The organism is Ciceribacter sichuanensis (assembly GCF_024055605.1).
Taxonomy (GTDB): domain Bacteria; phylum Pseudomonadota; class Alphaproteobacteria; order Rhizobiales; family Rhizobiaceae; genus Allorhizobium; species Allorhizobium sichuanense.
The window spans coordinates 57,246-114,250 of the sequence record NZ_JAMXLX010000002.1; the positions used below are offsets into that span (position 1 = coordinate 57,246).

A 57,005-nucleotide genomic window follows, 5' to 3' on the forward strand; every position below is an offset into this window, starting at 1 on the left:
CCTGCACCCGGCGAAGCCGCTCCTCGAACAGGCCACGCTCCGCCTTGCCCTCGACATCCGCCCCGTAGGCATAGCCGCCCCAGACCAGATAGGCCTCGGCCAGATCGCCCCGCCGTTCCCAGCCCTTCTCGTCGATCAGCGCCTGTAGGCCCGCTCCGTAAGCACCGGGCTTCGAACCGAACACCCGGTAGCCCGCGCGGCGCGCAGCCGCTTTGTAATCCAGTCCTTCGGCAAGGAACTGCGCCATCTCGGCCTTCACTCGCGCCGCAATCGGATTGTCACCCTCATCCTCGTCAAGCGCGGCCACCGCCCGGACAGCCTTGTCGAACAGGGCGATCTGCTCGGGGAAAGCATCGCGGAAGAATCCGGAAATCCGAAGCGTCACGTCGACACGCGGCCGGCCGAGCACCGCCTGCGGGATGATCTCGTAGCCGGTGACGCGCCGCGAGGCCATGTCCCACAGCGGCTTCACGCCGATCAGCGCAAGCGCCTGCGCGATATCGTCTCCGCCGGTGCGCATGTTGGACGTTCCCCAGGCCGTCAGCCCGAAGGAAGTGGGCCATTCGCCATGGTCCTGCACATAACGCGCAATCAGCAGTTCCGCCGACTTCTTGCCAAGCTCATAGGCCGCAGGGGTCGGAACCGCGCGGCTGTCGACTGAATAGAAATTGCGTCCCGTCGGCAGCACATCCGGCCGGCCGCGCGTCGGCGCACCGGACGGGCCGGGCGGCACGAAGCGTCCATCGAGCCCGGTCAACAGTCCCTCGATCTCGGCCCTGCCCGACTTGACCACGGCAGGCTGCAGCCGGTTTTGAATTTCGTCGAGTACCACACGCGTCCGCGACCATTCCGGCGGGCACTCTACCTCGCCCCCTACCAACTTCGCCGCCAGCAGTTCTATGCGCTCGACCGTGTCGCCCCTGGTTCGCCACGGCTGGTCGGTGAGATCCGCCAGAATATCAGGTTTCGACCCCGTCCATGGATCCGACATCACGCAGTCGAGAGGGTCGAATTTATCGACCCGGAAAAGAAACTCCCCCTCTGGCCTGCCGGCCATCTCCCCCACAAGGGGGGAGAATATCCGCGGCTGCCCTTGGGCGTGCACGGGGTCCTCGAACGCAAGAGGAAGTCCCTCCCCCTTGTGGGGAGGGGTTGGGGAGGGGTTTTGTCTTTCAAACGCATCCCTCGCAATCGCCCGCTGCAAACTCTGGTCACCACCCTCGCCCAGCCCGCGCGGCACCCGCGCCAGCGCCACGGTAAGGTCGGTGAGCAACCGTCCCTCCGGCGCGAGGCCGAAGATGTGCAGCCCGTCGCGGATCTGCATTTCCTTGAGGTCGCAGAGATAGGCGTCGAGCTTTTCGAGCGCGGCCTCCTCGGCCTCGCCCTTCGCAATGCCGGCGTCCTGATCGAGCCCGATATCGGCGACGAGATCGAGGATCTGTTTCTTCAGGAGCTTCAACCGTCGCGGATCGCCGCCCGAGGCCTCGTAATACTCATCGACCAAAGCCTCCAGGTCCTTGAGCGGCCCGTAGCTTTCGGCCCGCGTCAGGGGCGGCGTCAGATGGTCGATGATGACGGCCGAGGTCCGCCGCTTGGCCTGCGTTCCCTCGCCGGGATCGTTGACGATGAACGGATAGAGATGCGGGAGGGGGCCGAAAACCGCCTCGGGATAGCAGTTTTCCGAAAGCGCCAGAGCCTTGCCCGGCAGCCATTCGAGATTGCCGTGCTTGCCCATGTGGACGACGGCATGCGCATCGAACGCTCCGCGCAGATAGGCATAGAAGGCGAGATAGCCGTGCGGCGGCACGAGATCGGGAGAGTGATAGGTTTCCTTCGGATCGATATTATAGCCGCGCGCCGGCTGGATACCGATAAGCACGTTTCCGAAGCGGGACAGCGGCAGCGCGAAACGCCCGTCGAGGAAGAACGGATCGGCCTCCGGCCCACCCCAGCGCGCCGTCACCTCATCCCGAACCTTTACCGGAAGACTTTCGAAGAAACGAATGTAATCATTTACTGATATGGTCTCGCGGATTTCCCGTCCGTCGCTTGCCGCATTGGTCGGCCCCGCCATCAGATGCGCCATCAGCGCATCGCCATCGGTTGGCAGACTGCCCACCTCGTATCCGGCCACATCCATCGCTTTCAGCACTTCCATGGTGCCGGCCGGCGTATCGAGCCCGACGCCATTGCCAAGCCTTCCATCCCGGTTCGGATAGTTCGCCATCACGATCGCCACGCGCCGGTATGCGGCTGCGGTGTTGCGCAACCGCGCCCAGCTGGCGGCAAGCTTCGCGACGAAGGCAGCACGACCGGTATCCGGCTCATGGGTGACGATATTGGTTTCGACGCGGGCATCGAAACGCGCCGCAGCCTTGAACGAGACGGCCCGCGTCATCACCCGGCCGTCGACCTCCGGCAACGCCACGCTCATGGCGAGATCGCGCGCCGAAAGCCCCTGCGAGGATTGCTCCCACGCCTCGCGCGCCGAACTGGAAAACAGCGTCTGCAGAACCACCGCGCCCGTCTCATCCAGCACGGTGGATGCGCGCTCGCTGCCCGGCGCCGAGACTGCAAAGCCCGTGGCATTCAACACGACGGCCGGTGGCGCCTCGGCAAAGATGTGCCGCAGCGTCTCGACCGAAACCGGATCCTTGAGGCTGGACACGAAGACCGGCAGCGCCGCCAATCCTGCGGCCCGCAACGCATCGATCATCGCCTCGACCGGACGCGTTTCTCCGCTCTGGACGAGCGCGCGGTAAATGCAGATGGCGGCGATGGGCTGTTCTCCAGGATGTGAGACCGCATGGGAGATAACAGCGGGAGCCTGCCCCTCATCCGCCCTTCGGGCAACTTCTCCCCGCAAGCGGGGCGAAGGAGGCAGCGACGGCTCCGATTGTCCCTTCTCCCCGTTAAACGGGGAGAAGGTGCCGGCAGACGGATGAGGGACGGCATTCGCAGCCTCGCGCCATTCCTCGACCCCGATCACACCCCTGCGTGGCCACCATATCCCGGCCTTCAGCAAGGGCGCGGCCGGCTGTGGCCTCTCGCCAAAGCCGATGAGAGACATGGCGTAATCGACAAAGGCGGACGCATTCGTAGCCCCGCCCTCAACCAGATAGGACCAGAGCGCATCGAGATCGTCCGCCGCAATGGTCGAGAAGACCGAAAGCCCCGCATCCGGCTTGTCATCGCCCGGGAGAACGGCGATTGCAGCTCTCGACCGACGAGCGCAGGCGTTGAGCGCCTCCAGCGCGTAGTGAAAATAGCTCGCGCCCCCAAGCGCCCGTATGACGATCAGCTTCGCATGCCGCGCGGTACGCTCGACATAGGTATCGACCGACATCGGATGCTTGAGCTGCATCAGGCTGGCCAGCCGCACGCTCGGACCGCCCGTCCGCGCGGCCACGGCGGTCGCGATTGAGGCAAGCTCGGTATCGGCGGCAGAAAGGAAGAGGATATCGCCCGGCGTCTGGCCGAGGTCTATCGCCTCCTCGCCATCGCTGATCGAACCTTTCTGGGCTAGCAGGAGATGCATCGGTATTGTCCTACAAGGGCAGCGTCATCGGCACCGAGGCCTTACGAAGCCGCCTTGTCGACGGCCCCCACTACGGCCGCATAATCCCATTCGTGCAGGCCGATGACCACGAGACGGGTTTCGCGTTTCTCGCCAGCCGCCCAGGGACGGTCGAAATAGGTGTCCACCCGCGAGCCGACGGCCTGAATGACGAGGCGCATCGGCTTGCCGGGTACGTCGATGAAGCCCTTGAGGCGCAACACGTCATGGGTTGCGATCACATCCTTCAGCCGCTCGACGAAACCTGCCGGATCGGCAATCGGCGGAAGCTTCATCACGAAGCTCTCAAATTCGTCGTGGTCGTGATGATGGTCATGGGCCTCGCCACTCGCATGCAGCGCCTCATGTTCCAGTTCGTGATGAGACTTGCGGTTCTCGATGTCGCCTTCGGTGCCTGCGCCGAGACCGAGCAGGACGATAGCCGGCACATCGCCGTTCTTCGCCTCTATCAGGGTCGGCTTGCGCGCGATCCGCTCGGCCACTTCCGCCCTGACACGGGCCACGCCCTCGCCGTCGAGAAGGTCAGTCTTGTTAAGCACGATCAGGTCGGCGCAGGTGAGCTGATCCTCGAACAGTTCCTCGATGGGGCTGTCATGGTCGAGGCTATCATCGGCCTCGCGCATGGCGTCCACGCGGTCGTGATCGTCAGCGAAACGGCCGGCGGCGACCGCCGCGCTGTCGACTACCGTCACCACGCCGTCCACGGTGACCCGCGTGCGGATATCCGGCCAGTTGAAGGCGGCGACCAGCGGCTGCGGCAGGGCAAGGCCAGAGGTTTCGATGACGATGTGGTCGGGCTTAACGTCCCGTTCGAGAAGCTTCTGCATGGTCGGCACGAAGTCGTCGGCGACCGTGCAGCAGATGCAGCCATTGGTCAGCTCGATGATATCGTCCTCGGTGCAGTTTTCCGCACCGCAGCCCTTCAGCACATCGCCATCGACGCCGAGATCTCCGAATTCGTTGATGATCAGCGCGATCTTCTTGCCGCCTGCATTCATCAGCATGTTGCGGATGATGGTGGTCTTGCCGGCGCCAAGAAAGCCGGTGATGACGGTCGCGGGGATCTTTTCCTGCAGCATGGTTCAACCCTTCATTTTCAGCGGCAGTCCGGCCGCGATAAAATAGACTTCGGCCGCATGTTGCGCGACCAGTTGGTGAAGACGGCCGGCATGATCGCGAAATTCGCGCGCCATGCGGTTTTCCGGCACGATGCCGAGACCGACTTCATTGGAAACGAGAATGAGACGCGAAGAGAGGCCGGCAACGGTCTCGACGAGTTCCGCCGAACGCGCGGCCACATCCTCTTCCGCCATCATCAGATTGGTGACCCAGAGCGTCAGGCAGTCGACCAGCACGATGCGATCGGGACCGTCGATCCGGCGCAGCAGGCCGGCGATATCGACGGGTTCTTCATGGGTCTTCCAGCCGTCGCCACGGTCGGCGCGGTGTTTGGCGATCCGCTCGCGCATCTCGTCGTCATAGGCCCGGCCTGTCGCGATATAGTGCCGATCGAGGCCCGAGCCGGTGGCCAGCCCTTCGGCAAAACGGGATTTGCCGGACCGTGCGCCACCAAGCACAAGGATCGAGAAGCCTTCCACAGTCATCGCGTGGGACCGGAGAAAGCGGACGGAAGCATGGCAAACCGGTCAGGCTGCCCTGCATCAATCGTCTTGAGAAATTGCAGCATATCGGCCAAATCCCGAGACGCTGATCCCAGGAGCATGATGCAATGCGCCGATGCGCGGGATCTGGAGACCCCGCTTCTGGATGACGTCGCCACGACAACCTCCGTGCTGGCAACAAGGGGTATCCTCCCCTGTGAAGGTGTGGGCCAATGCCCGGCACGGTTGGCAGGTCTCCTGGCTCGCGGGTCGTGGCGCTCGACGCGCCAGCGGATATTCCTCACCTTCCCGAGGGTCGATGCTGCGCGAAAGGGGGACGATTCGTAGATGATAGAGGCGTCCGCCCTGGCTGATCGCACAGCCCCTCAGTGGCTTTTCCGGCCCCGCCTTTCTTCCGGATCTGTTGCACCATGCAACCGTCATCCATCGAAAAGTGGCACCGGACGGAATACCCTCGCCGCTCTACAGTCGCGGGGTCGGCTGCGATTGACGGTCCCGGTCTGGGTCACCGCTGTCGCATTCCCTTTTGCTTTTCAATCCACCGGCAGGCGGACATGAAAACCATCCGTATTCCATGTGATTAGGCCCGCAACCGGCCAAAGTCAATTACACGCCGGTCACGACAAGACAACGTGACCGGCAGACGAGAACGCGGCGCTGCATAAGGGCCCTGAGGCTCAATTGCCAAGCCTGATCGTCCCGCTGGCACCATCCTCGGGATTGATCCTCGTTGCGGCAGGATTGGGAACGACGACCGGGGCAACGGGCACCTCCGGCACCACGGGCTCCGGCGGATCGCTGACGAACTTGGTCATCATCGTGCGCGGCGGACGCACGACCTTGCGCAGCGACGGATTGACCAGCGAGAAGGCAAAACGGATGCGGGCGGAAATCTCCTCGGCGAGGCTTTCCTCCGCCATGCCGGGTGCATCGGTCGTCCCGCTGACGTTGAACGTGCCCTCAGCCACCGGCTCGCCTGTTTCCAGAGAAACGGCCGTCGTGGTGAAGCGTGCGTTGGGAATACCGCGACGGGCGCCGAAGCCTGTTCCGATCTCCTCGATCCGGATCAGCATCGCCACACGCTGGGCGCCGGCAGGCGGCCTCGTCGAGGCGACGGCCGCGGAAACGCGACGGTCGACCCCTCGGATGACACCGAGCGGCACGCCGGCATCCGCCATCACAGTCACTTCCCGCACGTAATACACAAGCGGTCTTGTGATCGGTCGTCCCTGAAAAATGCTGCAGGATGCCAGCGCCGCCAGAAGCAGCAGCGCAAAGCTGAACCTGAAGATCCGTGCAAGCATGTGAAACGTCCCGGCCGATGATTCCCTGTCATCGTCAGGATTTCACTTTTATGGTTAGCGGTCAGTTAACTTGCCTGCCGGAGAGCGGCAAACAGCGCCGTTGCGGCAACCATTTCCTCAAACCGCTTCTCGCGACGCGCCTGCGCTTCGGCATCAGTGCCCCAATGCTCGTCCGTCCAGTCCTCGTCGAGATGGGCGAGCGACCAGACCTCGTCACGACCGAGCTGTCCATGGGCGAAGGCAAGCGCCAGAAGCGCCGAACCGGTCAACGTGGTGACGACATGCAGGCAGGCGAGATCGATCGGGCTGGCAAAGGGGCGCAATGCCGCCGAATAGGCGGACACGGCCTCTTCCGGCTGTTCCTGATGGATGATGCCTTCGGCAAGAATGAAGCGGGCGCCATGTACCGAAACCGCCCAGTCGATCACCGGATCCCAGCGCTGCGACTGGCGGGCGACGAGTTCCTGCGGTCCATCAGCGCGGTAGCACAGCATGTCGGTGCCGCTGAAGCGGACGATATCGGCAAAGACCTCTTCTTCCTGCCCGGAAATCGCATCGATCGCGGTATTGGCAAGCCGGGTCGCCGGCATCGTCGCCGGATCGATCTCCTGCGCCTGCGCCCGCCACTCGTCCGCCACCAGCTCGGCGGCGGCCTGCGTCGGCAGGCGAAGCACGTTCTTGCCCGGGGTCTTCACCGTGCGGCCATCCAGGCGAACGGCGAAACCGCCCTCCTCCGGCTCCACGGAAACCGCCTCATAGAACCGCCTGGCCAGCGGCCGCTTCATCTGGATCTGGGCCCGGCGCACCGGATCGGCATCGCTGAGTTCGGGTCCGAGGTCGCTCAGAATATCGCGCATGGTCAATTATCCCTGATGGATGTAGCTCAGGATGGTCTCGGGCCGGTCGACCACCGCATCCGCTCCCGCCTTCCACAAATCATCGACAGAGGCATAGCCCCAGGAGACGCCGATGGCGGTAGCGCCTGCGGCCTTCGCCATCTGCATGTCGTAGATGGCGTCGCCGATGACGACCGTATCCGACGGCGCGATCCCCGCCTCGCGGCAACACTCGCTGACCATGGCCGGGTTCGGCTTGGACGGGCAATCGTCCGCCGTGCGGGTGACGAAGAAATGAGGCGTGTAACCATGTGTTTCAAGAACGAGATCGAGACCACGCCGCGATTTACCCGTTACCCCGCCGATCAGAACGTCTTCGCGCGCGACGAGCTTTTCGATGAGTGGCGCGATTCCGTCGAACAAAGGTTCACGAAAATCGAGATCTTTCCTGACGATGGTGAAAAGGCTCCTGTAGTGAGCCGCCATCTGCACCGCCTCGTCGTCGACATGCGGTTTGCCCTGAAGACGCGCAATCGCGATATCGAGCGTCAGGCCGATGATGCTCTTGGTCGCCTCGAACGTCGGAGCGGGATGCGAAAACGCCTCGAATGTACGCCGCATTGTCTCGTAGATCAGGCCTGCGCTGTCCACCAGCGTTCCATCGAAATCGAAAAGTACCAGCTTCATTCCATACCCCTCACGCGTCTTCATCCTTGTCGCCGTCTTCCTGATTGAAGCCGAGCAGGTTCCAGCTCTGCACCATGTGCGGCGACAGGGGTGCGGTCACCTTCAGCCGCCCGCCGGACGGATGCGGAATGTCGATATGGCGGGCATGCAGATGCAGCCGCTTCTGGATACCGCCCGGAAAGTCCCAGTTCGGATCGTCGATGAAATATTTGGGGTCCCCTATGATCGGATGGCCGATATGGAGCGCATGCACGCGCAACTGATGGGTACGGCCGGTATAGGGCTCCATCTCGAGCCATGCGAGATTCTGCGCGGCGGTGTCGATCACACGGTAGTAGGAAACGGCGTGGTCGGCCCCGTCCTCGCCATGCTTGGCGACCCGCATGCGGTCGCCTTCGTCGGTCTGGTCCTTGACCAGCCATGTCGAGATCTTGTCTTCGTGCTTGCGTGGCACGCCCTTGACCAGCGCCCAATAGGTCTTGTGCGTGTCTCGCTCGCGGAATGCCGCCGTAAGCTTCTGGGCGGCGCCGCGGGTGCGTGCAACCACCAGCACGCCAGAGGTATCACGGTCGAGGCGATGCACCAGCCGCGGCTTCTCGCCTTTCTTGTTGGTCCATGCTTCCAGCATCTTGTCGATATGGCGGGTGAGCCCCGAACCGCCTTGCACGGCGAGACCTGCCGGCTTGTTGAGAACGAACACCTTGTCGTCCTCGTGCAGCAGCATGCGCGACAGCAGCGCGCCGTCGTCGGAATGCTTGAGGTCATGCGACCCGATCGGCCCGGCCTTCACCTTGAGGTCGACGTCGAGGGGCGGAATGCGCACCACCTGCCCCGGCTGCACGCGGCTGTCGGTCTTCACGCGACCGCCATCGACCCGGACCTGTCCGGAGCGCAGCAGCTTCTGCAGGGCGCCGAAGCCGAGGCCCGGAAAATGCACCTTGAACCAGCGGTCGATCCGCATGCCCGCCTCATCGGCGTCCACGGTAATGTGTTCGATGCCTGCCATTAAATTGTCTTCCGGTGGTTCTGGCGTCTGATACGCAACTATCGTTCTCGAAAGCGCTTTAGAGCATTTCGATTGAAGATGGAAACAGGAAAACCGGTTGCGGCTCCCCTCAGAGCACCGAGCGCATCAGCAGCATGCCAGCGACCGTCGCGGCAATGGACACGACGATGGAACTGGCGAGGTAGACGACCGAGCTGAAGGCAGCTCCCCGCTCGAAGAGCGACACCGCATCCAGCGCGAAGGCCGAGAACGTCGTGAACCCGCCGAGAAAACCGGTAATCAGCAGCAGCCGGAGGTCCGCCGAGGCTCCGAAACGCGCGACGATCAATTCCGCCAGCACGCCGATACCGAAACAGCCGACGACATTGACCGTCAGTGTCCCCCACGGGAAAGAGGACCCGAGCAGCCGCAAGGCTCCAAGCCCCACGAGATAACGACAAACGGAACCGACGGCCCCACCGGCCGCTACAAGCAGGATTTGCATCATGCCATTGTCCTAGCGCCCGGTCGCGCCTGCGTCCAGTCCCTCGACGGTCGGTCTCTCAGGCTTTGGCAGCCGTCAGAAACTCGCCGGTAAAGTTCTGAAGTGCGGCCCAGTCCGTGAACTCGTGGACCTGCTTCGTATCGGTCGGCGCTCCCTCCCGTTCCGCCAGACGTTTGGCCATCCAGCGCTTGAAGAAATCGTATTCGGTGTAACGCAATGCCCCCGCCGCATGATGCACCATGCCGGGAACCCAACCGGTCTCAGCCATCAGCGCGTCCGGGAAATGCATCGCCTCTTCGCGTTCGTCGGCATATTCGCTGCGAATGAACAGCGAGACCGATACGAAGGCGCTCGGAACACTCTTCAGCCAGTCCCTTTCCCGCTGGACGAAATCGATGAAGGGCACAGGGTATCGCCCCGCATGGATGGGAGCGCAAAGAATGGCGGCCTGCGGGTGATCGACGCCAAATTCGGCACCCGTCACCACATTGAACAGCACGGCCCGATCCCCGCCCTTTTCGATCTGCGCGGCAATGGTTTCGGCAATCTTGCGCGACTGTCCCTCGATGCTGACGTAGCCGACCAGGATAATCATGTTTCAGTCCCTCCCTTTGAAACACACCCGACAATGAGAAATCCGTATAAGGAAATTTCGTCAACCAAAATGATTACACCCAAATCCTGTTTCTGTCGGAAAATGACATATTGCCGCACATTTGCAAGTGCGGACTAAGAAGCGCGGCATCGGGTCGCTGACCGACCGGAACAAGGTCTAAATACCGGAAAACGGGCGATATTTTCCCGTCGCGCCGCATGCCTTGCGATGTACACGATAGATATGGAGCGGATGACAAGGTTTCCGACAGAACACGTACTTAAGCTTTTAATAAAATTGCACCACTCAGATTAAAGATGCGCCCACGAGAACACGATATTATTCGCTAATAGACGTATCTTGGTGATGAGTATGACACAAGTTGTTACGGTTTCGGCGAATACCGCCGCATATGCGATGGAGCCCATCAAGCCGCCGCAAAGGGTTTCGCGCAGCACCTATGTTGAAGAATATGCACGCGACGTGACTGAACGGGCGGAAGACAGCAACGATTTCCGCCTGCGTGCGCTCGCAAACATCGTTCAGCCGCCAGCGCTGTCACTTTTTTTCCTCTCCGCTGGTCAGCGGCGGATCGAACAGGCAACGCTTGAGGAAACCATCGAGGCATATAAAAACTCGACATCCTGAGGGAAAGAACCTGGAACCGGAGTTCCGATATGAAAAGGCCGCGCCGGTTGAGAGCGCGGCCTTTCCTGTTATTGGCGCTAGACCTTACTTACCCTTGGCCGGACCGACCGGCAGCACGATCTCGACCGGGCCTGCCTTCTCGAACGTCAGCTTCACCGGAACGCTGCCACCCTCGACGAAGGGCTGCTTGACCTCGAAGAACATCATGTGCAGACCGCCGGGCTTCAGTTCGACGGTCTGGCCGGCCGGAACCGGAATGCCGTCGTTCAACTGGCGCATCTTCATCACGTCGTTGACCATCGCCATTTCATGCAGTTCCACGCGGCCGGCGGCCGGCGATTCCGCGGAAACCAGCCGGTCATCAGAGGAACCACCGTTCTTGATGGTGACAAAACCGCCGCCAACGGGCTGGCCGGGCAGCATGGCCTTGGTGAAACCCGCCGAAAGCTCGATATCGCCGACTTCTGCGGCTTCCATCGTGCCGGGGTTGGCCCCGGCCATGCCGGAACCGTCCATAGCCCCGTGGCCCTGCATATCGTGGCCCTGCATGCCATGGCCGGCCATGCCGGGCATGGCGTCGTCACCGGCGGCGATCCTGATAACCGGAGCGGGGTTCTTCAAGGAATGCGGATCAACGCCGGGGGCAGCAATTTCGTCCCAGGCAACCTTTCCGTCCGTGCCGCAAAGCTGCACCGTCTTGAAGGCAAGACTTCCGCCGGCCTCGATGCCGCTCACCTTACCGCGGATTGCAAAGGTATCGTAGAACTCGTCCGGCAGGTCGCCGCCCTTCCAGCGGATCTCGACCGGGCCGGAGGTCACCTTCTTGCCGTGGTCGTCATAGGTTTTCTGGTAATCGCCCTTGATGATCTCGAGCTCCCAGCCAGCCTTGGGTTGCGGTTTGGCGAAGACGAAGCCCTCCGGCAGCTTTACCTGCACTTCATTGGTTGCCTTGCCGTCGCAGCCATGCGGGATCTGCAAGACGGCGACGACGTAGGATTCCGGTTTTGCCGGCTCGTTGGCGAAGGTGGCATGTGCGAACGCACCGCCGGCGTTGAGAGAAGCGATGGCGGCGGCGCCGAGCGAAAGAAGTCTTTTCATGTCTGGTCTCCTGACCGGCCACGTCCCCGTTCCTGGCGGACTGCTGCCGGCGATATGCCTGTTTCAGGCGTAGGAATGTCGTTGAAAGCGAACGCGCGATCAGGAAACGATGGGAGGTGCGCGCGAACGCGGCCGCTCGACCGCTTTCTGGACGAGGTGAGCAACGACTGCCTTCTGCCCATTGTAAAGGCTCGGGAAACTGGAAAGCAGCCAGCCATCCGTGTCGGGCTGCGGCAGCAGCGTCGAGCCGGCCAGCATGCAGGCTTCGCAATAAAGCGTCGCCGAAGGATGTTTTATTGCGGAATGGCTGACGCAGATGTCGGCATAGGTGCCGTCAGGCAGAACGAGCGCGGCGGTTCCGATTGCCGCCGCCATCACCTGCGGCGGCTTGTGTGCGAGGCCAAGCGACAGGATCGCGATCGCGCACAGCATGCGCATCAGCAATGTCGCTATCCTTATCCTCTTGTTCATGGCCCCTTCCGCTCCTCGGCGTCCTGATTAACCGGAATCACCAACCAAGGCAAAACCGAAATTCCCGTGCGACAATTGGAACCCGAAACGCTCCGCGGAAGTTTGTCCTGAACCAAACATCTCTGAAAAAGTGACGAGACTTCTCGACGAAATGGAAGGAGAACGGTCATGCCAGCAAAATCCCGGGCCCAGCAGCGCGCCGCAGGCGCAGCTTTGGCCGCAAAGCGCGGCGAAATGCCGAAGGGCAAGCTCAAGGGTGCATCCCGCGAGATGCTGAAATCAATGACGGAGAAGGAACTGGAAGACTTCGCCAGCACCAAACTCAAAGGTCTCCCCGAGCACAAGAACTGACGTTCCTGTGTCGGACACTCCATCAGACGGGTTGCAGCGCGACAAAAATTTGGCTGGGAACGACACTAGCCTCTTGCCAAGCGACCCGTCTCACCGATAATGCGGATCAACCTTGTAGGGAGAAACCGGTTCGATCCGGTGCCGAAGGAGCAACCGCCCCGGAAACTCTCAGGCTAAAGGACCACAAGGTGCCGACTGAACTCTGGAGAGAACCCCTTCGTCAAAGGAAGGGAGCGCCGAAGGGATAACAATCTCAGGCAAAGGGACAGAGGGGGCTCATGAACCGGCACAACCGTGCCACGATCTGAGCCGGCGCGTCAGCGCCCAGAATGGAGGCCTTCTTGGATCCGTCCCAGCCCGACAACGTATCCCTCAAGCGGACACCGCTTTTCGATCTTCATGTAGAGCTTGGTGCCCGCATCGTGCCGTTTGCCGGCTATGAAATGCCGGTGCAATATCCCGCCGGCGTGTTGAAGGAGCACCTCTACACCCGTAGCCACTGCGGACTGTTCGACGTTTCCCACATGGGCCAGGTCCTGGTTCGCGCCAGATCCGGACGTTACGAGGACGCGGCGCTCGCGCTGGAACGCCTGGTTCCCGTCGACATTCTCGGGCTCAAGCCGGGCCGCCAGCGCTATGGCTTCTTCACTGACGAAAACGGCGGCATTCTCGACGACCTGATGATCACCAACCGCGGCGACCACCTGCTGGTCGTCGTCAACGCCGCCTGCAAGGATCAGGACGTGGCCCATATGCGCGCCGGTCTCGCCGACATATGCGACGTCACCCTGCTCGACGACCGGGCGCTGCTTGCGCTCCAGGGACCCAAGGCCGAAAAGGTGATCGCCGAGCTCTGGGCGGGCATCGTCCAGATGAAGTTCATGGATGTGCGCGACCTTTCGCTCCATGACGTCGACTGCATCGTCTCGCGCTCCGGCTATTCCGGCGAGGACGGCTTCGAAATCTCCGTTCCGGCCGACAGGGCCGTGGAGATCGCCAAGGCACTGATCGACCACCCCGAATGCGAACCGATCGGGCTTGGCGCCCGCGATAGCCTCCGGCTGGAAGCCGGTCTTTGTCTCTATGGCAACGACATCGACACCACCACGTCCCCTGTCGAGGCCGGTCTCGAATGGGCAATCCAGAAGGCCCGCCGCAAGGGCGGCGAGCGCGAAGGCGGCTTCCCTGGCGCCTCCCGCATTCTCGCAGAACTCGAAAACGGCACGGCCCGCCGCCGCGTCGGCCTGAAGCCTCAGGGCAAGGCCCCGGTACGGCCGCCTTCGGACCTGTTCTCCGATGCCGAAGGCAGGAACCGCGTCGGACACGTGACCTCCGGCGGCTTCGGCCCGAGTGTCGAAAGCCCTGTTGCCATGGGCTACGTGCCGGCGGAATTCGCCGGACCGGGCACCGAACTCTTCGCCGAGGTGCGCGGCAAGTACCTGCCCGTCACCGTCGCGACGCTTCCCTTCATCACCCCGACCTACAAACGCTGACCCCTCCCTGGAGAGAGAACCAATGCTGAAATTCACCGCAGAACACGAATGGCTGAAGATCGAGGGCGATGTAGCGACGGTGGGCATCACCCGTCATGCCGCCGAACAGCTCGGCGACCTCGTCTTCGTCGAACTCCCGGAAGTCGGCGCGACCTTCGACAAGAACGGCGAAGCCGCCACCGTCGAGAGCGTGAAGGCTGCGTCCGAGGTCTATTGTCCGCTTGACGGCGAAGTGACCGAAATCAACCAGGCGATCGTCGACGACCCGTCGCTCGTCAACTCCGATCCGGAAGGGGCTGCGTGGTTCTTCAAGCTGAAGCTCAAGAACGTCTCGGATGCCGATGCCTTGCTTGATGAAGCCGCCTACAAAGAGCTGATCGCATGACCACGCCCGTCGAATTCCAGTTCACCGACTACCAGCCCTACGACTTCGCCAATCGCCGCCATATCGGCCCCTCGCCGGCCGAAATGACGGATATGCTGAAGCTGATCGGCTACCCCTCGCTCGACGCCATGATCGATGCGACAGTACCCGGCTCGATCCGCCAGAAAGCGCCCCTCGTCTGGGGCGCCGCCATGACGGAACGCGAGGCGCTCGACACGCTGCGTGACATTGCCAACCGCAACAAGGTGCTGACCTCGCTCATCGGTCAGGGCTATTACGGCACGATCACACCGCCGGTCATCCAGCGCAACATCCTGGAGAACCCGGCCTGGTACACAGCCTACACGCCTTACCAGCCCGAGATTTCGCAAGGCCGCCTCGAGGCGCTGCTGAACTTCCAGACGATGATTACGGACCTCACCGGTCTCGACGTCGCCAACGCCTCCCTGCTGGACGAAGCGACCGCCGCCGCCGAGGCCATGGCGCTCTCCGAACGCACAGCCAAGTCGAAGGCCAAGACCTTCTTCGTCGACCGGAACTGCCATCCGCAGACCATCGCCGTCATCGAGACACGCGCAGCCCCCCTCGGCTGGCAGGTCATCGTCGGCGATCCCTTTGCCGATCTCGACCCGACCGAGGTCTTCGGTGCGATCTTCCAGTATCCCGGCACCTATGGGCATGCGCGCGACTTCTCCGGCCTGATCGCCCGCCTGCACCAGACCGGCGCAATCGCAACGCTCGCCGCCGATCCGCTGGCGCTGACCCTTCTGAAATCGCCCGGCGAAATGGGCGCCGATATCGCCATCGGCTCGACGCAGCGCTTTGGCGTACCGGTCGGTTATGGCGGTCCGCATGCCGCCTACATGGCCGTCAAGGATGCGATCAAGCGCTCCATGCCGGGCCGCCTCGTCGGCGTCTCCGTCGATGCCCGCGGCAACCGCGCCTATCGCCTTTCGCTGCAGACCCGCGAACAGCATATCCGCCGCGAGAAGGCGACCTCCAACATCTGCACAGCACAGGTGCTGCTTGCCGTCATGGCCTCCATGTATGCCGTCTTCCACGGACCGGATGGCCTGAAAGCGATCGCCCAGCAGGTCCACCAGAAGGCTGTGCTGATGGCCAAGGGGCTGGAGAAGCTCGGCTACAAGGTGGAACCCGAAACCTTCTTCGACACCATCACTGTCGAAGTCGGCCACATGCAGGGCCTCATCCTGCGCGCGGCCGTCGCGGAAGGCGTCAACCTGCGCAAGGTCGGGAACACGAAGATCGGCATGTCGCTCGACGAACGCACCCGCCCGGCAACGCTCGAAGCCGTCTGGCGGGCCTTTGGCGGCAATTTCGCGGTCGCCGATTTCACCCCGGAATACCGGCTGCCGAAGGATCTGGTGCGCGCCAGCGATTACCTGACCCACCCGATCTTCCACATGAACCGCGCCGAAAGCGAGATGACGCGCTATATCCGCCGTCTCTCCGACCGCGATCTCGCGCTTGACCGGGCAATGATCCCGCTCGGTTCCTGCACGATGAAGCTGAACGCAACGGCGGAAATGCTGCCGATCACCTGGCCGGAATTCTCCGAGATCCATCCCTTCGTCCCCGCCGATCAGGCTGAAGGCTACCGGCAGATGATCGATGACCTGATCGACAAGCTCTGCGCCGTCACCGGCTACGACGCCTTCTCGATGCAGCCGAATTCCGGCGCCCAGGGTGAATATGCGGGCCTCCTCACCATCCGCAACTATCACCTCTCGCGCGGTGACAGCCACCGTACCGTCTGCCTGATACCGACCTCCGCCCACGGCACCAACCCCGCCTCCGCCCATATGGCCGGCATGACGGTCGTGCCCGTCAAGGCGAAGGACAACGGCGACGTCGATCTCGACGATTTCCGCGCCAAGGCCGAGCAGTATGCCGACACGCTGTCCTGCTGCATGATCACCTATCCCTCGACCCATGGCGTGTTCGAGGAAACGGTGCGGGAGATTTGCGAGATCACCCACAGGCACGGCGGTCAGGTCTATCTCGACGGCGCCAACATGAACGCCATGGTCGGCCTTGCCCGTCCCGGCGACATCGGCTCCGACGTCAGCCACCTCAACCTGCACAAGACCTTCTGCATCCCGCATGGCGGCGGCGGTCCGGGCATGGGTCCGATCGGCGTCAAGGCGCATCTGGCCGACTTCCTGCCGGGTCACGTCGAAACCGACGGCCGTCCGGGCGCGGTATCGGCGGCCCCTTACGGCTCGCCCTCGATCCTGCCGATCTCCTGGTCCTACTGCCTGATGATGGGCGGCGAAGGCCTGACGCAGGCGACCAAGGTCGCGATCCTCAACGCCAACTACATCGCCGCACGGCTGAAGGGCGCCTATGAGGTGCTCTACAAGTCCGAGGCCGGCCGCGTGGCGCATGAGTGCATCGTAGACACCCGCCCGCTGGCGGAATCCGCCGGCGTCACCGTCGACGACGTCGCCAAGCGGTTGATCGACTGCGGCTTCCACGCCCCGACCATGAGCTGGCCGGTTGCCGGAACCCTGATGATCGAACCGACGGAAAGCGAGACCAAGGCCGAGATCGACCGCTTCTGCGACGCCATGCTGGCAATCCGCGAGGAGGCCCGCGCCATCGAGGAAGGCCGGATGGACAAGAACGACAACCCGCTGAAGAACGCTCCCCACACGGTGGAAGACCTCGTCGGCGAGTGGAACAGGCCCTATTCCCGCGAACAGGCCTGCTTCCCGCCCGGCGCCTTCCGGGTGGACAAGTACTGGTCACCGGTCAACCGCGTGGACAACGTCTATGGCGACCGCAACCTCGTCTGCACCTGCCCGCCGATGAGCGAATACGCGGAAGCGGCCGAATAAGCGAAAATCGTCCAGGAGGGCGCGGTTCCTGCCGCGCCCTTCGACGTCTCAAAACGTCATTCCTGTGCTCGTCACAGGAATCCAACCAGCCCAAGTCCTTGGGCTGAAGGAACTCGCAAACCACTGGACGCCGGTCGGGTGATGACGGAACAAGACCCGTCCCGTTTCGATACACGCGCCAGCCATTCCGAGCGGATCGCTAACCCTGCCCCTTCAACCTTTGCTAAACCCGCCCCTGTAGAAACGTTCCATCCGAATCTTCGAGGGATGGACGGGCTATGGGCATTTCGGCAGTTCTGAATATCGCAGCCTCAGGCCTGCAGGCCAACACCAGGCGCCTTGCCGCCACTGCCAACAATGTCGCAAATGCCGCGACCCCCAGCTACAATCGTCTCGAAACCAGCCTAACCAGCCAGCCCTATGGCGGCGTATCGGCAAGCGTCTCCCCGTCGAACGGCGCGACCTTCGGCGACATCTCCAATGTCGACCTCGGCTCCGAACTCATCGACATGAAGACCGCCGAAATCGGCTACAAGGCCAACGCCGCCGTCTTCGAAACCGGCGCCGACCTCTGGGATGTGCTGATGAGCATCAAGAAGGATTGAGGTTCGCGTCGTTCGGTTTACACCAGCCCCTCGACGCCCAGCGCTTCCGCCGTGATCCAGAACACCGCATCTTGCGATTCCGCCGTTTCCAGCCATACGAATTCCAGATGCGGGAATTCCTCCTCAAGGATTTCCCGACCCGAGCCGATCTCGCAGATCATCCCGCCGCCGGGATTGAGATAGTCCGCAGCCTCGTTGAGAATTTTCCGGACGAGATCGAGACCGTCCTCGCCGCCGTCATGGGCCATCGCCGGTTCGGCGCGGAACTCCGCCGGATAGCCGTCCATCGCGGCATGATCCACATAGGGCGGATTGGTGATGATAAGGTCGTATCTGCGTCCTGCAAGCGGCTCGAACAGGTCGCCTTCGAACAGGCTTACCTGATCCTCGACCTCATGCTCCCGCAGGTTCAGCTTCGCGACTTCCAGTGCATCGGCCGAAAGATCGACCGCATCGACCGCCGCGTTCGGCAGAAACTTGGCGGCGAGGACAGCAAGGCAACCAGAACCGGTGCAGATGTCGACGGCGCTCTCGACCGCCATCGGATCCGGCAGGAAGGACGAGCCCTGCGGATTGAGATATTCGGCAAACAGGATTTCCCCGATATGCGAGCGCGGCACGATCACCCGTTCGTCCACATGGAAGCGGACGCCCTGGATATAGGACCGGCCGGTGAGATAGGCCGAAGGCTTGCGGGTTCTTACGCGCGCATCGATCCGATCGGCCAGAAGCCTGCGTTCGGAAGGCAGCAACCGCGCATCGAGGAACGGATCGAGCGCATCGATCGGCAGATCGAGTGAATCCAGCAGCAGAAAGGCCGCATCGTCGCTCGCAGTCGTCGTTCCGTGACCGTAGCTGAGATCCGCCGCATTGAAGCGGGAGATCGCATAGCGCCAGTAATCGCGCAGCGTTACGAGTTCACCGGTAATGTCGTCCTGGTTCGCCATTCTCTTCACTCCAAACTTGCGCCGTCTCGCTTGTTGCCGGTTGCTGAACGGCAGGCATGGTTTTATTGCGAACGCTCTACAGCAATTCCAGCAAAAGTGTGAAGCGGTTTTGCGTCCGGAATTCCGTCGAAACAACGAGATAGAGTATTGAAGGCGATTTCTTTTTCGCCGGAAATGCTCCAGCAATTTCGAATATAAGACTGAAGCATGCCGTTGCCGGGTGTGCTCTGGAATGACAAGGGCCGGCGGGTCAACAGATCCAGTCATGGGAATGCATGATGTCAGGGAACGCATGATGCCACGGGAACGAAAAGACATCCGCAAACGGCCGAAACCGGCCCCTGCCCGCAAGCCGGAAGCGTCTCACGGCGGCAAGCGCGCCACCATCGCCCGGGCGCTCTCGAAACTGGGCTATTGCTCCCGCACGCAGGCCGAGGAACTGGTGACCGCAGGGCGCGTGTCGCTGGCCAGACGCATCGTTACCGACCTGCAGACCTGGGTGGATCTTTCCAATGCGGTAATTGCGGTGGATGGCAAACCCGTCATCGCGGAAAAGCGCGTCTACCTGATGCTGAACAAGCCGCGCGGGCTCGTCACCACCCGCCACGACCCCGAGGGCCGCCCGACGGTCTTCGATTGCCTGAAGGACCTCGACCATACCCACCTCTCCCCCGTCGGCCGGCTCGACAAGGCGAGCGAGGGTCTGCTGCTCTTCACCAACGACACGGAATTCGCCCAAAGCCTGCTCGATCCCGAGACGCATGTGCCCAAGACCTACCACGTCCAGATCGACCGCATCGCCACCGACGAGATGCTTCAAGCTTTGACGGCCGGTATCCGTCGCGACGGCGAGTTTCTCCACGCAGAAAGTGTCACGAAACTGCGCGAAGGCGACAGAAATTCATGGCTGGAGATTGTTCTCGACGAAGGCCGCAACCGCCAGATCCGCCGCATGCTGGAAGCGCTCGACATCGCCACGCTCCGCCTCGTGCGCGTCTCGATCGGCAACCTCCCCCTCGGCGACCTCGAAAAAGGCACCGTCCGCCCGCTGACGGACAAGGAGGTCGAGGATTTGAGGAAACTCGTCGCAGCCAAGACGGAGACTTAAGAGCCTCATTCGCTTGTGGTATTCACCTTACCAACCAACACCTGCTGCCGAAAATATCAAATATTTGAATATATATAAGTAGAGACGAGATAATCGATGGATTAATGTAAAATTTCGAATTCCATTTCATTGGAGAATGGCAATGCTGGCACCATTACCGTTTGGCGTACTTAATAGATTCATCGACAACGATTGCAAAATTGCCGTTGATTACCTCTATGTCAGTAATATGAGCTTTGATGACCTCACTTTAGCTGAGCCAGAATTGGTAGGCGAGCTCGGAGCGCGGTGGTTCTTTCGCCCTGTTCAGCAGGAAACTGAAGGAAAGCAAAAAGTGGGCTGGATTACTAGGTTTTTCGGGCCGGATCTGGTTTTCCGTCGTGACGAGATGGAACGAACCACAAAGGGCTCGTACCTTCAACTATGTTTCGCGATCTCTGATGAATCTCAAAAACTCGAGGCAGAGGATCGCATTGTAGCCGCCGCAAATTTGCTACGCCTGCGTTTCGGCCCAGGAGCAGCCTTGGAATTAGTACGCTCATATCATTGGGACCTTCTGAATAACGCGGCCAGCATGGCGACGCTGGGTCAACTCGTGACGTTCAGTGGAACCGGCAAGGAGGGGTATCATTTTTTCGACGAAGGAGTATCTAGCGGACTGCACGCAGAGGGCGGGATAAATCTTAAGCCAGAAGCTTCCATGCTAATAGATGAAGCCTTTCAGGCGTCCAATTATAGCCATCAGTTTCTTTTCCTTTGGATGGCGTTGGAAGCTCAAGTCGGCGATGGACAAGCCAGAAGTCGATTCTGCAAGAACGAGCTTAAATCAACGGTAATTTCAGAGGAAATGAAACGACTTCATAGCATCCGGTCGGCGTACGCACATGGTACTCACACAACAATCGACCCGCAAGATTTGATGCGTCTGCTAGACATAGTCCGCCTCAGTGCAATCCGTCCAAGTGAGCCCCGGGCGAAATTAGCGAAGTTGATAGAGGCTAGGCTCCAGAACTAAAATAGACTTTCCGGCAATATTTCCACATAAAAATACAGTGATGTTAAATACTTATACATTCCCGATGTACGATAGTCCGCTCTATAAGCGAAAACGTCGTTATACAAGGGACATGCTCACAACGGGCAGCCTCAGGCCACCAGTATCGCCTTGACGCCCATGCCCAGAGCGAGAGCGCCGAAGACCAGCAGCACGATGCCGGAAGCGCGGGCGACCCAGTGGGAGAAGCTTTCCGGCAGGCGATGGTGGAGCAGCGAAACCGTCCCGCACAGGAAGCACCACCAGAGCAGCGAGCCGATAAAGACGCCGGCGACGACAAAGGCGGCGCTGGAGCCATCCACGGCGCCTGCAATCCCAAGGCCGGCCAGGATCGCGGCAAAGGACAGGATGGTCGCGGGGTTTGCCATGGTTAGCAGGAAAGTGGCGACCGTGGTCGAGAACAGGTCACGCGCGCCGATGGTCGCGGCCACGGCGGCCGGGCGGGGCTGGAAGCTTTTCACCCCGAGCCACAGCATGAAGGCGCCGCCGAAAAGCTGCAGGGGCACGGTGATCGCATCGAAGAACATCGTGAAGGCGGCAAAGCCGGCAGCAGCCATCAGCGCAAAGGTGCAGTCGGCCAGCGCCGTGCCGAGGCCGCCGGCGATCCCCGCCCAGAACCCGCGCTCCAGCGTCCGCGAGATGCAGAGCGTACCGATCGGGCCGAGCGGAGCCGCGATGGCAAGACCGAGCAGGATGCCCTTGCCGAACAGGAAAAGGCTCATGTCAGTTCTCCGCTGAGGTAAAGGCGCGCTCGGTGGGCGTGGAAAGCGCGATCATGGTCTGGCTGCGGGCAAGGAAGCGCCGCGATTTGAGTTCGGAAAGAAAGGCCTCGACACCGGCGAGATCACGGACGCGGATCTTGACGAGGTAGGACCACTCCCCGGTGACATGGTGGCATTCCGCAACGGCCGGATGGCCTTCCGCAAAGGCCTTGAAAGCCCCTTCCCCGGTATCGTAATCGAGCGCCGCCAGCAGGAAGGCGGTGACGGAAAGCCCGAGCGCTGCCGGATCGGCATCGACAGTGAAGCGCTTGATCGCGCCTTCAGCCACAAGCCGACGTATACGGTCATTGACGGCCGAAGGCGACAAGCCCACCCGCTCGCCGATATCGGCAAGCGAACGGCGGGCGTCCTCGGCAAGCAATCCGGTGATTTTGCGGTCCGTCGTATCCATAACCGTCATATATGCGGAAAATAAATAGATATCAACATATTTTGCGAAATTTTATAGCATCATCCGCAAATACAGCGGAACACCCCAGCATTTCCCGCAAAACATAAGGTCCGGCGCTTGGCCGGACCTTCATCATGGATGATCGACATGTGTCGGGTCAGACCGTCAGCCGGCCGGAACGGCGGCCTTCTGACGAGTCAGTTCGGCAAGGTCGGCGGCCTTGAGTTCAACCGATTCGCCGCAGCCACAGGCCGAGGTCTGGTTGGGATTGTGGAAGGTGAAGCCCGAGCGCATCTTGGTGGTCTCGAAATCCATCTGGGTGCCGAGCAGATAGAGCACGGCAGCAGGATCGATCCAGACGTTTGCGCCGTCACGGCTGATCAGGTCGTCCTTCGGGTTGGGCTCGGTGACGAGGTCGATGGTGTATTCCATCCCCGCGCAACCGCCCTTCTTGATGCCCACGCGGATACCGCGTGCATCGGGACCGGAATTTTCGACGATGCCCCGGACGCGCGCTGCCGCCGTGTCCGTCATGCTCATGACTTGAAAGCCCATGCTGTTCTCCTGTCGCGACCGGGTTCAAGGTCCGGTGCTTCGGTGAATGTAGTTGCCGTCTTGACGGCGATCAATACCAGCCGACGGCAACCTGTGCTTCTTCCGACATGCGGTCGGGCGTCCACGGCGGATCGAAGGTCATTTCGACCTCGACACCCGACACGCCCTCGATCGCGCTGACGGCATTCTGCACCCAGCCCGGCATTTCGCCCGCCACCGGGCAGCCCGGCGCCGTCAGCGTCATCATGATCTTGACCATCCGGTCGTCGTCGATATCGATCTTGTAGATCAGTCCAAGCTCGAAGATGTCGGCCGGAATTTCCGGGTCGTAGACGGTCTTCAGGGCCGAGACGATATCGTCGGAGAGCCGCGCCAGCTCGTCCGCCGGTATGCTCGACTGGACGATGCCTTCGCGGACATCCGGCTTCTGTTCGGTTTCGTTCACGCTCATGATCTCATCCTTACGCGAAGAAGGTGCGGGCTCACGCGAAAAAGGTTCGCGCGTAGTCCAGCGCATCGGCCAGCGCATCGACCTCTTCACGGGTGTTATATAGGGCAAAAGACGCCCGGCAAGTGGATGTCACGCCGAAACGCGCCAGAAGCGGCTGGGCGCAATGGGTTCCGGCCCGGACAGCCACCCCGCGCCGGTCGATCAGCATTGACACGTCATGGGCATGGATACCGGCAAGTTCGAAAGAAAATATCGAGCCCTTGCCCGGCGCATTGCCGATGATACGGAGCGAATTGATCGCCGAAAGGCGCTCATGCGCATAGGCACGCAAGCTCTCCTCATGGGCGGCAATCGCCTCGCGGCCGAGGCTTTCCATGTAGTCGAGCGCATAGCCGAGCCCAATCGCCTGGACGATCGGCGGCGTGCCGGCCTCGAAACGGTGCGGCGGGTCGTTGTAGGTGACGTTGTCTTCCGTTACCTCGACGATCATCTCGCCGCCGCCCATGAAGGGCCGCATTTCCTTCAGCCGTTCCATCTTGCCGTAAAGCACGCCGATTCCGGAGGGACCGTAGAGCTTGTGGCCGGTGACGGCATACCAGTCGCAGTCGATGTCCTGAATGTCGACCGGCATGTGCACGGCGCCCTGGCTGCCATCGACGAGCACCGGAATGCCGCGCGCATGGGCGATCCGGCAGACGTCCTTGACTGGAACCACAGTGCCGAGCGCATTGGACATATGGGTGATCGCGACAAGCTTGGTGCGCTCGGTCAGGCATTTCTCAAAAGCTTCGAGATCGAAGGAACCGTCGTCATGGATCGGCGCCCAGACCAGCTTTGCGCCCTGCCGCTCACGGATGAAATGCCAAGGCACGATGTTGGAGTGATGCTCCATGATCGAAAGAACGATCTCGTCACCCTCGCCGATGTGGTTCATACCCCAGCCATAGGCGACCGTATTGATCGCCTCGGTCGAAGACTTGGTGAAGACCAGTTCATCCACCGATCCGGCATTGAGGAAGCGCCGCACCTTTTCCCGCGCCGCTTCATAGGCATCCGTCGCCGCATTCGAGAGGAAATGCAGGCCGCGATGCACATTGGCATATTCGTGAGAATAGGCATGCGCCACCGCGTCGATCACCAGCTTCGGCTTCTGCGCCGAGGCGGCATTGTCGAGATATACCAGAGGCTTGCCGTAAACCTCGCGGGAGAGGATCGGAAAATCCTCCCTCACCTTCTGGATATCGTAGCCGGGCTTGACGGAGGAAAGATCAGCCATGACGTTCCAGCCAGTCGGAAATGATCCCTTCCAGCGCCTCCACCAGAGCCTCGTCTTCCAGCTCTTCGACCACCTCGGCCACGAAAGCCTTGACGAGCAGCGACCGCGCCTTCTTCTGCGGAATACCACGCGCCATCAGGTAGTAAAGATGGGTGTGGTCGATGTCGGCGACCGTGGCGCCATGGGCGCACTGCACGTCGTCGGCGAAGATCTCAAGTTCCGGCTTGACCGAAAACTCGCCATCATCCGACAGCAGCAGCGTGTTGCAGGCCATGCGCGCATCAGTCTTCTGGGCGTCGGGCGCAACCCGGATCTGTCCCTGGAAGACACCGCGCGCCCGGTCGAATATCACATTGCGGATGATCTCCGTCGAGGTGGTATTGGGCAGGTCGTGGCCGAGCGTCATGGTCACGTCGGTATGGCTTTCGCCGCCGAGCAGGTTGACGCCGCGAAGCGTGAAATCCGATCCCTCGCCTGCGGTTCGGACATGGATTTCCTGACGCACCAGCTTGCCGCCGGCATTGATGATGAAGAGCTTGAACTTGGCATCCGCCCCGAGTTCCACCTTGATCTGGGCAAGATGGGTGTCGGCCAGACCCTGCGTCTGCACGATGATCCAGACGATCTCGGCGCCGTCCTCGATCTTCAGATCGCTGACGGAGGAAACGAGCGCGGCCTCTTCGCCGGCATTCAGATGGCGTTCGATCACCACCGCCTTGCTGGCGCGTCCGAAACGGGCGGGGAAGCGCACATGTACCTGTCCCGCTCCATGGATCGCCTGCAGTTCGATCGGTGCCTCCGGCGCGGCATCGGCTGCAACCGTCAGCTCAAAGCCGTCGGTCACAAAGCTGCCGTTCAGTCGGCCGACCGCATCGTCGGAGCTGATTGCCGTCAGGGTTGCAGCAGCCGTGCCGTCGGCGAGCGTATCGCGATAAGGCGTAGCAGTCACACCTTCCGGCAGGCTGGCCTCACCGGCCCTGCCCTGAGCAACGGGAAGAAGTGTCGCGCCCTCAACGATTGTATCGACCGCCTTGGCGAGCGCCGAAAGATCGACGGCCGGAATGGCGCGCAACAGGGCCTTGAGGTCGGTATAGTGCCACGCCTCGATACGGCGTGTCGGCAGGCCGGCGCGCTTCAATTCGTCGAACAGCCTGTCACGGGCCGCGAGCACGGCGCCATCGCCCGGTAGTGCGCCAATCTCGGCGCCATAGGCTTCGATCAACTGGCTCTCCGCCGCCGTCAGCCTGTTTGCAGCTTGCAATGTCATGATCTGCACTCCTTGCCGCAATGGATCAGGCGGCGGCCCCGATGATGTCGGCATAGCCATTGGCTTCGAGTTCCAGCGCAAGATCCTTGTCACCGGTCTTGATAATCTGGCCCTTGTAGAGAACGTGAACCGTATCAGGCACGATGTAGTCGAGCAGGCGCTGGTAGTGGGTGATGACGATGACGGCGCGATCCGGCGACTTCAGCGCGTTGACGCCGTCGGCCACGATCTTCAGCGCATCGATGTCGAGACCGCTATCGGTTTCGTCGAGAATGCAGAGATTGGGCTCCAGAAGCGCCATCTGCAGAATTTCCGCACGCTTCTTCTCGCCACCGGAGAAGCCGACATTGAGCGGACGCTTCAGCATGTCGGGGTTGATCTTCAGCTCGGCGGAAGCTTCCTTCACCCGGCGCATGAATTCCGGCGTGGTCAGTTCGTCTTCGCCGCGCGCCTTACGCTGCTCGTTCATCGCAACCTTCAGGAATTGCATGGTGGCGACGCCGGGGATTTCGACCGGATACTGGAAGGCAAGGAAAATGCCCTTGGCGGCGCGCTCGGCCGGGTCAAGCTCCAGGATGCTCTCGCCGTTATAGAGGATGTCGCCCTCGGTGACTTCGTAGTCCTCGCGGCCCGACAGGATGTAGGACAGCGTCGACTTGCCGGAGCCGTTCGGCCCCATGATCGCAGCAACTTCGCCAGCCTTCACGGTCAGGTTCAGGCCGCGAATGATCTCGGTGCCATCTTCGGCGATGCGGGCGTGCAGGTTCTTGATTTCAAGCATGTCTGTGTTCCTGTTCATAGGGCGGTTCAAGGGCCGCCTGTTGATCATCTGCGCGCCGGATCGACGCCTTTAACTCCGCCATTCCAGAGGGAATCGAGAGTGAACCATTCTTTTCAATTCGCGGAACTGGCTGGTTAAATCGCCACCAGCAAATCCCACAAGCGACAAAACCATCAGGAAGCCGTCAGCCGCCTGTCATGATCATAACGACGCCCTGCCAGAGCTTGGACCAGCCCTTTTCGGAGATCACCGAAACGTACAGGACGAATCCGACCGCTACCGAGAGGAGAACCCAGCGTCCGATGTCGTGCAGTCCCTCCATTCGACGATGGAGATAAACGTACCGACTACCATTTCCCGGCTCCCCGCCCGACATCACTGAACACTCCCGACAAGGTTCAATCCGGCACCTTTTCGTATACAGTCCCTCGCCTCAGCCAACCGATCCTTCGAGGCTGATGCCGATCAGCTTCTGCGCTTCGACGGCGAATTCCATCGGCAGTTCCTGAATGACTTCGCGGACGAAGCCATTGACAATGAGCGCGATGGCGGCTTCCTGCGGAATGCCGCGCTGCAGGCAATAGAACAGCTGGTCTTCCGAGATCTTCGAGGTTGTCGCCTCGTGCTCGAACTGGGCCGTGGCGTTCTTTGCCTCGATATAGGGCACGGTATGCGCCCCGCACTTGTCGCCGATCAGAAGGCTGTCGCACTGGGTAAAGTTGCGAGCATTCTCGGCCTTGCGGTGGGCCGAAACCTGACCGCGATAGGTGTTGTTCGAGAAGCCGGCGGAAATGCCCTTGGAGATGATGCGGCTCGACGTGTTCTTGCCGAGATGGATCATCTTGGTGCCGCTGTCGACCTGCTGATGACCGTTCGAAACCGCGATCGAGTAGAACTCGCCGCGCGAACCGTCGCCGCGCAGGATGCAGGACGGGTATTTCCAGGTGATCGCCGAACCGGTCTCGACCTGCGTCCAGGAGATCTTGGAATTCTTGCCCCGGCAATCGCCGCGCTTGGTGACGAAGTTGTAGATGCCGCCCTTGCCGTCCTTGTCGCCCGGATACCAGTTCTGGACGGTGGAATACTTGATCTCGGCATCGTCGAGAGCCACGAGTTCGACGACGGCCGCGTGAAGCTGGTTTTCATCGCGCTGCGGCGCGGTGCAACCCTCGAGATAGGAAACATAAGCCCCATCTTCGGCGATGATCAGCGTGCGTTCGAACTGGCCGGTGTTCTTCTCGTTGATGCGGAAATAGGTCGACAATTCCATCGGGCAACGAACGCCCTTCGGAACGAAGACGAACGAACCATCGGTGAACACGGCCGAATTCAGCGTCGCATAGTAGTTGTCGGTGACCGGAACGACGGAGCCGAGATACTTCTGCACGAGTTCGGGATGTTCGCGGATCGCCTCCGAGATCGACATGAAGATCACGCCGGCCTTCTTCAGCTCTTCCTTGAAGGTCGTGACGACGGAAACGGAATCGAACACGGCGTCGACCGCGATCTTCGACTTCGAGACGCCGGCCAGGATTTCCTGCTCCTTGAGCGGAATTCCAAGTTTCTCATAGACCTTCAGAAGTTCCGGATCGACCTCGTCGATGGACTTTGGACCCTCTGCGTTTTTCGGGGCCGCATAATAATAGATGTCGTTGAAGTCGATCTTCGCATAATTGACGCGCGCCCAGGTCGGCTCTTCCATGGTGAGCCAACGCTTGTAGGCGTCGAGACGCCATTGCAGCATCCAGTCCGGCTCGTGTTTCTTCGCGGAAATGAAGCGAATGATATCTTCCGACAGGCCCTTCGGGGCCTTGTCGACTTCGATCATCGTCTCAAAACCATATTTGTACTGGTCGACATCGATCTGGCGGACCTGATCGATCGTTTCCTGCACGGCAGCCATTTGCGTTCTCCAATCTTGCCGGGTCCAAGGTCCGGCAGCTTGTCAACGTTTGAAGCGGAAACCCGCTCTTATGTAAGCGCCAGAGGCGGATTTTCATCCCTTCTGGCAAGGATAAAATTGTATTTTGCCAATTTTATCCAAGTCTTCCTTGTTCCGTTCCTCATGCGGCCTGGCCGGACAATTTCCGCCGAGCCGCAACCCGCGCGAAAATCCCGATGGCGAGATCGACTTCCTCGCTCGTCGTCGAGGGTCCGAGAGACATGCGTAGGCCCCCCGTTTTCGCATCCTCGCCCATCGCGGTCAGCACATGGCTCGCCCCGACCTTGCCGGAGGAGCAGGCAGCGCCAGCCGAAAGCGAAAGCCCTTCCAGATCGAAGGCGATCTGGCCGGTCTCCGCCTTCAACCCCGGCAGGGTGAAGAAAGAGGTATTCGCCACCCGCGTCACGTCGTGGCCATAAATCACCACATCCGGCGCGGCCTCCCGCATGCCTTTTTCCAGCCGGTCGCGCAAGGTGCCGATTGCCGCATTGCGCGTATCAAGACCGGCCGTCATGAAGGCCGCCGCCGCGCCGAAACCGGCGATAGCCGCGACATTCTCCGTGCCGGCGCGATGGCCCTTTTCCTGTCCACCGCCCCGAATGAGCGGCGCCGGCATCAGGGTCTCGCCACGACTGACAAGCGCTGCCGCACCCTTCGGGCCGGCGATCTTGTGAGCCGAAAGGATCAGGAAATCAGCGCTGAGCTGCTCCAAATCGAGCGGAAGCCGACCGGCGGCCTGCACGGCATCGACGACCAGTAAACCGCCCCGCGCCCGAACGATCTTCGTCGCGGCTTCCACCGGTTGCACGATACCGGTCTCGTTGTTGACCAGCATGATCGCGACCAACGCCATACCGTCCTGCGGATCGTGCGCGGCAAGCAGGCGTTCCAGCGCTTCGAGATCAACCACACCGCTTCGCAGGACCGGGATTTCGGTGACGCGGTCGGCCGGAAAACGACCACCCTCGCGGATCGCCGGATGCTCGATCGCAGAAACATAAAGACGACCGATGGAAAGCGGAGCCCTGCCCATGCGGAAATGCGGCGTCAGCACCAGATTGGCGGCCTCGGTCGCGCTCGAGGTAAAGATCACCGACGCGGGATTGGCGCCAACCAGCGTCGCGACATCCCGGCGCGCAGCTTCGACGACGGCACGCGCCGCACGCCCCTCGGCATGAACGGAGGACGGATTGCCGGGGAGCGCAAGCGCATCGACCATGGCAAGACGCGCGGGCTCGCAAAGCGGCGCCGTGGCATTCCAGTCGAAATAGATGCGTTGCCTGCTCATCGGCTCTTTACTGACGCTCCTCACCCGCAACCGGCGCATTTTCCTTGAAATTTCCGCCGGGCTTGTCCTATGACACGATCCAACATGGATGGACAACCATTCCAGTTTTGAACCGTTCTAAACTTTGTTTTAGAAAAGCTGACTGACTTCGTCAAGTCAGATGTCTGACACAACAGTTGGTGAACCCGGATTTTTTCACAGGGACTGGAGTCTCAATGCCCGAAGTGATTTTCAATGGCCCGGCGGGCCGCCTCGAAGGACGCTACCAGCCCTCCAAGGAGAAGAGCGCGCCGATCGCCATCATCCTGCATCCGCATCCGCAGTTTGGCGGAACGATGAACAACCCGATTGTCTATCAGTTGTTCTACATGTTCCAGAAGCGCGGCTTCACCACCCTGCGCTTCAACTTCCGCAGCATCGGCCGCAGCCAGGGTGAGTTCGACCACGGTGCCGGCGAGCTTTCGGATGCCGCATCCGCGCTCGACTGGGTGCAGAGCCTGCATCCCGACTCGAAGAGCTGCTGGGTCGCCGGTTATTCCTTCGGCGCATGGATCGGCATGCAGCTCCTGATGCGCCGGCCGGAAATCGAAGGCTTCATGTCGATTGCTCCGCAGCCGAACATCTACGACTTCTCCTTCCTCGCACCCTGCCCTTCGTCGGGCCTTATCATCCATGGCGATGCCGACAAGGTCGCGCCTGAAAAGGACGTCCAGGGCCTCGTCGACAAGCTGAAGACCCAGAAGGGCATCCTGATCACCCACAAGACGATCCCGGGCGCCAACCACTTCTTCAACGGCCAGGTGGAAACCCTGATGTCTGAATGCGAGGACTATCTCGACCGCCGCCTCGACGGCGATCTGGTTCCCGAACCGGCCGCCAAGCGCATCCGCTGATAGCCAAAACAATCCGTTCAAGGGCGTCGACCGAAAGGCCGGCGCCTTTTTCTTTGCGGGTTATTCCGCCGGCATTGACAAGGGTGCCCGAGATAGTTCTCAATTGAACAATTGAGACGTCGTCCTTTTCAGCCAATCGATGATACGACCGCAATGACCGGAAACCTTTCCTTTGATGCCATCGGGTTTGCCGGAGGCGGAAACCGTTGTTACTGGCAGAGCGGTTTCTTCGAAGCCCTGAACGCGCGGTATCCCCAACGTCCCGCCTACTATGTCGCCGTCTCCGCCGGAGCGTATCACTGCACGATGAACCTTGCCGGCGTTCGCGAACGTGTGCTCGCTGCGGCCTTTGCCTTTGCCGAACGCAGCCTTCCCGATATCGACTGGTCGGCTCTCGGTCGTGGACGCTCCCCCCTGGTGGTCGGCGGACTATTCCGGGATTTCCTGACGGAACAGTTCGGCGAGAGAGAACTGGCTGCGCTACGCGACGCGCCACCGATCCTGATCCAGCTTTCGCTCCCGCCGACATGGATGCCGGGAGGACTTGCGGCTCTCGGCTCGATCACCGCCTACCAGATCGAGAAGCGCCTCACCGGTGGCGCGCATTCCAAGGCGGGTTCCTATCTCGGGCTGAAGCCCTCATGGATATCCACCCATGAGATCGACAGCCCGGCGATGCTCGTCGACGCAATCATGGCGACCTCATCGGTGCCGCCCTTCATGCCGGTCGGGAATATCGCCGGCAGGGCCTGCCTCGACGGCGGACTGGTCGATAATCCACCCCTTCGCAAACTGATCGAAACCGAAAATGCGGGCGGGCGAACACTGCTCCTGACGACCCGCTACGGCAAGATCCCGCCTTCCGCGTCAGGGCGAATCGTCGTCGGCCCGAGCGAGGATATCCCGATCGACAAATTCACCGTCAGCGATGCGGATGGATTACGCCACGCCTGCGCGGTCGGACGAAGGGACGGCGCGGCTTTTGCCGAGCGGCTTCCGGACCTGCTGTCTGGCTGAGATGTCCTACTTCCGGGTACGGGCCACGACGCCGCCGCTCACAGGCTGGCGCGCACCGGTCGTTCCCGGAAAGGTCAGAGGCAACCCCTTCAGCGAACGCGCAGCAAGATAGGCCCAGGCCTCGGCCTCCATGGCATCGCCATCGAAACCCGCGTCCTCGGCTGATAGTACGGCCGATCCATGATGCGCCGCGAGTTCCCTGAGATCCGCCATGATGATGCGATTGTGCCGGCCACCACCGCAGATGATGAAGGTCTTCGGCATTTCCGGCAGGTGACCCGCCGATTTCAGGATCGCGGCAGCCGTCAGATAGGCAAGTGTGCGGGCGCCGTCGGAAAGCTCCGCCTCATCTCCCTCCGGCGGCAGGAAGTCGTTGCGATCGAGCGAGCGGCGCTTTTCTGCCGTAAAGAACGGATTGTCGAGGTAGCGTTCGGCGAGAGAGGCAACCACCCGCCCTTCCGAGGCGATCATCCCGCCCTGATCGTAAGGAACCCCGGCATGGGTCTCCACCCACTGGTCGATCAGCGTGTTGCCCGGTCCGCTGTCGAACGCGATGATCGCGCCATCGCGTCCGAGGAAAGTCAGGTTGGATATGCCGCCGATATTGACGAAACAGACCGGCCACGCGGCATTCTTCAACCCTTGCGCCAGCGCCGCGTGATAGGCGGGAACCAGCGGCGCACCTTGCCCGCCATGCACCATGTCATTGGCGCGCATGTCGTAAACTACGTCGATACCGGTTTCCGTAGCCAGCAATGGCCCATCACCGATCTGCACGGTCAGCGCATCGTCGGGCCGATGCAGCACCGTCTGGCCGTGGAACCCGAGAATGTCGATGTCGGTGGCGCTTAATCCGTTCAGTTCCAGAAAGCGCTCGACGGCACTCGCATGACGTAGGGTCAGTTCCCGCTCGAGATCTGCAAGGATACCGGGCCGCTCCGTCCGCACGCGGATCGTTTTTGCATCCTCCAGCCCCTGCTTGAGACGCTCGCGGAAAGCAGGGGCATAGGGCACGGCGAGAAACGGACCGCGCTCGATGACGTTTTCACCATCGGTCGCCAGCATGGCGACGTCGATCCCGTCCATCGATGTACCGCTCATCAGGCCGATTGCCCGCATCAGTTCGCTCACGCTGCACTCCTGCTCTTCATGGCTTCCGATGGGGCTCGAATGAGTCGCATCGCCAACATTCATGGCCGAAAGACGTGCACATTTCAAAAAACAGTGCTAAAGCCGCCGCGAAATTTATGTCCCGCACGATCCAGAGAGTTCCAAGGCCATGACGAAGCTCAAGTCCGATTTCCTCCGCACCATGCATGAGCGCGGCTTCATTCATCAGATTTCCGATGAAAGCGGCCTCGACGATCTGCTGAGCAAGGAAACCGTCACGGCCTATATCGGCTTCGACCCGACGGCGCCTTCCCTGCATGCCGGCGGCCTTATCCAGATCATGATGCTGCACTGGTTCCAGGCGACCGGCCACCAGCCGATCTCGCTGATGGGCGGCGGCACCGGCATGGTCGGCGATCCCTCCTTCAAGGAGGAAGCACGGCAGTTGATGACCATCGACACGATCGAGAGCAACATCGCCTCGATCAAGCGGGTATTCGCCAACTACCTCGACTACGACAAGGGGCCGAAGGACGGAGCCCTGATGATCAACAACGCCGAATGGCTGCGTTCGCTCAACTACCTCGAATTCCTGCGTGATGTCGGCCGCCACTTCTCGGTCAACCGCATGCTGTCCTTCGACAGCGTGAAGACCCGCCTCGACCGCGAGCAGTCGCTGTCCTTCCTCGAATTCAACTACATGATCCTGCAGGCCTACGACTTCGTGGAGCTGGCCAAGCGCTACGACTGCCGCCTGCAGATGGGCGGTTCCGACCAGTGGGGCAATATCGTCAACGGCATCGACCTCGGCCACCGTATGGGCACGCAGCAGCTCTACGCGCTGACCTCGCCGCTGCTCACCACGTCGTCTGGCGCCAAGATGGGCAAGTCGGTGAACGGAGCCGTCTGGCTGAACCCGGACATGCTGTCTGCCTATGACTTCTGGCAGTACTGGCGCAACACGGAAGACGCCGACGTCGCGCGCTTCCTGAAGCTCTACACGACGCTGCCCATGGACGAGATCGCTCGTCTTGCAGCACTCGGCGGCTCCGAGATCAATGAGGTCAAGAAGATCCTCGCAACCGAGATCACCGCCATGCTGCATGGCCGCGCAGCCGCCGAACAGGCAGCGGAAACCGCCCGCAAGACCTTCGAGGAAGGCGGCCTTGCCGAAAACCTTCCGTCGATCGAGGTGCCCGCCGCAGAACTCGACGCCGGCCTCGGCCTGCTTTCGCTGATCGTGCGCGCCGGTCTTGCCGGTTCGAACGGCGAAGCCCGCCGCCATGTTCAGGGTGGCGCAGTCAAGATCAACGACGCTGCCGTCAGCGACGAACGCATGACCATCGGCAGCGGCGAAGTCACCGCCGATGGCGTCATCAAGGTCTCGCTCGGCAAGAAGAAACATATTCTGGTTCGCCCGGCCTGATCTGGCCGGACAGCCGTCGCCGGTACGGACAAACACAGACGACAATTGAACCGCCCGCAACACCCTGTTGCGGGCGGTTTTTCTTTCCGGCAATCTCATGGCCTGATTGCGGTAGGAGGTGCAGCATGGAGGAATTCACCGGCGGCTGTTTGTGCGGCAATATCCGCTTCATTGCCTCGGGACGACCGTACCGGGTCGGCATATGCCACTGCCTCGACTGCCGAAAACATCACGGAGCCCTCTTTCATGCCTCGGCGATATTCCCGGAAGCGTCGGTGAGTATGGAAGGCGAAACCCGCGACTATGCGGGGCGGTTCTTCTGCCCCCGTTGCGGCTCCTCCGTCTTTTCTCGAAGCGACGATGAAATCGAGGTCAATCTCGGCTCCCTCGACCAACCAGACCAGTTCAAACCCACCTACGAACTCTGGACCATCCGGCGCGAGTCGTGGCTGCCGCCGTTTCCGCTCGACAGAAGATACGAACGGGACCGCGATCCCACGAGCCGCTTCGAGGAATAGATCGCTCCGGGGTCAAAACTCAATCAGGATACTGCGCGCAGAACACCTGTCCTGATTGAGTTTTGACCCTGATTATCTGAACTCGAAGATCTGCCGGAAGACGCCGGGCGCGATGATTGACAGCGGATTGACCGTCAGTTTCGGCTTGTCCGTTGCACCGGACAGCTTGAAGGTGATGCCGAGCAACCCGCGATCCCGGCCGTTGCCGAGCAGAATGCCGATCACCGGCAATTCGGCGAAAAGACGGTTGAGACCGTAGGCAGGCATAAAGGTGCCGGTCATGTCGATCCGTCCATTGGCGTCCCGCACGGTACCCTGGAGCGTTGCGCCGACCTGTTCCCCACGAACGATGCCGTTGTCGATGCGAAGCGTCGAGTCCGAATAGACAAGACGGGCGAAGGCACGCTGGAACTTGGCCGTACTGACATCGATGTCCCGCTTCACGGCGCTGTTGAGGCTCTGGCCATCCGCACCCGTCGGCGTGGACACGATAGACTGCAGGCGCTGTTCGTTCTCCACCTGGAAATTGCGAATGTCGAGCGAACCGTTCCAGGTGCCGTTCGCACCTTCCGCGAGCTTGAGGTTCAGCAGGCCACCAACCATGTGATCGTAGAGATTGATGAAGCGGCTGAGCGCGCCGGCATCGCTGCTGGTCACGGAAATCTCGCTAAGCCCCTGGGGCCGGCGCAATTTCGATACCAGCGCCTGTCCGGTATCCGTGACGGCTGAAACATCGAGCCCGGTCGTCTTTCCAGCGCGCGAGGAATATGTCAGCGATACATTGCTCACGGCCTCATCGCCAAAGCCGACGACACGGTCGAGCTTCGCCTGAAGCCGCAGGTTCAGGTTGCTGTCAGTGCCACCGCCGCCGGCTTTGCCCCCGCCTGCGGCACCGCCAAATCCGGCTGGCCCGTCGGACTTCATCTTGGCGAGCAGCGAGCGGAAATCTGCGGACTTGCCGGAAATATTGACGTCGTAGGCTCCCTTGGCCGAACGCAAGGTCAGGGCGAAATCATCGCCGGGCGTAAATTGCAGGCGTGCGAAATCCGCGGAAATCAGCCCGTCCTTGCCCGTGGCCAAGCTACCCTTGGCGCCGAATCCGTCGCCATCCAGCACGAATTTGTTGATGTCCGTCTCACCGTTGTCGGCCTCGGTCGTTTCGAAGGTCGCCTTGGCATTGATGCCCTGCCCCTTCGACCAGCCGATCCATGGCACCATCAGGTTTGCCGATTTCAGGTCGACGCTGACCGCCTGACGTTTCTCATCGAGACGGGTCAGCTGGACGACCACCGGTCCATCGACGATATCATCAAGGCCGGGCACCAGCTTCCTGCGACCGGCGTTGTCGAGCGTGGCCTTCACCACGCGCTCGCGCGCCACGTCGGAGTCGGAATCGACAGGCTCCGTCATGGCGATTTCCATGGGAACGCCGTCGATCCCGGCCTTGGCCTGCAGGCGCGCAGCGCGCGGATCGACATCGAGCGTTCCGTCGATATCCGAGATCTGGCGATCGCCGAAGGGCTTGGCGACATCGACGCCCTGAAGCTGCAGGTTCGCCTTCCATATCGGCTCCGGCGGTTTCTGGTCGGCGATCAGGCCAAGACGAACCTGAGCGGTGCCACGCACATTGCCGGAAAAGTCCTCCGGCGCGAAACCCACCCGCTGCAAGGCCCGCATCGGCTTGAATGAAACGAGTTCTGCAACCCCGTCTGCCGCACCGGAAACAGCGATATCGATATCGGCCATCAACGGCTTTACGTAGACGTTTTCGAGCCCGAGCCTGCCGCTATCGATCTTCACCATGCGGCCAGAGGGGAAATAGGAGGTTGCACTTTTGATATCTACGCTGACCTTGCCGCCGCTCATGTCGAAATGCGCGTCCATGTCCCTCAGCGGCGGGATCTCGCCGGTTACGTTCATCCGGGTGTCGATGATATCGAAATTGATGTTCAATTCGTTTGCATCGAGATGCAGCGGCTTCGGCTCGACAGACAGACGGTTCTGGGGAATGAAGACCGAAATCTGCCCATGCGTGACGGTCCCGCCGAAAATATTGGCAAGCACCCATTTCCGCGGCTTGTCAGCCATCCAGTACGGCCAGAGCTGCTTGATGACGCCCGACTTCATGTTGTTGACGAGCGCATCGAACTGGATTTCGGGACCTGTACCGCCGAAACGGATGCGCAGATTGCCATCCATGGTGCCCGACGGCGTGGAGACCGACAGCGTATCGAGCTTCAGCTCCTTTGCTTCGTTCACATAGCGACCGAAAACCTTGAGGGAGAAGGGAAAAGGCGCATCCCCGGATGCGGGAACGGACGCAAGCCCTTCCGACACCAGCAGATCGATGCCGAAACCGCTGCCGGCGACGGAGTTGCCTGGCAACCGGTCGAGATCGATGAGACCGCCGGACATCGGAAGCACCATCGGCCCAAACTCCATCCGCGAGGTCGGCGCGATCTCCAGAGTGTCCTTGGCGAAATCATAGCCGAAGCTGAGCTGCGCGCGGGTCAGTTCCTGCGGATTGCCATCGAAATAGAACGTACCCGCCTGACCGTTCAGCGTCAGCGACATCGCCGGCGTGTGGCCCTCGCCGGCCCGCTTGGCGGAAATAATGACCTCGGAGGAACCGTCTAGCCCCTGCCTCGGACTGCCCGTCTTGTCGCGCTTCAGCATGAAAGGCGTCAGCCTGAGATCGGCGATCCTCAGTGTCAGGGACTGCGCCCTGCCGCCATCATTGACCGTCAATGCCGTCAGCTCCGTCTGCTGGCCATTGATGGAAATTGCACCGTAAATCGAGAGCGAATTGTCCTGTCCACGCTCCATCGCCAGATCGTCGACGGAAATCGTCAAGGGCCGCCCGCTAACGCTGGTTGTGGAAACCTCGAGTCCGCCGACCCGCATGCGGTCGAGACCGCCCTTGGCGATGAACGACTGCACGATGTCGAGTTGAAGGAAAGATTCTTCCAGAAGAGCCGGAATACTGTCGATCCGCAGCTTCGACAAGTCGAGCGGCTCGCTGGCAGGCAGCAACCTTGCATCGAGCGCCACGCCTTCGCTCTCGATCTCGCGAACCCTGACATGGCCTCCGAGCAATGCCAGCGGGTCCAGAATGAGACGAACGGATTTTGTCTGGGCGATGGGACCACTGTCGGTTTCACCGACCAGCGAAACATCCCGCGCCTCGATGGCGAGCTGGAAACCCTCAGCGAAGCGGATGGCGGTGCCGCCGATCTCGGCGCGATAGGCCGGCTGGACCGCCGAATTAAGCGCCGAGCGGGCGACGTTCGAAAGAACGGAATCGAGACCACCGCCTTCGACCATCGCAAAGATGCCGCCGGCGATCAGCACGAAGAAGGCAAGCACTCCGAAAGACCATCGCCCCACGCCCCCGAGTACGGTAGACCGCGGCGGACAATGCACGATAATCGGGTCCTCGGCGCCAGCCGAAGGCAATTCGTGCAGGGGAATGAAGTCTTCTTTGCGAAACCTTATTTTTTCGCCGCGGATCTCTCCCATGTGTCTGGCGATTGTCTCCGTCCAAGGATGCCGATATTCCACAGTCGCGCTGGACGACCTCGGTCCGGACTATATATCGATAGCCGTGACAATCATCCATAAAACAGGCAAAAGAAAGGTTATCCCATGGCGGAATTGACAGTTGGCGATCAGGCCCCGGACTTCACCCTGCCGCGTGACGGCGGCGGCTCGGTGTCGCTTTCCGCGCTTCTCGGCAAGCCCGTGGTCCTTTATTTCTACCCCAAGGACGACACGAGCGGCTGCACCGCCGAAGCCATTGCCTTTACAGGCCTCGCCGACGAATTCTCCAAGGCCGGAGCGACGATCATCGGCATGTCTCCCGACAGCGTCAAAAGTCACGACAAGTTTGCCGGAAAGCACAATCTTTCCATCGTGCTGGCCTCCGATGAGGAGAAGACCGCGCTTTCCGCCTATGGCGTATGGAAGGAAAAGAGCATGTACGGACGCACCTATATGGGCGTCGAGCGCACCACCGTTCTGATCGACGCGGAAGGCCGAATCGCCGCCATCTGGCGCAAGGTCAAGGTTGCGGGCCATGCCGAAGCCGTGTTGAACGCTGTTCGCGCGCTGTGAACGGCAGTCCTTCCGGCATGACGGTCAATCCATTGAACTCCCTGCGCGGAGCCGCGACTTGCGCGATCCTCAGCACCGACCTGGACGAAAAGACGGAACTGGCGCAGGAGGCTGCACGCCGCTGGCACGCACGCCGCCTGTCGCTGCGCTCACCGCTCGATCCCGACCTGCCGGAACGGCCGGGACGGCCGGCAAAACCGGAACTCGTGCCGCCGAAGGCGACGGAAAAGCGCTCCCTGCACACCCTGCCCGGCCGCATCGCCATGCTGCATGCGCTCGCCCATATCGAACTCAACGCCGTCGACCTCGCACTCGATATCGTCGCGCGATTCGCGACCGAACCGGTGCCGCATTCCTTCTTCGACGGCTGGATGCAGGTGGCCTTCGAGGAATCCAAGCATTTCCGCATGGTTCGCGAGCGTTTGAAGGCGCTCGGCGCCGATTATGGCGACATGCCCGCCCATGACGGACTGTGGCAGGCGGCCCATTCCACCCGCAACGACCTGACGGCGAGGCTGGCCGTGGTCCCGCTCATTCTCGAGGCCCGCGGCCTCGACGTCACCCCCTCGCTACAGGAGAAGATGCGCGAAACCGGCGATATTGAAAGCGCCGACGTCCTGAAAGTCATCTATGATGACGAAAAGGGGCATGTGGCGATCGGCGCCAAATGGTTCCGCTTCCTCTGCGCCCGCGAGCGACGCGATCCGGCAGCGACCTTCAAGGAGCTGGTGCGCGCAAATTTCCGTGGTTCGCTCAAGGCCCCGTTCAACGATGTCGCCCGCGCCGAAGCCGGCCTCACGCCTTCCTTCTATCGGTCGCTGACATCGAAGAACAGCGACTAGCCGCCCCCGCCTTCGCAGCACGCTTTCAAGCCTTTATTAACCTTAATGGTGTCTGATCGCACCAGGCAAAAACCGTTGCCGGAACGGTGTTTATCGATCTTGCGAGGAGCACCACCGGCCGATGGGACAGGGGAAATCGCGTGGCGACTTCGGCGGAAAATCGGGTCTTCGGAAAACGCAGACAGCCACACGTCGTGATTCTGGCACGCGGCGACAAGATCCGCCACATGACCGTGCACCCATGGATGGCGGCAGTTGCCTTCTGTTTCGTCGGCGTCATGGCAATCGGCTATCTCGGCGCGACCACCTACCTCGTCTTTCGCGACGACCTGATCGGCGCCAGCATGGCGCGTCAGGCCCGCATGCAGCACGATTACGAGGACCGGATCGCAGCCCTCAGGGCGCAGGTCGACCGCGTCACCTCCCGCCAGCTGCTCGACCAGCAGGTGGTCGAGGAGAAAGTTGAGAAACTGCTGGAACAGCAGATGGCGCTCTCCTCCCGTCATGGCCGGCTGAATGCCCTGCTCGACCGAGCGGAAGCCGCAGGCGCGCTGCCCGCGTCCATTCCCGCTCCCGTTCCGAACGAAAAGCCTGAAATCAGCGGCAAGCAGGCAAGCCTTTCCGGCGGACTGGATGCGATCGAGAACCTGCTCGGCCGCAAGACGGCCTCGGCCAAACCGGCGTCGGAAAAGACCAGCGGAACAGGGACGTCCGCCCTCGGCTATGTACCGCTGACCGACACCGCGGCAGACCGTTCCGACCGCCTGTTCTCGCAGATGACGCTTTCGCTCAAGGATATCGAGCGCGACCAGATCGACCGGGTGCAGAAGCTCGCCGACGGAGCCTCCGAGACAGCCAGCCAGATTTCAGGCATCCTGCAGCGCAACGGCATTCCCCTCGACCGGGTGGACGAAAACGCGAGCATGGACGCCATCGGCGGCCCTTATGTCGCCCCTCGGGCAGCGGAAGCGTTCAACTCATCCCTGAACGAACTCGATACGGCACTCAGCCGGCTCGAAAGTGTTCGGGCCACCGCAATCCGCATGCCTTTCGCCAATCCGGCACCGGGTCGGGAGATCACCAGCCGGTTCGGCAACCGTCGTGACCCGTTTTTCGGTGGATTGGCCATGCATGCCGGCATCGATTTCCGCTCGCCGGTCGGCGGCGAGATCCATGCCACCGGCGCCGGCAAGGTGGTCACCGCCGGCCCTTCCGGCGGATATGGAAACATGGTCGAGATCGACCACGGTCTCGGTTTCAGCACCCGCTTCGGACATATGTCGAAGATCGTCGTGAAGGTCGGGGACGAGATCAATCCCGGCGACGTCATCGGCTATTCCGGCAATACCGGTCGCTCCACCGGCCCGCATATCCACTACGAAGTGCGCCGCAATGGCGAGGCGGTGGATCCCATGCAGTTTCTTAATGCCGGCATGAAGCTGACGTCGCTGATCGATTGACCCCGCATCGCCTGCGTGTAGTCTCGCTTGAGTGTCGCCGGAGGAATCGCCATGGAACCGCATGCCCTTCTGACCTTTGCCCTCGCCTTTTTCGTCTTTGCGGCAAGCCCCGGCCCCGACAACATGACCATCATGGCGCGTACGGTTTCTCATGGTGCGGCATCGGGAATAGCCTATGGCGCCGGCACGGTAATCGGCATCCTGATCTATCTTGCCCTCGCTGCCTTCGGTCTTTCGCTGATCGCCAGCGAGATGGGTTTCCTGATGACGCTTCTGCGTTACGGCGGCGCGGTATACTTAATCTATATGGGTTTCAGGCTCTGGACCGCGGCACCTGTCGTGCCGGAGACCGCACCGCAGGAGCGTAGCCGCGACCTTGCGACCGTCTGCCTGACGGCCGTCGCGTTGAACCTCGGCAATCCGAAAATGCCGCTTTTCTATCTGGCCCTCCTTCCCAATTTCGTCGGCGCGGATTTTACGACCGAAACCTATCTGAGCCTCGCCTCGGCCATCATTGCGGTCGAGGTGATCGTGGTCGGCGGCCATGTCTGGATCGCCGGACGCGCGCGCCGGTTGCTGCGCACTCCGCGCATCGTCAGGATGGTCAATCGCGGTGCGGGCGCAGTATTGGCGCTTGCCGGAATTGCGGTGATAGCGACCCGTCGCGCCAGTTGAAGGATCTGTTCATCCTTTGTTACTGCAAATCCCGTAGTTTCCTTGACTTTCCGGCTTTTTGGCACTATCCCGCGCTGACGTTAACGCCCGCGTTCGAGGGCGATGCAATTGTGTTCGCAAGAACCGGAACGGAAACAGATTTCCCTTTGACCACTTTCGCTGACCTTGGCCTGAGCCAAAAAGTACTTTCAGCCGTCACCGACGCCGGCTACACCATCCCCACCCCGATCCAGGCCGGTGCAATCCCGCCTGCCCTGCAGCGCCGCGACATTCTCGGCATCGCACAGACGGGAACGGGCAAGACTGCCTCCTTCGTGCTCCCCATGCTGACGCTCCTCGAAAAGGGTCGAGCTCGCGCCCGGATGCCCCGCACGCTGATCCTCGAGCCTACTCGCGAACTGGCCGCCCAGGTCGCCGAGAACTTCGAAAAGTACGGAAAGAATCACAAGCTCAACGTGGCCCTGCTTATCGGCGGCGTCTCGTTCGATGAACAGGACCGCAAGCTGGAGCGCGGCGCCGACGTTCTGATCTGCACGCCCGGCCGGCTGCTCGATCATTGCGAGCGCGGCAAGCTGCTGATGACCGGGGTCGAAATCCTGGTCATCGACGAAGCCGACCGCATGCTCGACATGGGCTTCATCCCGGATATCGAACGCATCGCCAAGATGATCCCGTTCACCCGGCAGACGCTGTTCTTCTCGGCCACCATGCCGCCGGAAATCCAGAAACTCGCCGATCGCTTCCTGCAGAACCCCGAGCGCATCGAAGTGGCTCCGCCGTCCTCGACCGCAAAGACCGTGACGCAGCGCCTCGTCGCAGCCCACAACAAGGATTACGAGAAGCGCTCCGTCCTGCGCGACCTGATCCGCGCCCAGGAAGACCTGAAGAACGCCATCATCTTCTGCAACCGCAAGAAGGATGTTGCCGACCTTTTCCGCTCGCTTGAACGTCACGGCTTCTCGGTCGGAGCCCTTCATGGCGATATGGACCAGCGCTCGCGCACCAACATGCTGGCCGGCTTCAAGGACAACCAGATCACCCTGCTCGTCGCCTCGGACGTCGCCGCCCGCGGCCTCGACATTCCGGACGTTAGCCACGTCTTCAACTTCGACATTCCGATCCATGCGGAGGATTATGTCCACCGCATCGGCCGTACGGGTCGCGCCGGCCGTTCCGGCGCCGCCTTCACGCTCGTCACCCGGTCGGACACCAAGTACCTCGACGCGATTGAGAAGCTGATCGGTCAGAAGATCGAATGGCTGAACGGCGACATTTCGGCTCTCCCTGCACCCGCCGAACCCCAAGACGACCGTCGCGGCAGGCGCAGCGGCGGCAAGGACAGGGATAAGGGTCGCGAGCGTCGCGGCAGTCATAAAACCGAAACACGCAGCGAACAGACTGCAGTCATCACGGAAGAAGTGGAAGAGGCAAAGGTGGAAGCAGTGGCGAACGAACGCAGGTCCGAAAAGCGTGGCCGTGACGCCAATCGCAATAGCCGCCCGAACCCGGCTAACGACGATCATCGCGAACGTCGCCGCAGCCATTACCGTGACCATGACGACGGCCCGACGCCCGTCGGCTTCGGCGACGACATTCCGGCCTTCATGCTGATTGTCGCCAACGCGAAGGTCTGACGGCACCCGCCGTTCCCGGAGCATCCGCTCATGAGCCAGCCCGGCATCGATTTTCCCGGCCTCGGTGTCGGCCTTGCCATCCTGCGCGATGGCAAGCTGCTGCTATACCGTCGCCGGAAAGCCCCCGAAGCGGGTTTCTGGAATATCGTCGGCGGCAAGGTTGACCATATGGAACCGGCGGAGCAGGCCGCCCGCCGCGAGGCTGAGGAAGAAACCGGGCTCACCATCGGCAAGATCGCTTTTCTTGCTACCACCGAGCAGATTATCGACGCCGACCGGCAGCACTGGGTTTCGCTGCTTTACCGGACCAAGGATTTTTCGGGCGAACCGCAACTGACCGAACCGGACAAGCTTTCGGAATTCGGCTGGTTCGACCTCGATGCGCTGCCCCAGCCGCTCTCAGCCTTCACCGGCGCCATCCTGCCTTTTCTTCGCTGACTTCGGCTTGGCCGGTTTTGCTCGCGCAGGCTTCGCTTTCGACGCCTCTGCTCTCAGGCCCGCCTCGAAGGCAAGCCGTACCCACTTGGCCATTTCGTCGGGATCGTCATAGGCGTTATCAGGGATAGACCAGTAGGGCATCGCGACAGGGCTCTTGCCCTCCCTCTGATAGATCCACTGTCGGGCGCCCGCCTCCTCGAAGAACGGCGCGCTCTCGTTATCCGCCTTCAGCATGACCTCGTCGAACAGTTCCAATGCAAAGATAACGCCGTCGCGATAGATGCCCTTGCCGCCGAACATCCGGCGAATGGAGACGGGGCCGACCGCCTGAAACATCTCTTCGATTTCTACATTGTCCATCGTGGTCAATCCTTCAAGACACCGCCGGCGGCCAGCACTGCCTCCGGCGTATCGACATCCAGTTTCGCGGCGGCGCCGATCTCGACGTCGATGATCGGCAATCCGGATGTCTCGATAATGTGACGCGCGCCGATGTCGCCCTCCAGCCGCATGAGCGCAGGAAAGGTTGCACGCGGCAGGATGACCGGATTGCCACGCTTGCCATCAGCCACCGCCCGCACGATGGACCAGCCCCCTGATTTGCGGAATGCTCTCACCAGTTCCTCGATATCGGCGTGCGTAACCCCCGGCATGTCTGCAAGCAGGATCATGACGCCTTCCGCGTCCTGCAGCGCGGGCGCCGCGAGGCCGGCGCGGATCGAACTCGCCATCCCGCTGGCATAATCGCGATTCTCCTCGATCTCGACCGGCAATCCTTCCAGACAGGCGGAAATCTCGGAAGCCCGAAAACCTGTAACGACGACAACAGGACCGGCCACGGCATCGAGTGCCCGCTCGGTCACACGCCTGACAAGCGGCGCACCCTCAAACTCGGCCAGCAGCTTGTGCCGGCCTCCTTCGCCCATCCTGCTCGCCTTGCCAGCCGCCAGGATGACGATGCCGACACGGAGGGCCGTGTCGGCAGAGATCGTGTTCTCCCGCGGCAACGGACGACTGGGAATTTCCATCAGCAAGCCTCCGACACCAAGTCCCGTCAGTTCCAGCGTATCAGGATTTTCACCGGCGAGAATCCGGTTCAAGACCCAGTCGAAGCCGTTTTCCTTCGGCGAACGGGCGCAGCCCGGCGCGCCGATGACGGGAATTTCCCCGACATGACCCAGCACCAGCAGATTTCCGGGATCGACCGGCAGCCCGACCTGATCGACTGTTCCTCCCGCCATGCGGATCGATTCCGGGATGACATCGACCGGATCGCACATGGCCGATGCCCCGAAGACGACAACGAGCGGCGGATCGGCCGGTTGCAGGCGCAAGGCATCCTCGATAGCGCCTGCAACCGCATCCGCCCGGTGCGCCACCCTCCACTCGCCGACCAACCGGCTGCCGGACGCGGCAAGGCGCTGCTCCAGAATCCGCGTGGTCTTGTCCATGACGGAGGTCTTGAGCGACGGAAGTTGCGTGGCGATCAGGGCGACATTGCGGGGGCGATAGGGCTTGAGTTCGATGGCCCGCCCTTCGGCAAGGATGGACAACGCACTTGCCACGCTCGCGCCGGAAACGCCGAGCGGAATGATCTTCACGGTAGCGAGCAGATCGCCTTCGCGCACGTCGCTATGATCGGCCAGGCAGGCGAAGGTGATGGCCGGATCGACGCGGTTGAAACGGTCGACCAATTCCCGGCTCGCCACGAAAAGACCGTTGCAGGTAGCGTAGAAATTGACCCGACCCGTCGCCGGCTCGGACATCCTCAGGTGATCGGGGCCAATGCCAGCAGCAAGACGCCCCGCCGCCTCGTCTTCGCCGAGATCGCCATCCTCGAGCCGACAGGCGATGATCGTAGGGATACCCGCGTCGGAAAGACGGGAGAGATCCGATCCGGAAAGCCTATGGCCCTTCGGCAGTCGTGCGGACGGCAGTTGCACAGAATGCGCCAGCACGAGCCCCTCCGCCCCTTCCAGCGGGAATTCCCCGAAGATCATGCCGCCTCGCGCGCCGCTGCGCCAAGCGACCGGCGCCGAAAGGACTGGATAACCTCCGCAAGCACGGATACCGCGATTTCGGCAGGGGTGGCGGCCCCGATATCGAGCCCCACCGGCGCAGAAATGCGCCCGATCTGATCCTCCGAAAGCCCCTGTTCCTTCAGACGTTCCACCCGTTTCGCATGGGTCTTGCGACTACCGAGCGCGCCGACATAGAAACAGCCAGCTTCGAGCGCCGCAACGAGCGGAAAATCGTCGATCTTCGGGTCATGGGTGACTGCGACCATCGCGCAGTAGCGATCGAGCGGCCGCGTCTTGAGCGCATCCTCCGGCCAATCCGCCACAAGATCGATGCCTGCGAAACGCTCCGGTGTGGCAAAGGCCGTGCGAGGGTCGATCACGGTGATGTCATAGCCGGCGATCTCGGCCATGGGACAGAGCGCCTGACTGATATGAACCGCGCCGATCACCACGATGCGCGGCGGCGGAAGATGAACGTTGAGGAAAAAGCTGCGCCCCTCCAGATCGACCAGGCCGGATTTGCCTGACAGCAGCCTTTGCCCGATCTCCGCTCCCAGCGGTCCGATGACGGTTTCTCCCTCGACCACAAGCCGGTCACGGCCATCGTCAAGATCGGTCACCAGCACGGCCGCGCGTCGTGCAAGCCGGGCTTCGTTCAGCTTTTTCAGGTTCACCGGATCCATCAGCCGAGCCTTTCGACGTAAACGCGGATTCGACCACCGCAGGAAAGCCCGACCCTCCAGGCCGTCTCGTCCGCCACACCGAATTCGAGCATCCGCGGTGCGCCCGATTGCAGCACGTCAAGCGCCTCGGTAATGACCGCCCCCTCCACGCAGCCGCCGGAGACGGAGCCCTCGAAATTGCCATCGGCATCGATCACCAGATGGCTGCCGACCGGGCGCGGCGCCGATCCCCAGGTCTCGACAACGGTCGCAATCGCCACGGTGCGCCCCTTGCCTTTCCATTCCTCGGCAACGAGCAGCGGATCCATCCGTCCAGCAATGACCGTCATATTCAAGCCCTCATCGTCTTCAGGAAGCGTTTCGGATCGGCATCGCCCTGCATCGGCCCGGAAAGGGCTGCGACCAGGTCGGCAAGCGAATCGAGATTATGCACGGAACGCAGTTCATCGACATGGGGAAGCATCGCCCTGACGCCCCGCGCCCGCGCCTCGAAGCCCTCGAACCTCAGGAGAGGATTGAGCCAGACCAGCCGGCGACAGGAGCGATGCAGCCGATCGGTCTCGGCAGCGAGCGTCTGGACATCCTCTCGCTCGAGACCATCGGTAATCAGCAGGACCACCGCCCCCTGCCCGAGCACGCGCCGCGCCCATTGCCGGTTGAAGAGCTTCAGCGTCTCCCCGATCCGCGTGCCGCCGGACCAGTCGCTGACCGCGCCGCTGCATTGCGCGATCGCCTCGTCAGGATCGCGGTTCTTCATCTGGCGCGTCACATTGGTCAGCCTCGTGCCGAACAGGAATGTGTGGACGCGACGGCGGCGCTCCGTCAGCACATGCAGGAAATGCAGGAAGATGCGGGTGTACTGGCTCATCGAACCCGAGATATCGGCAAGGATGACCAGCGGCGGCTGTTCGGTGCGACGCGCCCTGAACTTCGGCAGGATAAGATCGCCGCCGCTGCGCAGAGCCGCACGCATCGTCGCCCGCGCATCGACGTTTCCCGGCCGGCGGGACGGGCGAAAACGGCGCACGCGCACCGTATCGAACGGCATGGCCAGCCTCTCGATCTCGCGCCGCGCCTGAGAAAGTTCGCCCGCGGACATCTGGGCGAAATCCAACCGGCGCAGCACTTCCGAGCCTGAAGTCGTGAAGCGCGCATCGATCTCGATATCCGGCTCGTCGCGTGGTTCCTGCCGCCGCTCGCGCTCGGCATAGAGCGCGTCGCTCACTCGGGAAGCCCCGGCCTTTGCCTTTTCTCGTTCGCTAAGATCGGCCGCAACCGGCGACATCATCGCGATCATCTTGGCGACCAGATCGCGCGAACGCCAGAACAGCCTGAAGGCCTCGTCGAAGACCGGCTGGTCCTCATGCCGGTTGACGAAGATCGCACCGAGCGCCGCATGGAACTCCTCCCGCGATCCGATACCGATGGCATCGACCGCAGCGATGGCATCGAGCACCGCCCCCGGCCCCGGTTTCAGACCAGCCCTGCGCAGCACCCGGGCGAAATGCACGATATTATCGGCAAGCCTGCCGTCACCGGCCGCAGGCGGCGGCATCACGATCCCATCACGGCCGGCCGAAATCTCCATGGCTCAACCCGCCGCCAGAAGCTCCGCCTTCACCTCGGAAAGAACCTTCTGGCCTTCCGAGCCCTGAATGCGGGCGATGTCGTCCTGATATTTCAGAAGCGTGCCGAGCGTGTCGGCGATGGTTTCCGGATCGAGCGCCAACCGGTCGAGTTCGGTGAGAGCCGTTGCCCAGTCGATCGTCTCGGCAACGCCGGGGTTCTTGAAAAGGTCCAGCATGCGCAGCTTCTGCACATAGGCGACGATCTGGCGCGAAAGCTGCTCGTTGCAGCCGGGCACCTTGCGCCGGATGATCGCCAGTTCCTCGGCAGCCTTTGGATAGTCGACCCAGTGATAGAGGCAACGCCGTTTCAAGGCGTCATGCACCTCGCGCGTCCGGTTGCTGGTGACGATCACGATCGGCTTTTCCGTCGCCTTGACTGTTCCGTATTCGGGGATCGTGACCTGAAAATCGGACAGTACTTCCAAAAGGAAGGCCTCGAAGGCCTCGTCCGTGCGGTCGAGTTCATCGATCAGGAAAACCGGGGCACGGCCGGGCTCGCTCTCCAGCGCCTGCAGCACCGGACGGCGGATCAGATATCTGGCGGAGAAGATATCGTGTTCCATTCGGTCACGGTCGGAAACGCCCGCGGCCTCGGACAGGCGTATCTCCAGCATCTGCGCCGGATAGTTCCATTCATAGACGGCCGATGCGACATCGAGGCCTTCATAGCACTGGAGGCGGATCAGCGGTCGGTCGAGCGCGGATGCCAGCACCTTGGCAATCTCGGTCTTGCCGACACCGGCCTCGCCCTCAAGAAAGAGCGGTCGCTGCATGCGAAGGGCAAGGAAGAGAACCGTGGCCAGCGGCCGACCGGCAAGATAGTCATGCTCCGCGAGGAGGTCGACGACGGCATCGATCGATCCCGGCAAGCTTTTCGAGGACGTCTCAGGCATCCTTCCTCCTCTTTTTGAGAGGAGCTTACAGGGTGTGGTAGCTGCGGTCCAGATAGATCAGCGACGCTTCCTTGGCCCCGAAATGCACCGCCTTCACCTCGCCGAAAAGCACGGTATGGGTCGCCGTGACCTTGGTGTCCGTGACCCGGCAATCGAAGGAGACGATAGCGTCTGACAGCACCGGAGCGCCGGTGACCAGCCTTTGCCATTCGCCCAGCGCAAAGCGCTCATCGACGGAAAGGCCGCCAAAACCGGCAAAGCCGTTGGCGAGATCACGGTGATGTGCGCCCAGCGTATTGAGGGCGAAGAACCCGCTCTCGAAGAACACGGCGTTCTTTTCATTTGTATTGTTCAGGCAGGCGAGAACAGTCGGCGGATGGTCAGAAACCGAGCAGGCGGCAGTGATCGTCACGCCACGGCGGATGCCACCATGCTCCGTGGTGATGAGCTGGACATGACCCGCATAACGGCTCATCGCTTCCCGGTAGACCACCGGATCAATCTGCTGCGTGTTCAACACTTCACTCTCCGCGATTGGCCTAGGGTCAAAACTCAATCAGGACAGGCTTTCTGCGCGCCGAATCTTGGGGCTGAGTAGGAGGAAAGGTGCAGGAAATGCGGATCATTTTCAAACCTTTCCGACGCCCGCAGGCCCAAGATGCGGCGTGCCCCAAGGGTTGGTCAGGATGGGCCGCCTGATTGCAAACAATGCTCGGCAAGGCCACTCGGCCTTACCTTGCGCTTGTTCGCTGCCATTCGATCCCATCCAGACCAACAGAACACCTGTCCTGATTGAGTTTTGGCCCTAGCCTCTATCCGACCAGATAATGCCGGGCAAGTTTTACCTTTTCCCCAACGGACAGATTTTGCCCTGACAGCCGGCCGTTATTGCACCGCATTGCAGTTTCCGTCATGGAACGGTTAGACTAGGCAAGTTTCAATGGCCGAACGCCGCATCCGGAAAAATCGAAACAAGAATGAAGCCGCATCGCCTCCTGCCACTGACTTTTCTCGTGTTGACCGGACTTTCCATGCCGCTAGTCGCCGCTCCGCTGAAGATCGCGGTCGTCGCGCCGCAATCGGGAAACTTCGTGACACTGGGCGATGAAGTGCGCCGCGGCGCGAAGATTTCGGCCGACCGTCTGGGCATCGAACTCGCCTTGATCGACGAGAACTGCGAAGCGGGAAGCGGTCCTCAGGTTGCGGCAAGGATCAAGGAAAGTGGTGCGACCGCCGCCATCGGCTTTCTCTGCTCGGAAAGCCTCGACGGCGCGCTTGCGCCGCTGAAAGAAGCTGCAATCCCCGCAATCACGCTTTCCGTCCGCTGGAAGGGCGTGATGGAGGACGCCCTCAAGAACGGCTGGCCGCTCTTCCGCCTTGCGCCCACGACCGAAGACGAGGCTCAGAAGCTCACCGAAATCATCCTTCGCGACTGGACGAGCGATGCCATCGCCTTGATCGAGGACGGCACGATCCACGGCCGCGAGCTGGCCGATGCCATCCGCAACGGCCTTGAGACCCATGGATTGAAACCGGTTTTCACCGACACCTTCCGTCCTGGACAGGAACAGCAGATCTCGCTTGTTCGCCGTCTGCGCAAGGCGGGCGTGACCAAGGTCTTTGTCGGCGGCGACCGCACAGACATGTCGATCATTGCGCGCGACGCCGCGGTGGAAAAGATCGAACTCGGCTTTCTGGGTGGCGAAGCTCTGAATGCTGCGGATCAGCCGGTACCGCTTGCCGAAGGCGTACGCGCCGTCCTGCTCCCCTATGTCGTAGGAGGACCGCAACCAAGGGACGACAACCCCGGCGAATCGCCACGTGAAGGCTATGTGCAGCCCGCCGAGGCTGCAGTCTCCATCCTTGGCGATGCCGCAGCCCTGTCAGGTGCCATGGGCTCGACCCTTGCCGACACACTGGTCGATACGGCTTTCGACACACCGATAGGCCCGATCACCTTTTCGACAGGTCACGAACTCGCAGACAATCCCTACCGTCTGATGGAATGGCGCAAGGGCGGCTTCATTGAAGCGCCGCCCTCAACCCAGTGACAATCAAGCCAGTCGGCAGACTGTCATGACGGATAGGGCCAGAAGGCCTGCGTGAAGACACCGCCATCGACCCAGATCGTCTGCCCGGTCACGAACCCGGCCTCCGGACCCGCAAGAAACAGCACCGGTCCCGCAATATCGGCTGGCGTACCGACCCGGCGCAAAGGCGTCACGCTACCCCATGTCTCGGCATAATCGGGTGCCTCGGCGCGGGTGCGTTCCGTCTCGATGGCACCGGGAGCCACGCAATTGACGCGGATTCCGTGCGGACCGAGTTCCACGGCTGCCACCTTGGTGAACTGCTCGACGCCACCCTTGGACGCCGTGTAGTCGACGAGCTTCGGAAAGGCGAGCTTGTTGCAGCCGGAGCCCAGATTGATGATGGAACCGCCCTTACCAGCGGCCACCATGCGCCGCCCGGCTTCCCTCGTATTGAGGAAGGTGCCGGTCAGGTTGGTGCGGATCACGGCATCCCACCGCTCGTCGGACAATTCCAGCAGCGGAGCCCATGTCTGGATGCCGGCATTGTTGACGAGGACATCCGGCGCATCGCCAAACCAGGCGCAGGCCTCATCCATGAACGCCGTGACGGATGCGGCGTCACCCACATCGGATGAGAATGTCCGGGCATGACCGCCGGCGGCAGCGATTTCCGTGACAACCTCCTCGGCGGCGGCTCCGTCGTCGCGATGCGTGAAGGCCACCTGATATCCCGCCTGCGCGAATGCAATGGCGAGATGCCTGCCGATGCCGCTGCTGCCGCCGGTGATGATCGCGGAACGTCCCATGTCTCTCCTCCTGTTGCTCCTCGTCACGAGGGATGGAGAAGGATCGAGCCAAGGTCAAGCCGGCCTCGTCCATGGCAGACTTTCGAAGAGTTGCCGGGCTGGCCGGGCGGTGCTATGGGCAGGCCGAAAAGTCAGCAATTCCGGAGCATCCGCCATGACACGCCCCCTCAAGATCGCCCCTTCGATCCTCGCTGCCAACTTCGCCCGGCTCGGCGATGAAGTTGCCGACGTGATCGAAGCCGGTGCCGACTGGATTCATCTGGACGTCATGGACGGCCATTTCGTTCCCAACATCTCCTACGGCCCCGCCGTCATCAAGGCGCTGCGCCCCTTCACCAAGGCAGTTTTCGACTGCCACCTTATGATCTCGCCGGCCGACCCCTATCTCGATGCCTTCGCCGATGCCGGCTGCGATGTCATCACCGTCCATGCCGAGGCCGGCCCCCATCTACATCGCTCACTGCAGAAGATCCGCTCGCTCGGCAAGAAGGCCGGCGTCTCGCTCAATCCGGCTACGCCGCTTTCCGTGATCGAACATGTTCTCGACGACCTCGACCTTCTGCTCATCATGAGCGTCAACCCGGGCTTCGGCGGCCAGAAATTCATCCCTGCCATGACCGAGAAGCTCGCCAAGGCAAACCTGATGATCGGCAATCGCCCGATCGACCTCGAAGTCGATGGCGGCGTGACCGCGGAGAACGCAGCACTCGTAACGTCGGCCGGCGCCAATGTCCTCGTCGCCGGCTCTGCCATCTACAAGGGCCAGGGCGTTGACGATTATCGCAAGACGGTCGACACTCTGCGCAAGGCTGCGGAAGAGGGACGCCGTTGAACTATTGCAGGACATGGCTGGCAGGTGTTGCGACGGCTTTCGTCGCCCTGCCGGCCATGGCCGCCGATTTCGCCAGCTTCCAGTCGCTCGGCTTCTCCGAAGACGGCGGCGTCTATGCCTTCGAGGAATACGGCATCAGCGACAGTTCGGGCCTAGCATACTCGTCCGTTTTCTTCATCGATACAGTGAAAGACACTTTCCTGCCGGACACACCGATCCGCATAGGCGTGAAACGCGACACAGCAAGCATCGCGGCAGTACGGCGCGAGGCGATGGAAAAAGCCGCACCGCTCCTGTCACAACATGGACTTCTCGATCGGCCCGGCGAACTCGCAGCCTTCAGCCCGATCAGCGAGATCGACGCGCCGAAAGACGAGGTTCGTTATTTCGAACATCCAGCCGACCCCGCGTTCGGCAAGCCATATACCCTGAAGATCGAAGAGTTCTTCGCGACACCGACCCGCTACTGCGTGGATCTCGTCGATGCGCTCAAGGCCTTCCGGCTGAAGTACACGGAGAAAGATGGCGAACCGGCAGACGAGATCGTGCACGAGGACAGCATCGACATTCCCGAAAGCCGCCAATGCACCGTCGATTATCGGCTGGGCGGTGTCGTCACCTATTCGCCCCCTGCGGGCAGGCTGGTCCATATGGCGCTCGTCAACGTGCTGAGCCTCGGCTATGAGGGCAATAACGGGCGCTGGATCGCCGTTCCTGCCCGCCCCTGATGACGGATACCGCCCTCCCCAAGATGCGAACGCCCATCCGCGACCGGTTCGCCGCCGCCCTCCCTCCTGTAAGGCTCTGGCTCGTTGGTGCGCTGGTCTGGGGCACTCTCATGGCAACGGTCCTCGGCTTGTCACTTTACGGCACGGAACGTTTGGACGGCAGCCATACGCCGGCACTCTTCGGTCTCTACTTTTCAGGCGGAGCGATCGGCTGGTTTCTTGCCCTGCCCCTCATCGGCTTCTTCAGCTTCCGGCGACGCCCGGAAACGCGTTTTGCGGCCGCCTTCCTGCTTCTCTCCTGCGGGACGTTCGCAACGACGGCGCTTCTTTTCGCCCTGCAATACCGCATGTTCTACGCGCAGTGGCACGCGCCTTTCGGTACCGTGATCTGGGCATTCCAGTTCGTCTTCACCTCGGCTTCGGCCGTCTACCAGTTCACCGCGCTCGGCAGCCGGCATTACTTTCCCTTCGGTGTCGCACTGCTGGTTGCCGCAAGCCTCTGGCTTGCGCGCCGCAACCGTTGAGATTGCCGGGCTTCTTTGCTAAGAGCGCCTGACAAAAGCCCCGGCCAGCCGACCATCCCGGTGTTCGACCGGGTATCTGATCAGGCGCCAAGCCGGCGCCATCGCCAGTCCAAGGAAAGAAAAGCCCATGATCCCGCGTTATTCCCGGCCCGAAATGGTCGCTATCTGGTCTCCCGAAACCAAGTTCCGTATCTGGTTCGAGATCGAGGCCCATGCCTGTGATGCGCTGGCCGATCTGGGCGTGATCCCCAAGGAAGCGGCGAAGACCATCTGGGAAAAGGGCGGTGCCGCCGAGTTCAACGTCGCCCGCATCGATGAGATCGAAGCCGTCACCAAGCATGACGTCATCGCCTTCCTCACCCACCTTGGCGAATTCATCGGCCCCGACAGCCGCTTCGTGCATCAGGGGATGACGTCCTCCGACGTGCTCGACACCACGTTGAACATCCAACTCGTGCGCGCCGCCGACATCCTGCTCGCCGACATGGACCGCGTTCTGGCCGCCCTCAAGGCTCGCGCCTTCGAACACAAGGACACGGTGCGTATCGGCCGCAGCCACGGCATCCACGCCGAACCGACCACCATGGGCCTGACCTTCGCCCGCTTCTACGCCGAAATGGTCCGCAACCGCGCCCGCCTCGTGGCCGCACGGGCAGAAGTGGCGACCGGCGCGATCTCCGGCGCCGTCGGTACCTTCGCCAATATCGATCCGCGCGTCGAGGAACATGTCTGCGAAAAGCTCGGCCTCATTCCCGAACCGGTCTCGACGCAGGTCATCCCGCGTGACCGTCACGCCATGTTCTTCGCCACCCTCGGCGTGATCGCGTCTTCGATCGAGAACGTCGCGATCGAAATCCGCCACATGCAGCGCACCGAGGTTCTGGAAGCGGAAGAATTCTTCTCGCCGGGCCAGAAGGGTTCGTCCGCCATGCCGCACAAGCGCAACCCGGTCCTGACCGAAAACCTGACCGGCCTTGCCCGGCTGGTGCGCATGTCCGTCGTCCCGGCCATGGAAAACGTGGCTCTCTGGCACGAGCGTGACATCAGCCACTCGAGCGTCGAGCGCGCTATCGGCCCTGATACCACGATCACCCTCGACTTCGCGCTGAACCGCCTTGCCGGCGTCATCGAGAAGCTGGTGATCTACCCGGAAAACATGCTGAAGAACATGAACAAGTTCCGCGGCCTCGTGATGAGCCAGCGCGTTCTTCTGGCACTCACCCAGGCCGGTGTCAGCCGCGAGGATGCCTATCGTCTCGTCCAGAGAAACGCTATGAAGGTCTGGGAACAAGGCAAGGATTTTCTTGAGGAATTGCTTGCCGACGAAGAAGTCCGCGCAGCCCTTTCCGAAGAGGATATCCGCGAGAAATTCGACCTCGGCTACCACACCAAGCACGTTGACACGATCTTCAAGCGCGTCTTCGGCTGAGATTAAAGGCATTCAATGGCGATCCGGGCCGTGGAGACGCGGGCCGGATCCTCTATTTTCAAGGGCGCCCAAGACGGATTTTGTGACGCCCTTCAAGGCCCACTTCTTGACGAAGACCAGACCAGTGAGCAGATAAGGCGCATGAAAGCTTCAGACGCAGATATCCTCATCATCCCCGGCTACACCAATTCAGGTCCCGACCACTGGCAGAGCCGCTGGGAAGCAAAGCTGTCCACCGCCCGGCGTGTAGAGCAGGCGGAGTGGGCGAAGCCCGTGCGCGCCGACTGGGTCGCCCGCGTCATCGAGGAAGTCAACAAGTCCACGCGCCCCGTCGTGCTGGTCGCCCATTCGCTCGGCGTACCCACCGCAATCCACGCCATTCCCCATCTCGGAGAAAAGGTGAAGGGTGCGTTTCTCGTCGCCCCCCCGGATGTCGCCAATCCAACCATCCGGCCGAAGCACCTGATGACCTTCGGGCCTTATCCGCGCAATCCGCTGCCCTTTCCGACGATCACCATCGCCAGCCGCAACGATCCCTTTGGCACCTATGAACATGCCGACGATATCGCCGGCGCCTGGGGCTCGCTGCTGATCGATGCGGGAGAATCGGGTCATATCAACACGGATTCCGGCCATGGTCCGTGGCCGGAAGGCACCATGGTCTTTGCCCAGTTTCTCAGCCGTATCCAGGGTTAGGCCGACAGGCCTGTGCGATCAGGAAAGCCATGGCCGCAATGGCTTTCCGACATGATAAATACGACCGCATCAGGTTAAACGGTTTTTAAGGGAAGACCGGTACCGTCGGCACTACCGAACGTTGTCGATAGGTAGTCTTTGCATCCCGGCCCAACCAAAGTCAGTCCTTCCGGCACCAGCGAGGCCTCAGGCCTCCGCGAGTTATTGGCGATTCTTCCTGTCGCCACTGTCGTGCTCGACCCGATCGGCCGCATTCTGGTGACCAACGCGCGTTTCGATGCCCTGCCCCTACAACGGCAGGAGAATTCTTCGGATTTCCTCATCAATCATGTGCGGGACGAGGATCGGGGCACCTTCGCCGTCCTTCAACTGGCAGCACTATCCTCAAGGACAGAGATCACCCCTGTCGAGCTGCGGTTCACGACCGGTGACGGCTCGCCGCTGTGGATGATGGTTCACGCTACCGCCATGTCGGCGGAGGGAATGCCGACGGCGAACCTTCTGGTGCAGCTTGGAGACATCACCGAGTTGAAACAGCGCGAGCTGGACCTTGCCGACAGGGAAAGCCGCTGGAACGACGCACTCGTGAGCTCGTCAACCGGTGTATGGGATTATCGGATCGACCTTGGCACCTGGTACTATTCCAACGAATGGCGCGCCATCCGCGGCCTCGCACCGGACGACCCCCTGCCGCCGACGACCCTGGAATGGCTGGAGCTCGTGCATCCGGACGATCACGAG

At 61.6% G+C, this 57,005-nt stretch carries 56 protein-coding genes and 2 riboswitches (2 of these 58 cut by a window edge); of the genes, 25 read left to right on the plus strand and 31 right to left on the minus strand.

Annotation, left to right across the window (positions count from 1 at the left end; all coding sequences use genetic code 11):
* From cobN to NBH21_RS06720, 9 genes are all read right to left on the minus strand, one after another.
* Positions 1-3,538 carry the 5' portion of a cobaltochelatase subunit CobN gene (gene cobN / locus NBH21_RS06680; RefSeq protein WP_250916233.1) on the minus strand. Its footprint begins 539 nt before the window's first position, so only the first 3,538 of its 4,077 coding nucleotides appear in the window; its start codon is at positions 3,536-3,538; the stop codon falls past the left edge of the window.
* Positions 3,539-3,579: 41 nt separating this feature from the next.
* A complete protein-coding gene (cobW, locus tag NBH21_RS06685; protein ID WP_250916232.1) occupies positions 3,580-4,656 on the minus strand; it encodes a cobalamin biosynthesis protein CobW in 1,077 nt (358 codons plus the stop codon).
* Positions 4,657-4,659: 3 nt separating this feature from the next.
* Complete coding sequence (cobU, locus tag NBH21_RS06690; RefSeq protein ID WP_250916231.1) at positions 4,660-5,181, minus strand: bifunctional adenosylcobinamide kinase/adenosylcobinamide-phosphate guanylyltransferase; 522 nt, start codon at positions 5,179-5,181, stop codon at positions 4,660-4,662.
* A 228-nt stretch (positions 5,182-5,409) separates the two neighbouring features.
* A riboswitch (cobalamin riboswitch) is annotated at positions 5,410-5,780 on the minus strand.
* A 96-nt stretch (positions 5,781-5,876) separates the two neighbouring features.
* Positions 5,877-6,503 (minus strand): hypothetical protein, encoded by a 627-nt coding sequence (locus NBH21_RS06695; RefSeq protein WP_250916230.1) that lies wholly within the window; start codon positions 6,501-6,503, stop codon positions 5,877-5,879.
* 65 nt (positions 6,504-6,568) lie between these two features.
* Positions 6,569-7,360: an ATP12 family chaperone protein gene (locus NBH21_RS06700; RefSeq protein WP_250916229.1), complete on the minus strand. Its 792-nt coding sequence runs from the start codon at positions 7,358-7,360 to the stop codon at positions 6,569-6,571.
* A 6-nt stretch (positions 7,361-7,366) separates the two neighbouring features.
* Positions 7,367-8,026 (minus strand): HAD-IA family hydrolase, encoded by a 660-nt coding sequence (locus NBH21_RS06705; protein WP_250916228.1) that lies wholly within the window; start codon positions 8,024-8,026, stop codon positions 7,367-7,369.
* A 10-nt stretch (positions 8,027-8,036) separates the two neighbouring features.
* Complete coding sequence (locus tag NBH21_RS06710) at positions 8,037-9,032, minus strand: RluA family pseudouridine synthase (protein ID WP_250916227.1); 996 nt, start codon at positions 9,030-9,032, stop codon at positions 8,037-8,039.
* 109 nt (positions 9,033-9,141) lie between these two features.
* A complete protein-coding gene (gene crcB / locus NBH21_RS06715) occupies positions 9,142-9,519 on the minus strand; it encodes a fluoride efflux transporter CrcB (RefSeq protein ID WP_250916226.1) in 378 nt (125 codons plus the stop codon).
* 55 nt (positions 9,520-9,574) lie between these two features.
* Positions 9,575-10,111 (minus strand): flavodoxin domain-containing protein, encoded by a 537-nt coding sequence (locus tag NBH21_RS06720; protein WP_250916225.1) that lies wholly within the window; start codon positions 10,109-10,111, stop codon positions 9,575-9,577.
* Between the two features lie 366 nt (positions 10,112-10,477).
* Between NBH21_RS06720 and NBH21_RS06725 the strand changes: the two genes are divergently transcribed.
* Positions 10,478-10,759 (plus strand): hypothetical protein, encoded by a 282-nt coding sequence (locus NBH21_RS06725; RefSeq protein ID WP_342452005.1) that lies wholly within the window; start codon positions 10,478-10,480, stop codon positions 10,757-10,759.
* An 84-nt stretch (positions 10,760-10,843) separates the two neighbouring features.
* Here the strand turns inward: NBH21_RS06725 and NBH21_RS06730 are convergent, their stop codons facing one another.
* Positions 10,844-11,857 carry a copper chaperone PCu(A)C domain-containing protein gene (locus NBH21_RS06730; protein ID WP_250916224.1) on the minus strand — a complete coding sequence of 338 codons (1,014 nt, stop codon included), beginning with the start codon at positions 11,855-11,857 and terminating at the stop codon, positions 10,844-10,846.
* A 99-nt stretch (positions 11,858-11,956) separates the two neighbouring features.
* Positions 11,957-12,328, minus strand: a complete 372-nt coding sequence (locus NBH21_RS06735) for a hypothetical protein (RefSeq protein ID WP_250916223.1) — start codon at positions 12,326-12,328, stop codon at positions 11,957-11,959.
* A gap of 168 nt (positions 12,329-12,496) precedes the next feature.
* On the opposite strand from NBH21_RS06735, the gene NBH21_RS06740 reads away from it, so the two are divergent.
* From NBH21_RS06740 to NBH21_RS06760, 5 genes are all read left to right on the plus strand, one after another.
* Positions 12,497-12,679 carry a DUF3008 family protein gene (locus tag NBH21_RS06740; protein WP_250916222.1) on the plus strand — a complete coding sequence of 61 codons (183 nt, stop codon included), beginning with the start codon at positions 12,497-12,499 and terminating at the stop codon, positions 12,677-12,679.
* Between the two features lie 105 nt (positions 12,680-12,784).
* Positions 12,785-12,873: riboswitch (glycine riboswitch) on the plus strand.
* A 135-nt stretch (positions 12,874-13,008) separates the two neighbouring features.
* Positions 13,009-14,172 carry a glycine cleavage system aminomethyltransferase GcvT gene (gene gcvT / locus NBH21_RS06745; protein WP_425340389.1) on the plus strand — a complete coding sequence of 388 codons (1,164 nt, stop codon included), beginning with the start codon at positions 13,009-13,011 and terminating at the stop codon, positions 14,170-14,172.
* A gap of 22 nt (positions 14,173-14,194) precedes the next feature.
* Entirely contained in the window at positions 14,195-14,557 is a 363-nt protein-coding gene (gcvH, locus tag NBH21_RS06750) for a glycine cleavage system protein GcvH (protein WP_112828230.1), read from the plus strand.
* A complete protein-coding gene (gene gcvP, locus NBH21_RS06755; protein WP_250916220.1) occupies positions 14,554-17,418 on the plus strand; it encodes an aminomethyl-transferring glycine dehydrogenase in 2,865 nt (954 codons plus the stop codon). Before gcvH ends, gcvP begins: the two co-directional genes overlap by 4 nt.
* Before the next feature lie 278 nt (positions 17,419-17,696).
* Entirely contained in the window at positions 17,697-18,023 is a 327-nt protein-coding gene (locus NBH21_RS06760; RefSeq protein ID WP_250916219.1) for a flagellar basal body protein, read from the plus strand.
* Positions 18,024-18,040: 17 nt separating this feature from the next.
* On the opposite strand, the gene prmB is transcribed toward NBH21_RS06760, so the two are convergent.
* A complete protein-coding gene (gene prmB / locus NBH21_RS06765; protein WP_250916218.1) occupies positions 18,041-18,970 on the minus strand; it encodes a 50S ribosomal protein L3 N(5)-glutamine methyltransferase in 930 nt (309 codons plus the stop codon).
* 316 nt (positions 18,971-19,286) lie between these two features.
* Here prmB and NBH21_RS06770 point away from each other — a divergent pair, with 316 nt between their 5' ends.
* Both NBH21_RS06770 and NBH21_RS06775 read left to right on the plus strand, forming a co-directional pair.
* Positions 19,287-20,078, plus strand: a complete 792-nt coding sequence (locus NBH21_RS06770; RefSeq protein ID WP_425340397.1) for a pseudouridine synthase — start codon at positions 19,287-19,289, stop codon at positions 20,076-20,078.
* Positions 20,079-20,220: 142 nt separating this feature from the next.
* Positions 20,221-21,093, plus strand: coding sequence for a hypothetical protein (locus NBH21_RS06775; RefSeq protein WP_250916216.1), 873 nt, complete (start codon positions 20,221-20,223; stop codon positions 21,091-21,093).
* Positions 21,094-21,224: 131 nt separating this feature from the next.
* Here NBH21_RS06775 and NBH21_RS06780 read toward each other — a convergent pair whose 3' ends face one another.
* The 9 genes from NBH21_RS06780 to NBH21_RS06820 form a co-directional block, all read right to left on the minus strand.
* A complete protein-coding gene (locus NBH21_RS06780; protein ID WP_163899359.1) occupies positions 21,225-21,854 on the minus strand; it encodes a LysE family translocator in 630 nt (209 codons plus the stop codon).
* 1 nt (position 21,855) lies between these two features.
* The gene (locus NBH21_RS06785; protein ID WP_250916215.1) at positions 21,856-22,305 is read right to left on the minus strand and encodes an Lrp/AsnC family transcriptional regulator; all 450 of its coding nucleotides are present in this window, start codon (positions 22,303-22,305) and stop codon (positions 21,856-21,858) included.
* Positions 22,306-22,470: 165 nt separating this feature from the next.
* Positions 22,471-22,860, minus strand: a complete 390-nt coding sequence (sufA, locus tag NBH21_RS06790) for a Fe-S cluster assembly scaffold SufA (protein WP_250916214.1) — start codon at positions 22,858-22,860, stop codon at positions 22,471-22,473.
* 70 nt (positions 22,861-22,930) lie between these two features.
* Complete coding sequence (locus NBH21_RS06795; protein WP_113448507.1) at positions 22,931-23,311, minus strand: SUF system Fe-S cluster assembly protein; 381 nt, start codon at positions 23,309-23,311, stop codon at positions 22,931-22,933.
* A gap of 31 nt (positions 23,312-23,342) precedes the next feature.
* Positions 23,343-24,587 carry a cysteine desulfurase gene (locus NBH21_RS06800; protein WP_250916213.1) on the minus strand — a complete coding sequence of 415 codons (1,245 nt, stop codon included), beginning with the start codon at positions 24,585-24,587 and terminating at the stop codon, positions 23,343-23,345.
* Entirely contained in the window at positions 24,580-25,854 is a 1,275-nt protein-coding gene (gene sufD, locus NBH21_RS06805) for a Fe-S cluster assembly protein SufD (RefSeq protein WP_250916212.1), read from the minus strand. Before sufD ends, NBH21_RS06800 begins: the two co-directional genes overlap by 8 nt.
* A gap of 25 nt (positions 25,855-25,879) precedes the next feature.
* Entirely contained in the window at positions 25,880-26,635 is a 756-nt protein-coding gene (gene sufC, locus NBH21_RS06810; RefSeq protein WP_250916211.1) for a Fe-S cluster assembly ATPase SufC, read from the minus strand.
* Positions 26,636-27,068: 433 nt separating this feature from the next.
* Positions 27,069-28,538 carry a Fe-S cluster assembly protein SufB gene (gene sufB, locus NBH21_RS06815; RefSeq protein ID WP_250916210.1) on the minus strand — a complete coding sequence of 490 codons (1,470 nt, stop codon included), beginning with the start codon at positions 28,536-28,538 and terminating at the stop codon, positions 27,069-27,071.
* 160 nt (positions 28,539-28,698) lie between these two features.
* Entirely contained in the window at positions 28,699-29,865 is a 1,167-nt protein-coding gene (locus NBH21_RS06820) for a cysteine desulfurase family protein (RefSeq protein ID WP_250916209.1), read from the minus strand.
* Between the two features lie 215 nt (positions 29,866-30,080).
* On the opposite strand from NBH21_RS06820, the gene NBH21_RS06825 reads away from it, so the two are divergent.
* Positions 30,081-30,758, plus strand: a complete 678-nt coding sequence (locus NBH21_RS06825) for an alpha/beta hydrolase (protein ID WP_250916208.1) — start codon at positions 30,081-30,083, stop codon at positions 30,756-30,758.
* Positions 30,759-30,911: 153 nt separating this feature from the next.
* Entirely contained in the window at positions 30,912-31,775 is an 864-nt protein-coding gene (locus NBH21_RS06830) for a patatin-like phospholipase family protein (RefSeq protein WP_250916207.1), read from the plus strand.
* A gap of 6 nt (positions 31,776-31,781) precedes the next feature.
* On the opposite strand, the gene NBH21_RS06835 is transcribed toward NBH21_RS06830, so the two are convergent.
* A complete protein-coding gene (locus NBH21_RS06835) occupies positions 31,782-32,906 on the minus strand; it encodes an anhydro-N-acetylmuramic acid kinase (RefSeq protein WP_250916206.1) in 1,125 nt (374 codons plus the stop codon).
* Positions 32,907-33,054: 148 nt separating this feature from the next.
* On the opposite strand from NBH21_RS06835, the gene tyrS reads away from it, so the two are divergent.
* Together tyrS and NBH21_RS06845 are read left to right on the plus strand one after the other, a co-directional pair.
* Positions 33,055-34,311, plus strand: coding sequence for a tyrosine--tRNA ligase (gene tyrS / locus NBH21_RS06840; RefSeq protein ID WP_250916205.1), 1,257 nt, complete (start codon positions 33,055-33,057; stop codon positions 34,309-34,311).
* Positions 34,312-34,436: 125 nt separating this feature from the next.
* Positions 34,437-34,829, plus strand: coding sequence for a GFA family protein (locus NBH21_RS06845; protein WP_250916204.1), 393 nt, complete (start codon positions 34,437-34,439; stop codon positions 34,827-34,829).
* A 72-nt stretch (positions 34,830-34,901) separates the two neighbouring features.
* Here NBH21_RS06845 and NBH21_RS06850 read toward each other — a convergent pair whose 3' ends face one another.
* Entirely contained in the window at positions 34,902-38,348 is a 3,447-nt protein-coding gene (locus NBH21_RS06850; RefSeq protein ID WP_250916203.1) for an AsmA-like C-terminal region-containing protein, read from the minus strand.
* A gap of 126 nt (positions 38,349-38,474) precedes the next feature.
* Here NBH21_RS06850 and NBH21_RS06855 point away from each other — a divergent pair, with 126 nt between their 5' ends.
* The 6 genes from NBH21_RS06855 to NBH21_RS06880 all read left to right on the plus strand — a co-directional run bounded on the left by NBH21_RS06855 (position 38,475) and on the right by NBH21_RS06880 (position 43,991).
* On the plus strand, positions 38,475-38,942 hold the full coding sequence (locus tag NBH21_RS06855) for a peroxiredoxin (RefSeq protein WP_250916202.1): 468 nt from the start codon (positions 38,475-38,477) through the stop codon (positions 38,940-38,942).
* A gap of 17 nt (positions 38,943-38,959) precedes the next feature.
* On the plus strand, positions 38,960-39,784 hold the full coding sequence (locus NBH21_RS06860) for a ferritin-like domain-containing protein (RefSeq protein ID WP_250916201.1): 825 nt from the start codon (positions 38,960-38,962) through the stop codon (positions 39,782-39,784).
* 140 nt (positions 39,785-39,924) lie between these two features.
* Entirely contained in the window at positions 39,925-41,244 is a 1,320-nt protein-coding gene (locus tag NBH21_RS06865) for a M23 family metallopeptidase (protein WP_250916200.1), read from the plus strand.
* 51 nt (positions 41,245-41,295) lie between these two features.
* Positions 41,296-41,919, plus strand: coding sequence for a LysE family translocator (locus NBH21_RS06870; protein WP_250916199.1), 624 nt, complete (start codon positions 41,296-41,298; stop codon positions 41,917-41,919).
* 146 nt (positions 41,920-42,065) lie between these two features.
* Positions 42,066-43,553 (plus strand): DEAD/DEAH box helicase, encoded by a 1,488-nt coding sequence (locus NBH21_RS06875; protein WP_250916198.1) that lies wholly within the window; start codon positions 42,066-42,068, stop codon positions 43,551-43,553.
* A gap of 30 nt (positions 43,554-43,583) precedes the next feature.
* Positions 43,584-43,991, plus strand: a complete 408-nt coding sequence (locus tag NBH21_RS06880; RefSeq protein ID WP_250916197.1) for an NUDIX domain-containing protein — start codon at positions 43,584-43,586, stop codon at positions 43,989-43,991.
* Here the strand turns inward: NBH21_RS06880 and NBH21_RS06885 are convergent.
* The 7 genes from NBH21_RS06885 to NBH21_RS06915 are packed head-to-tail and all read right to left on the minus strand — an operon-like array spanning position 43,953 to position 49,736.
* Positions 43,953-44,351, minus strand: coding sequence for a TfoX/Sxy family protein (locus tag NBH21_RS06885; RefSeq protein WP_250916196.1), 399 nt, complete (start codon positions 44,349-44,351; stop codon positions 43,953-43,955). The genes NBH21_RS06880 and NBH21_RS06885 overlap by 39 nt on opposite strands.
* A 5-nt stretch (positions 44,352-44,356) precedes the next feature.
* Positions 44,357-45,991 carry an NTP transferase domain-containing protein gene (locus NBH21_RS06890; protein ID WP_250916195.1) on the minus strand — a complete coding sequence of 545 codons (1,635 nt, stop codon included), beginning with the start codon at positions 45,989-45,991 and terminating at the stop codon, positions 44,357-44,359.
* Positions 45,988-46,695: an XdhC family protein gene (locus NBH21_RS06895; protein ID WP_250916194.1), complete on the minus strand. Its 708-nt coding sequence runs from the start codon at positions 46,693-46,695 to the stop codon at positions 45,988-45,990. Before NBH21_RS06895 ends, NBH21_RS06890 begins: the two co-directional genes overlap by 4 nt.
* On the minus strand, positions 46,695-47,024 hold the full coding sequence (locus tag NBH21_RS06900) for an XdhC family protein (protein WP_250916193.1): 330 nt from the start codon (positions 47,022-47,024) through the stop codon (positions 46,695-46,697). Before NBH21_RS06900 ends, NBH21_RS06895 begins: the two co-directional genes overlap by 1 nt.
* 2 nt (positions 47,025-47,026) lie before the next feature.
* Positions 47,027-48,283: a vWA domain-containing protein gene (locus tag NBH21_RS06905; RefSeq protein ID WP_250916192.1), complete on the minus strand. Its 1,257-nt coding sequence runs from the start codon at positions 48,281-48,283 to the stop codon at positions 47,027-47,029.
* Positions 48,284-48,286: 3 nt separating this feature from the next.
* Positions 48,287-49,216, minus strand: coding sequence for an AAA family ATPase (locus NBH21_RS06910; RefSeq protein ID WP_250916191.1), 930 nt, complete (start codon positions 49,214-49,216; stop codon positions 48,287-48,289).
* Positions 49,217-49,241: 25 nt separating this feature from the next.
* Positions 49,242-49,736 (minus strand): flavin reductase, encoded by a 495-nt coding sequence (locus NBH21_RS06915; RefSeq protein ID WP_250916190.1) that lies wholly within the window; start codon positions 49,734-49,736, stop codon positions 49,242-49,244.
* Positions 49,737-50,193: 457 nt separating this feature from the next.
* Here NBH21_RS06915 and NBH21_RS06920 point away from each other — a divergent pair, with 457 nt between their 5' ends.
* Positions 50,194-51,267 carry a branched-chain amino acid ABC transporter substrate-binding protein gene (locus NBH21_RS06920; protein ID WP_250916189.1) on the plus strand — a complete coding sequence of 358 codons (1,074 nt, stop codon included), beginning with the start codon at positions 50,194-50,196 and terminating at the stop codon, positions 51,265-51,267.
* Positions 51,268-51,290: 23 nt separating this feature from the next.
* Here NBH21_RS06920 and NBH21_RS06925 read toward each other — a convergent pair whose 3' ends face one another.
* A complete protein-coding gene (locus NBH21_RS06925) occupies positions 51,291-52,055 on the minus strand; it encodes an SDR family NAD(P)-dependent oxidoreductase (RefSeq protein WP_250916188.1) in 765 nt (254 codons plus the stop codon).
* 154 nt (positions 52,056-52,209) lie between these two features.
* Between NBH21_RS06925 and rpe the strand changes: the two genes are divergently transcribed.
* From rpe to NBH21_RS06955, 6 genes are all read left to right on the plus strand, one after another.
* Complete coding sequence (rpe, locus tag NBH21_RS06930; RefSeq protein WP_250916187.1) at positions 52,210-52,887, plus strand: ribulose-phosphate 3-epimerase; 678 nt, start codon at positions 52,210-52,212, stop codon at positions 52,885-52,887.
* Positions 52,884-53,615: a DUF2259 domain-containing protein gene (locus NBH21_RS06935; RefSeq protein WP_250916186.1), complete on the plus strand. Its 732-nt coding sequence runs from the start codon at positions 52,884-52,886 to the stop codon at positions 53,613-53,615. The genes rpe and NBH21_RS06935 overlap by 4 nt, the downstream gene beginning before the upstream one ends.
* Positions 53,616-53,638: 23 nt before the next feature.
* Positions 53,639-54,139, plus strand: coding sequence for a hypothetical protein (locus tag NBH21_RS06940; RefSeq protein WP_250916185.1), 501 nt, complete (start codon positions 53,639-53,641; stop codon positions 54,137-54,139).
* A gap of 127 nt (positions 54,140-54,266) precedes the next feature.
* Positions 54,267-55,568 (plus strand): adenylosuccinate lyase, encoded by a 1,302-nt coding sequence (purB, locus tag NBH21_RS06945; RefSeq protein ID WP_250916184.1) that lies wholly within the window; start codon positions 54,267-54,269, stop codon positions 55,566-55,568.
* A 141-nt stretch (positions 55,569-55,709) separates the two neighbouring features.
* The gene (locus NBH21_RS06950; RefSeq protein ID WP_250916183.1) at positions 55,710-56,264 is read left to right on the plus strand and encodes an RBBP9/YdeN family alpha/beta hydrolase; all 555 of its coding nucleotides are present in this window, start codon (positions 55,710-55,712) and stop codon (positions 56,262-56,264) included.
* Positions 56,265-56,732: 468 nt separating this feature from the next.
* Positions 56,733-57,005, plus strand: partial view of a sensor domain-containing protein gene (locus NBH21_RS06955; protein WP_425340398.1) — the beginning only. It continues 1,950 nt past the right edge of the window; 273 of the gene's 2,223 nt are visible here — the first part of the coding sequence; it begins with the start codon at positions 56,733-56,735; the stop codon falls past the right edge of the window.

Bases quoted from the DNA above. Each gene is read 5' to 3' on its own strand.
- cobW (WP_250916232.1), bottom strand. From the start codon at position 4,656: ATGCTGCAGGAAAAGATCCCCGCGACCGTCATCACCGGCTTTCTTGGC.
- cobU (WP_250916231.1), bottom strand. From the start codon at position 5,181: ATGACTGTGGAAGGCTTCTCGATCCTTGTGCTTGGTGGCGCACGGTCC.
- NBH21_RS06695 (WP_250916230.1), bottom strand. From the start codon at position 6,503: ATGCTTGCACGGATCTTCAGGTTCAGCTTTGCGCTGCTGCTTCTGGCG.
- NBH21_RS06700 (WP_250916229.1), bottom strand. From the start codon at position 7,360: ATGCGCGATATTCTGAGCGACCTCGGACCCGAACTCAGCGATGCCGAT.
- NBH21_RS06705 (WP_250916228.1), bottom strand. From the start codon at position 8,026: ATGAAGCTGGTACTTTTCGATTTCGATGGAACGCTGGTGGACAGCGCA.
- NBH21_RS06710 (WP_250916227.1), bottom strand. From the start codon at position 9,032: ATGGCAGGCATCGAACACATTACCGTGGACGCCGATGAGGCGGGCATG.
- crcB (WP_250916226.1), bottom strand. From the start codon at position 9,519: ATGATGCAAATCCTGCTTGTAGCGGCCGGTGGGGCCGTCGGTTCCGTT.
- NBH21_RS06720 (WP_250916225.1), bottom strand. From the start codon at position 10,111: ATGATTATCCTGGTCGGCTACGTCAGCATCGAGGGACAGTCGCGCAAG.
- NBH21_RS06725 (WP_342452005.1), top strand. From the start codon at position 10,478: ATGAGTATGACACAAGTTGTTACGGTTTCGGCGAATACCGCCGCATAT.
- NBH21_RS06730 (WP_250916224.1), bottom strand. From the start codon at position 11,857: ATGAAAAGACTTCTTTCGCTCGGCGCCGCCGCCATCGCTTCTCTCAAC.
- NBH21_RS06735 (WP_250916223.1), bottom strand. From the start codon at position 12,328: ATGAACAAGAGGATAAGGATAGCGACATTGCTGATGCGCATGCTGTGC.
- NBH21_RS06740 (WP_250916222.1), top strand. From the start codon at position 12,497: ATGCCAGCAAAATCCCGGGCCCAGCAGCGCGCCGCAGGCGCAGCTTTG.
- gcvT (WP_425340389.1), top strand. From the start codon at position 13,009: ATGGAGGCCTTCTTGGATCCGTCCCAGCCCGACAACGTATCCCTCAAG.
- gcvH (WP_112828230.1), top strand. From the start codon at position 14,195: ATGCTGAAATTCACCGCAGAACACGAATGGCTGAAGATCGAGGGCGAT.
- gcvP (WP_250916220.1), top strand. From the start codon at position 14,554: ATGACCACGCCCGTCGAATTCCAGTTCACCGACTACCAGCCCTACGAC.
- NBH21_RS06760 (WP_250916219.1), top strand. From the start codon at position 17,697: ATGGGCATTTCGGCAGTTCTGAATATCGCAGCCTCAGGCCTGCAGGCC.
- prmB (WP_250916218.1), bottom strand. From the start codon at position 18,970: ATGGCGAACCAGGACGACATTACCGGTGAACTCGTAACGCTGCGCGAT.
- NBH21_RS06775 (WP_250916216.1), top strand. From the start codon at position 20,221: ATGCTGGCACCATTACCGTTTGGCGTACTTAATAGATTCATCGACAAC.
- NBH21_RS06780 (WP_163899359.1), bottom strand. From the start codon at position 21,854: ATGAGCCTTTTCCTGTTCGGCAAGGGCATCCTGCTCGGTCTTGCCATC.
- NBH21_RS06785 (WP_250916215.1), bottom strand. From the start codon at position 22,305: ATGGATACGACGGACCGCAAAATCACCGGATTGCTTGCCGAGGACGCC.
- sufA (WP_250916214.1), bottom strand. From the start codon at position 22,860: ATGGGCTTTCAAGTCATGAGCATGACGGACACGGCGGCAGCGCGCGTC.
- NBH21_RS06795 (WP_113448507.1), bottom strand. From the start codon at position 23,311: ATGAGCGTGAACGAAACCGAACAGAAGCCGGATGTCCGCGAAGGCATC.
- NBH21_RS06800 (WP_250916213.1), bottom strand. From the start codon at position 24,587: ATGGCTGATCTTTCCTCCGTCAAGCCCGGCTACGATATCCAGAAGGTG.
- sufD (WP_250916212.1), bottom strand. From the start codon at position 25,854: ATGACATTGCAAGCTGCAAACAGGCTGACGGCGGCGGAGAGCCAGTTG.
- sufC (WP_250916211.1), bottom strand. From the start codon at position 26,635: ATGCTTGAAATCAAGAACCTGCACGCCCGCATCGCCGAAGATGGCACC.
- sufB (WP_250916210.1), bottom strand. From the start codon at position 28,538: ATGGCTGCCGTGCAGGAAACGATCGATCAGGTCCGCCAGATCGATGTC.
- NBH21_RS06820 (WP_250916209.1), bottom strand. From the start codon at position 29,865: ATGAGCAGGCAACGCATCTATTTCGACTGGAATGCCACGGCGCCGCTT.
- NBH21_RS06825 (WP_250916208.1), top strand. From the start codon at position 30,081: ATGCCCGAAGTGATTTTCAATGGCCCGGCGGGCCGCCTCGAAGGACGC.
- NBH21_RS06830 (WP_250916207.1), top strand. From the start codon at position 30,912: ATGACCGGAAACCTTTCCTTTGATGCCATCGGGTTTGCCGGAGGCGGA.
- tyrS (WP_250916205.1), top strand. From the start codon at position 33,055: ATGACGAAGCTCAAGTCCGATTTCCTCCGCACCATGCATGAGCGCGGC.
- NBH21_RS06845 (WP_250916204.1), top strand. From the start codon at position 34,437: ATGGAGGAATTCACCGGCGGCTGTTTGTGCGGCAATATCCGCTTCATT.
- NBH21_RS06850 (WP_250916203.1), bottom strand. From the start codon at position 38,348: ATGGGAGAGATCCGCGGCGAAAAAATAAGGTTTCGCAAAGAAGACTTC.
- NBH21_RS06855 (WP_250916202.1), top strand. From the start codon at position 38,475: ATGGCGGAATTGACAGTTGGCGATCAGGCCCCGGACTTCACCCTGCCG.
- NBH21_RS06860 (WP_250916201.1), top strand. From the start codon at position 38,960: ATGACGGTCAATCCATTGAACTCCCTGCGCGGAGCCGCGACTTGCGCG.
- NBH21_RS06870 (WP_250916199.1), top strand. From the start codon at position 41,296: ATGGAACCGCATGCCCTTCTGACCTTTGCCCTCGCCTTTTTCGTCTTT.
- NBH21_RS06880 (WP_250916197.1), top strand. From the start codon at position 43,584: ATGAGCCAGCCCGGCATCGATTTTCCCGGCCTCGGTGTCGGCCTTGCC.
- NBH21_RS06885 (WP_250916196.1), bottom strand. From the start codon at position 44,351: ATGGACAATGTAGAAATCGAAGAGATGTTTCAGGCGGTCGGCCCCGTC.
- NBH21_RS06890 (WP_250916195.1), bottom strand. From the start codon at position 45,991: ATGATCTTCGGGGAATTCCCGCTGGAAGGGGCGGAGGGGCTCGTGCTG.
- NBH21_RS06895 (WP_250916194.1), bottom strand. From the start codon at position 46,695: ATGGATCCGGTGAACCTGAAAAAGCTGAACGAAGCCCGGCTTGCACGA.
- NBH21_RS06900 (WP_250916193.1), bottom strand. From the start codon at position 47,024: ATGACGGTCATTGCTGGACGGATGGATCCGCTGCTCGTTGCCGAGGAA.
- NBH21_RS06905 (WP_250916192.1), bottom strand. From the start codon at position 48,283: ATGGAGATTTCGGCCGGCCGTGATGGGATCGTGATGCCGCCGCCTGCG.
- NBH21_RS06910 (WP_250916191.1), bottom strand. From the start codon at position 49,216: ATGCCTGAGACGTCCTCGAAAAGCTTGCCGGGATCGATCGATGCCGTC.
- NBH21_RS06920 (WP_250916189.1), top strand. From the start codon at position 50,194: ATGAAGCCGCATCGCCTCCTGCCACTGACTTTTCTCGTGTTGACCGGA.
- NBH21_RS06925 (WP_250916188.1), bottom strand. From the start codon at position 52,055: ATGGGACGTTCCGCGATCATCACCGGCGGCAGCAGCGGCATCGGCAGG.
- rpe (WP_250916187.1), top strand. From the start codon at position 52,210: ATGACACGCCCCCTCAAGATCGCCCCTTCGATCCTCGCTGCCAACTTC.
- NBH21_RS06940 (WP_250916185.1), top strand. From the start codon at position 53,639: ATGCGAACGCCCATCCGCGACCGGTTCGCCGCCGCCCTCCCTCCTGTA.
- purB (WP_250916184.1), top strand. From the start codon at position 54,267: ATGATCCCGCGTTATTCCCGGCCCGAAATGGTCGCTATCTGGTCTCCC.
- NBH21_RS06950 (WP_250916183.1), top strand. From the start codon at position 55,710: ATGAAAGCTTCAGACGCAGATATCCTCATCATCCCCGGCTACACCAAT.